Below are 57,671 nucleotides of genomic sequence, written 5' to 3'. Positions count from 1 at the left end.
GGCGTTTTGCCATCTCTACGCCGTGTTCATAGGACTCATTCATCTTTTCCATATTGGTATCGAACTGGTCGCACAAATCAATAACAGGACGAATCAAAAAGAGTTTCCCCTCTTTTTCCAGTTTTTCCATGCGTACGAACATTTTTTCGTAGCGCTTCAGGCGGACCATGAGAGCACGGAACAGGTCCGGGTACTTGCGCTTGTACATGGGGTTCAGAATCGCACGGTACTTGCGGAAGTCCGTCACCGCTTCGCCCGGATAATGGGTCGAAATGGCTACCACCTTGTCGCAGCCCTTTTCAAACGCACGCTCGAACGGTATTGCGGCGGTAATGCATCCATCGGCATAATGCTTGCCGTCGAGTTCTGCCATCGGGAAAATCATAGGCAGGGCGCAGCTAGCGCTAATCAAGTCGAGCAAACGTTTCTTGTCGTTCTTTTCGCTCTTGAATTCGGCTCGTCCCGTTTCGCAACAGGTAAGTCCGATTTCGCATTCAATCTTTGAACTGCGGTAAGCTTCAAAGTCAAGCGGCATCTCGCCATCGGCAGCCAGGTAGTTCAAAGCATGGAATTCCTTTTGGATTCCGATGAACTTGCTGGCCCATTTTTTGCCTTTTTGCAAACGCGTCGGGAGCACAATGAAACGCAGGCGCCCTTGCTGACGCGTAATGAAATTCACCGCCGCATGGGCTCCGGCAGACACTCCTGCCACGTAGTTAAAATCAATCCCTTCGTCAAGCCAGGTGTCAATCACGCCTGCGCTGAACATGGTCTGACGAGAACCGCCTTCTAACACAAGTCCAGTCTTCATGCCTGAACCTCTTCAGGAGTTTCAGATGCGACCGGGAGCGGAGCCACTTCAGACTTACCCAGCGCCTGCTGCTTGAGCCCCCAGACTTTCTGTCGAAAGTATTCGCTGCGTTCAGCCAAGTGCTTCGAAGAAGGGATTCCCTTCACGCGTTCAATCTTTTCGAGCTCGCTCACGACAATCTGTGTGCGGTGACCACGTTTATAAATACCGTCGATTCCCACCGAAAGCACTGGTGCGCCGGTACTGCGGGCAAGGAACGCAAAACCCGTCTTGAATTCGTTCAACAAGCCGTCATAGCGGCACTTGCCTTCGGGGAAAATAATGACGTTGTTTCCCTTTTCCAGTTCACGTTTGGCAAGTAAGGCCCATTCGGTGTCCATGTTAAAGCGGTCGCAAGGAATCACGCACTTCACGCGGGTCAGCGCCCAACTAAAATGCGGGTCTTCAATCTGGTCTTTAGCCACCACGATGCTTTTGTGATGGAAAAAGATAGCGAGCATCATGAGGGGGTCCCACATGCTCGTATGGTTCGCAATAATCACCGACGGTGTCTTCAGGCGCGGAGACTTCACCGTGTTACCGACAAAAGTCACCTTCGGGCGGTACCAAACAAGCAAATAGACTCGCACGGTGTAGATGACAATCACCATGACGAGTTGCATAAAACTTTCGACAAAAATATTTTTCTTTTTATCGTTCACGATATATAAAATTCAGAGGCAGAGGAGATGTGAAATGTGGAATGTGAGATGTGAAATTATCATTAGTCATCACACATTACACACTAGCCATTACTTTCCTAAACTTTCCTTCGGGATGCTGGTGAAGGTCAGAGCGCCCTTGGCATGAACGTTGCCGTTCACTTTCACGATGCAGTCAAAACCGACCAACACGCCACCTTCTTTTGTCTTCTTCACGGAAATTTCAAGCTGGTCACCCGGAATCACCGGTTTCACGAACTTGAATCCGTCAATCTTCAAAAGCACATAAAGGTTCTTTTCCAAATCTTCGGCAGGCTTTTCAATCACAAGCGAGCAGAGCTGGGCGCAGCTTTCCACAATGAGCACGCCCGGCATAATCGGGGTTCCAGGAAAATGTCCCGTAAAGTAAGGCTCATTCACGCTCACGTTCTTGATGCCCACGGCAGACTCGTTCGGCGTAAGTTCCGTGACACGTTCGATCATCTGGAACGGCGGACGCTGAGCAATCTTTTCGCTGATTTCGTAAATGTTCATCATAGAGAAAGACCTCCGTCAAGCACAAACACCTGGCCGGTCACATAGGCGAACTGGTCAGAAGCCAAGGCAGAAACAATGTTGGCGACTTCGTCGGCAGAGCCAAAGCGCTTCAGAGGAATCTTTTCGAGATAGCCCTTACGGGTTTCTTCGGGAATCGCTTCAATCATTTCGGTAGCGATAAAGCCCGGAGCCACGGCATTCACGCGAATACCGAAACCGCCCAGTTCCTTGGCAAGCGTCTGGGTCAAGGAATTCACGGCACCCTTCGTAGCGCTGTAAACAGCCTGACCCGCGAGAGCGAACTTCGAAGACACGGAACTCATGTTAATGATCACGCCGGACTTCTGCTTGTACATTTTCACGGCCACCTGCTGTGCGCAGTAGAAATAACCCTTCACGTTCAGGTCGAAGCACTTGTCCAAGGTTTCCGGATTCATCATCATCAGGTATTCGTCGCGCACGATGCCTGCGTTGTTCACGAGCACGTCAATGCGACCGTAAGCCTTGAAGACTTCGCGAACCATGACTTTCACCTGAGAAAGGTCGGCGACATTCGCCTTGTAAATCATGCCGTCACCACCTTCGGCCTTAATCTGGTCCAAAGTCTGCTGAGCAGCCTCGTCGGAACTGGAGTAGTTCACCACGACAGTATAGCCATCGCGAGCAAGGCGCAAGGCACAAGCCTTGCCAATTCCCTTAGAAGCACCTGTTACCAAAGCAACTTTCATATTCAAGCTCCTTCTACCTAAACACTATTTTCCGAACACGACTGCGCTGTAAGAACCGCCCGTCGCAAAGGAGATAACCAAAATTTTCTTGAGATTTGCCGATTCGACCGTCTTTGCCGAGACAGAACCGTCTGCCGCCACAAAGTATGCGTTATCGTTTGCAAGTTCACCGCTCAAAAGGAGAGCGGCTTCGGCAGCGGCAAGGGCTGCAGACCCCGCACGGCCTTCACCGGTGCGTTCCTTGACTTCGAAGAGCGGCATCGCGGCAAGCTTTTCGCCAAACACGCGCTTGAGAGCGCCCTTCTCGATATCGTCGATTCGCTTGCAGCCGTTGGCAAAACCGCAAACCGCATCAATTTCGTTAGCAGAAATACCGGCATCGGCCAGGGCATCGGCAATGGCCTTGTCCAAGGCTTCGTCAGAACCGGCGAGCTTACCGAACTTCACATTCTTGCGGCCATGGCCGAATCCGAGAGCGTAGCAGTAAACCTTGGCACCGCGGGCCTTGGCGTATTCTTCCTCTTCGAGCAGAATCGACACGGAACCGTCACCCACCACAAAGCCTTCGGCATTTGCGTAAGGAGCGACTACATCGTTTGCGGCCACGCCAAGCTTTTGGGCAAATTCCGTAATAATCGGCAGGTTTTCGTCGGTACCGGTAGCCATCATGGCCTGTTCCTGACCGTCGTGAATCACGTTCATGGAGTAGCCGATGCTATCGAGGCCCGAAAGCGGACCGCTGGTAATGGTTACCCCGTAACCCTTGATGCCCGAACAAATAGAGAGGTAACCGCCAGCCGCATTGTAAACGGTGTGCGGAAACTTGAAGGCGGAACCGCCGGCATTGCCGAGTTCTGCGATCAGTTCTTCAAAATCGTAAGTGGCGCCGAGACCGCCTTCGCTGGTACCCACGATAATGCCGATATCCATAGCATTTTCGTCAGACACTTTGAAGTTCGCATCTTGCAGCGCACGCATGCCGGACACGGTCTGGAGCTGGCCCAAGTTATCGAGCTTGCGATAGAACGCCATCTTAATGCCAAGTTCCTTATAGTCATCCAAGGCAATCGTAGAACGCACTGAGGCGGACTCGGGCTTCTTGCCGGCCTTCACGGCTTCGACGTAAGCGGTCTTGCTGTTGCCGAGCGGCGATACAATTCCAAGACCTGTCACGGCAATCTTCTTGCCTGCTGCACTCTGGGCAGACACGTTACCCGCTTCCTTCGAGAAGACGATTGCGGCATTCGTACCGCCGAAGGCAACGTTATTGCTCAGCACGCACTTCAAGTCCTTATGGCGGGCCTTGTTCTGCACAAAGTCCATGTCACCCACTTTTTCCTTGAGGGCGGCGGACTGTTCTTCGCTATACGGGAAGGTGGGAAGCACTGTATCGGTGGTCAGGGCCTTGATGCTGAACACGGCTTCAATCGCACCGGCAGCACCCAGGCAATGGCCTGTAAGCACCTTGGTAGAACTAACACTCACAGTCGGGTTTTCTTCGCCAAAGTAGGCCTTGAATGCGGTCATTTCGGCGTTATCGTTCTTGCCCGTACCCGTACCGTGGGCATTGATATAGCCGATGTCGGTTTTGGCAATGCCGGAATTCTTGACAGAGCGGTTGATCGCTTCCTTAAGGCAAAGGCCATCTTCGCGCGGTGCGGTAATGTGGTTTGCATCGCTTGTGACGCCAGAGCCGAGCACTTCGCAGTACCGCTTGGCAGCACGCTTTTGCGCATGCTCGTAAGATTCCACAATCACAATGCCAGCACCTTCGCCAAGCGTAATTCCATTGCAGCGGTTGAACGGAGAGCATCCGTTTTCATCAAGAGCATGCAAAGAAAGGAATCCGGAATAAGGCACCGAGGCAAAAGAATCGGCACCGCCTGCGATTACGACATCGGCCTTGCCGGCGCGAATCAAGTCGCAAGCCACCGCAATCGAAATCGTGCCCGCGGCACAAGCATTCGCCACATTCGTGACAATGCCCCCAGCACCACAAGTTTCAGCCACCTGAGACGCAATAGATGCAATCGGCATCTTGGCGATTTCAGAAGCGTTGCGACCATGTTGATGATACTGCTCAATCGAAAGAACGCCACCCACGCAACTTCCGATAACCACGCTCACACGTTGGTCGTCGTTAAAGTTTTTGAGGCCTGCATCGGCCAAAGCTTCGTTTGCAGCCTTGATGCAAAGTTTCGAGACGCGGTCCTTTTCTTCGGGAGCGTCAATTTCATCGAGGGTATCGCACTTGACTTCGGCTGCCAAGTCCGCATAGCAGTTCACTGTATCAACAGAAGTGGTCTTATGAATGCCGGAAACCGATTCCAGGGCACTCTTCCAAGTTTCTTCGACATTGTTACCGACGGCACAAATGACGCCTAAACCTGTAACTACACAACGCTTGTCATTGGGGGTCATAGTTATTCCAAAGAGAGATGCATCCTATTGCCAAGCTCCAGGATGCGAGAAAAACAAAAAAAGCCGAGAACGGATCCCCGGCTAAATTCTTTAGGCCTTGTGGGATTCGATGTAAGCTGCGATTGTATCGATGCTCTGGAAGTTTTCCTTGGCAACGCCTGTCATGGACACGCCAAAATTGGAATCCACAAAGGAAATAATTTCAAGGGAATCCACAGAATCAAGGCCAATTTCTTCGCCAAAAAGCGGAGTATCGAACTGGAGCACGTCGCCATCGACGCCGAGATCAGACATAAAGAAGGCCTTGAGTTTTTCTTTCATTTCGTTCATATTATACCTCGTAACTTTTTTGAGACAAAGATAGAAAAAAACAACAAATGGGTTGTCAAAATTATTACAAAAGCGACATATAGCCCTAAATTAGGGACGAAATGCACACATTTAGGCGTTTTCTGGCTTTTTCGCGCTAAAATGCTTGACGGACGTAGAAGGACAGGCCTAAATGGTCAAAATCGACCCAAGAAAAATCGGCTCGCGCAAACAAGTTCTGCTTTAAATTCAAGCCGAGGAGTGCACCTGCGCCAACGGAACGGTGCCAATCATTACGGACTAGCTCGCTGAAATAGCGACCCGATTTTCCGCCTTCGAAAAACACATGACTCCCCAGGCGCCACCAAATAAACTGACGGACTTCGGCCTGCATGATTACCGCCTGGTTGTCACCAAAATACAGGCTTTCTACACCGCGGAATCGGCAAATGCCATCGGGGCCGGCCAGCATGTCGAAAGGCACATCGCCGTCTGCGCGCTGCCACAACATGCCAAACGCCATCGTCGTTGTTTTTGATACGCTGGAATACCCGCGCAAATCAAGCGATTCCACGTCAAACGTGTAGTCGCCCAGGCGGTCGCTATAGAACATCTGCTGCCACTGGGCCAAAAAGCCGTGACGCGTCCAGTTGATGTTGTCGCGGGTGTCAATCCCCAACAAATAGCCCGCGCCATTACGCCAGCCGGAATGGGTGTCGGGCAGATCCTTGATTTTACCGACTTCAAAATCGATTTCGGTGTATTCCGCATGGACTTCGACCCCGTACTTGAACGCCTTCGGAAGTCCGATTCTAGACTCGATTCGCGTGCCGTACTGGAATTTTTTGCGGTTGAAATTGGTGAAGACATCAATGTCGGGATCGTTACCGCGACCGTAATAGCCAGCGACCCAATCCTGGTACTTGAGGAGTCCCCAAATACTCACCTGGTCATGGAATAAATAATAATACGGTTCCAATTGCAACTGCAACTGACCGCGCGTCGAACCATACGCCGTAAGGCCGATTTCGGGGACGTTGCCGTTCGGTTCGTCGGGGCGCAAAAACAGCAGAGCCATCACTCCGATCTGGAATTCCGTCTCTTCGGTATAGCCCAGAATCGGGACCACGGAATACCGCTGGAAATCGTCTTCGGACGCCTCCTCCGTTGCCGCGGCCACAAGCGCCACGAATACCATTAAGAGCAATCCTATTTTTTTCAACAATTCCATAGCGAACCAAATATAAAATTAAAAACAAGCCTTTTATTAATTGCTAATTTTTCATTATTCATTTTTCACTCCGAATTCCAAAATCCGAATTCCGAACTAACATGGCTCGCGCACGCAAGACAATTACACCTGACCCGTATGCGAAACCGATAGCGAAACCGCTACCGCCCGAAAAAAGTTTGCCGGGAAAGTTAAAGCAGTTCCAGTCGCCGACACGCGCGAACTTCGAACTCGTGAGCCCCTATGGGGCAGCGGGCGACCAGCCGAAGGCCATTGAAGAGCTCACCGAAGGTTTCAAGCACGGTGAACAGTTCCAGACGCTGCTTGGCGTGACAGGTTCCGGCAAGACGTTCACGATGGCAAACGTCATCAAGAACGTGGGCAAGCCGACGCTGATTTTGACGCACAACAAGACGCTTGCGGCGCAACTCTACCAGGAATTCAAGGCATTCTTCCCGCACAATGCGGTGGAATACTTCGTGAGCTATTACGACTATTTCCAGCCCGAAGCGTACATCCCGCACACGGACACCTTCATCGAGAAAGACGCCAGCATCAACGACGAGATTGACAAACTCCGCCTGCGTGCGACCGCGAATCTATTGACCCGCCGAGACGTGATTATCGTCGCCTCCGTGAGCTGCATTTACGGTTTGGGTAGCCCGAGCGAATATTTCGACTTGATGGTTCGCATCAAAAAGGGTGACGTTTACGACCGCGACAAGATTCTGCACGACCTGGTGCGAATCCAATACACGAGAAATGACTTTAGCCTGGAACGCGGCAGTTTCCGCGTACACGGCGACGTAATTGAAATTCACCCGAGCTACGACGAAGAGGGACTCCGCATCGAACTTTTCGGCGACGAAGTGGACAGGCTCGTTCGCTTCAACATCATTACCGGCGAAATTACTCAGGAAATGGACGAAATGACCATCGCTCCGGCGAAGCACTTCGTGACTAAAGAAGAAGGCCGCGCGGGCATTTTGCAGCGCATGCAGGTGGAACTGACCGAGCGCCTCGCGGAACTGGACAAAGAAGGCAAGGTGCTGGAATCGGCCCGACTCAGCAGCCGCACTCGATACGACATGGAAATGATTCGCGAGACCGGCATGTGCAGCGGCATCGAAAACTATTCCCGCATTATCGAGAACCGCGCGCCGGGTACGCGCCCATTCACGCTCATCGACTACTTCGGCGATGACTGGCTCCTGATGGTGGACGAATCGCACGTAAGCATTCCGCAGGTGGGCGGCATGGCCGAGGGCGACAAATCCCGCAAGACAACGCTCGTGCAGTACGGATTCCGCCTCCCCTGTGCCCTCGACAACCGTCCGATGAACTTCGCCGAATTCGAGTACATGTACCCGAAGCAGGTGCTTTTCGTGTCTGCAACTCCCGGCGATTACGAACTTACCAAGACCGGCGGCGTCGTTACCGAACAAATTAACAGACCCACCGGACTTCTGGACCCGAAAATCGAGATGTTCCCCATCAAGGGCCAGATGGACGTGCTCCTGTACCGCATCGAGGAAGTCGTCAAGAACGGCGACCGCGTGCTGGTGACGACCCTCACCAAGAAGATGGCGCAGGACCTCACCGACTTCTTTGTAGAAGCAGGCATCCGCGCGCGCTACCTGCACAGCGATATCAAGACGCTGGAACGCCACGAACTGATTCGCGGACTCCGCACCGGTGAATTCGACGTACTCGTGGGTATCAACCTGCTGCGCGAAGGTCTGGACCTGCCCGAAGTGAGCATGGTGGCCATTCTCGATGCCGACAAGGAAGGTTTCTTGCGCAACTACCGCAGCCTCATCCAGACCATGGGCCGCGCAAGCCGCAACGTGAACGGCACCGTATTGCTCTTCGCAGACAACATGACCGACAGCCTGGAAAAGGCCATCACCGAAACCGCCCGCCGCCGCAGCGTGCAAGAAGAATTCAACAAGGAACACGGCATCACGCCGAAGTCCGTGACCCGCAAGCTGGAAGACGACCTGAGGATCAACGACCCGCTGGAAGAAGAATTCGGAGTTCAGAATTCGGAATTCGGAATTGATGACGAGGATGACGAAGAAAGCCTCGGCATTCGCCCGATGGAACCGCTGCAGCCGAGCAGCAAGACCAAACGGAAGAAAAACTCCGGTAAGGGAACGGAGATGCCGTCCCCGTTCCGAGGATCATATCCACTAAGCAGCAAAGCTGCAAGTGGCTATTGTCATCAAGTGCGGCATGACAAGTCCGGGACAAGTTCGCTAGAAGACCTGGAACGTCAAATGAAAGAGGCCGCCGCGCGCCTCGATTTCGAGGAAGCGGCGCGGCTTCGCGACATTATCCGCGGTATGGAATAGATTTTTATCACGAAAATCCGCTTTTTTACGCAAAAACGCGTGTTTTTCGCATCATTTTAGCTTAAATTTACACTTTTTTGATTGCATTTCAGCCCATTTTTGTTTATTTTCAAGGGCAGAAAAACAATTAATGAGGAAAAATCATGATTTTTGCAAAGAAACTTATCCTGAGTTCCGTTTTCGCTATTGGCGCATTCGGTCTCATTGCTTGCGGAAGCGATAGCAAGTCTTCTACAGAACCCGATCCGAACCAGCCGGGCGGAAAGATTGAAATTCCGACCCAGAAAGACGCCAACATCACTGTCACAGAATTCACCTCCAGAATTTCTGGCGATGACGTGCGCTTCAAAGGCCAATTCGGTTTGGACTTTGTCGGCGACTCTACCGTCATGGACAGCGTCTTCAATACGGCCTTCACCGGCATTGACTATAAGGTCGGTAAGGGTGTTGACGTGAACAACATGGTTAACGTTGGTGTGGCTGTCAGCTCCAACCAGATTCTCTTCCCCACGCAGAACGCCATTGACCTGAATTCCATGAATTCCGCCTACGTGTCCGTCAATTTGCAGGATCCGGGATTCACCGAATGCGGCATGTACAGTTTGATCGTTACCGTGACGGCTAACGACGGCACCAAGGATTACCAGAGAACTGAAGTTATTCCGTTCGAACGTGAAGCAGCTGAATACTGCCGCACCGAAGACACGACTTCTCAGCAGCCGGTAAAGGCCGAAGTCGCCATGACTTCCTGCCAGGTCGAACTCTCCACGAACGTGAATCCAGGCCTGAGCCTCGCCACCTGCACTGCAGCTCCGGCCGGCTCTCCTGCCGACATCATCTTCTCCAAGGCAAAGGTTGACGGCAATCCGGAACTCAGCGCTACGAGTACAACCGTTTCGCTCGCTCCGATTACCAATGGCGACCTTCCGCCGTACACGGACGACTACGAAGTGGATATGTGGCCCGAAGACATGAACGCAGACCGTTCTCCGGCAGCCGCCTACGTGAGCGACTTCAAGTTCAAGACTCCTGGCAACGAACTCTCCTTGATGATTGAAAACTCCAACCAGATCTATGTCGCTCTGGCCCCGGGCTACAGCACCGAAACGGGCGTTGGTTTCTACGCTTTCGCAATTACCGAAACGACCGAAGGCAACAACGGCGACTACACCTTCAAGGTGAAGCTCTACAGAGTCCAGTAATCTGGTCTAAAACCAAGTTTAAGCCCTCCCCCCGTGGGAGGGCTTTTTTATTTACTCGGTAGATTTTCTATCTTTACGCCCGTAATTTAACAGGAGTAAATATGCTCAAGAAGCTTTCCAATTTCCCCGGCATCAAGGGACCGGTCGTAACCATCGTGATGGATGGTTTTGGTATCACCGATAAAGTCGAAGGCAACGCCATCAAGGCTGCCCGCACCCCGACTCTCGACAACCTCTTCAAGATGTACCCGAACGTGCTCCTGAAGGCTCACGGCCGCGCCGTGGGTATGCCGACCAACGAAGACATGGGTAACTCCGAAGTGGGCCACAACGCCATCGGTGCCGGCCAGGTGTACAACCAGGGTGCCGCCCTCGTGCAAGACGCCATCGTCTCCGGCGACATCTTCGGTCGCGATGCCTGGAAGGAAATCGCCGGCAACGCCCGTGAAAAGAATACCGTTCTCCACTTCATCGGCCTCTTCAGCGACGGTAACGTTCACTCCAACATTTCTCACCTGAAGGCCATGGTTGCCCAGGCCAAGAAGGAAGGCCTGAAGAAGGTCCGCGTACACATCTTGCTCGACGGTCGTGACGTGCCGGAAACTTCCGCTCTCGATTACGTTGGCCCGTTCGAAAAGTTCCTCGACGAACTCCGCAGCCCGGAATTCGACGTCTGCATTGCTAGCGGCGGTGGCCGTATGCAGATTACCATGGACCGTTACAACGCCAACTGGAAGATGGTGGAGCTCGGCTGGAAGACCCACGTGCTCGGCGAAGGCCGCTACTTCGACAACGCCACGCAGGCTATCGAAACGCTCCGTGGCGAAACCAAGGCCATTGACCAGGACCTGCCCCCGTTCGTGATTGCAAAGGACGGCGCTCCGGTCGGAACCATCAACGACGGCGACTCCGTGGTGTTCTTCAACTTCCGTGGCGACCGCGCCATCGAAATCACCCGCGCCTTCGAAGAAGAATCCTTCAACGAATTTGACCGCAAGCGCTTCCCGCATGTGTGCTACGCCGGCATGCTCCAGTACGACGGCGACCTCAAGCTCCCAAACCGCTTCTTGGTGCCGCCTCCGGCCATCAAGGAAACCAGCGGCGAATGGCTTTCCGAAACGGGCGTGAAGCAGTTTGCCTGCTCCGAAACGCAGAAATACGGCCACGTGACCTACTTCTGGAATGGTAACCGTTCCAGCAAGTTTGACGGCGAAACCTACCTGGAAATTGAATCTGACGTTGTTCCGTTCGAACAGCGCCCGTGGATGAAGGCCGCCGAAATTACCGACGCCATGATCGAAGCCTTGAAGAGCGGCAAGTACCAGACGCTCCGCTGCAACTTCCCGAACGGCGACATGGTGGGCCACACCGGTTCCTTCCGCGCTGCCACGATGGCTATCGAAGCTGTGGATATCGGACTTGCACGCCTGCTCCCGGTGATCGACGCCCTCGGTGGTGTCGCCATCATCACGGCTGACCATGGTAACGCCGACGAAATGTACGAAATCGATAAGAAGACCGGCATGCCGAAGGTCAACAAGGACGGTACCTTCAAGGCCAAGACCAGCCACACGCTCAACAAGGTGCCCTGCATCCTTTACGACAACGTAACGGGCGGCAAGCTCGGCCTCAAGGAAGGCGACTGGGGTCTTTCGAACATCGCTGCGACGACGGCCAACCTCCTCGGTCTCGAAAAGCACGAAGCGTGGGATGACAGTATGTTGATCATCAAGTAGGTATGAGCACGCGACCTACAGTCGCTTTGAGCGATGAGGTCGCAGCTATGCTGCTTTGAGAAAAATTATAGAAAGGGAACCCGAAATGGTTCCTTTTTTTGTATGAAGCATTTTTCATGGGAATTTTCCAGGGTTTCCTTGTTTGGGAATGTAGATTTAGAGGAGGTAATTAGTTATACTTGATGGTGGAGGCAATCTTATGCGCAAAAAGGCTCATCTTCTCGCCGCGACGGCTCTCGCTACATTACCCCTATTCTCTGCCTGCGACGACTCTAGCAGCGGGCCTGACGAAACAGGTTCTTTGAGCAGCACCGAAGAGATTGCAGTATCCTCCTCAAGTAAAGAGGATGCCTACGCCAATGGAGTGACAAGATGTCCCGAAGTAAAATCCAAATCGCAGTTTTTGAACCCAAATATTGAATACGGCGAATTGATTGACGAACGCGATGGCCGAGTTTACAAGACCGTCAAAATTAGCAAGCAAACCTGGATGGCAGAGAACCTGAATTACGCTCAGCAGGGTTCATACTGTGCCGACAAACAAGATGAAAATTGTGAAATTTACGGAAGGCTGTACCGTGTTTGGGATAGTATTTGTCCCGAAGGCTGGCATATACCATCTGTTTCGGAATTACATGAACTGCTTTTTGCTTCGGGAAAAAATGACCAGGTGGATGCGATAATGCTAAAATCCAAGTTTGGTTGGTCAGAAGGCAACAATGGCATGGATACTTTGGGGTTCTCCTTAGCACCGCTTTCTAGTCAGAAATGTGGTTATGCAACATTACTGGCAAGTGGAGTTTACTCGTATAATGGTTACAACGACAACAGCATCATTTTCAGTGGCTCAGATTATCACTATTATTGGGGCGCAACCGCCTCTGACTTTGGGAGTGAAGGAAATCAGGTCCGCTGCGTAAAGGACGAAGAAGATGGAGAAGATGGTCCAAAGGTGAATCCTGAGGATTTTCCATTTTGGAGTGGAGAAACCAAAGATGATTTCTTTAATCCAAGTATCGAGTATGGAAATCTCACCGATGAACGCGATGGTCAAACTTATAGGACTGTACAAGTCGGGGAACAGACTTGGATGGCAGAAAACCTAAACTACGCCTACGCCATAGACACCCTTTTCGAGTCAAATAGAGCTTGCCTGTCCGTTTCAAACACATACGACCCTCAGACCGAGCCCGTGCAGACATGTAATGTTTTTGGACGCTTATATTCTTATGCCGCCGCAATGGATTCCGCAGCTGTTTTCGGTAACGACGGAAAGGGATGCTCTGCAAGCAAGTGTTCTCCGAATTCGCAAGTCCGCGGAATATGTCCAGAAGGATGGCGGCTCCCCAATAATGACGATTGGAACGCTCTATTTAAAACTGCTGGCGGAGCGAATGTCGCAGGGAAAAAATTGAAGTCCCGAATCGGATGGAATTTTAACGGAAACGGAACAGACGATTACGGTTTTTCTGTGACACCATCTGGCACCGACGCTAAGATTCTGCACTATCACACGGCCTTTTGGAGTACAAACCCTGATACCAAGGGATGGTATTTCAGCTTTAATAACGACGGGGTGTATCCTGGAAATACCATGGCAATGCATATCCGCTGCATAAAAGGCTACACCCATGTAGAAGATGTCAGCAAATACATACCCGGTGTGGACACATCAACCGTGGTTCACGGGACATTGACCGACGAACGAGATGGCCAGACTTATAGAACTGTAAAAATCGCGGATCAAACTTGGATGGCGGAAAATCTGAACTACAATTACCAAGTGGGCGACACCTTGTCTATATACGGTTCCGTCAGCCATAAGGATATTTCTGACACTGGTGAGGTTTACGGACGTTATTACACATGGCCTGCCGCCGTAGATTCCGCAGCACTCTTTAGTGACGGGGGACGCGGTTGCAGCTTTTCGGGAAAATGCGACTTATCGGAAAAGGTTCGCGGGGTTTGTCCGACGGGGTGGCATTTGCCCAGCTTGTTCGAATGGAAAACTTTGTTCTCTGCATTAAAGTGCGAATCTCCTAACAAGGTGGACTGCGGACTTTTATTGAAGTCTAAAAATGGTTGGGGATTTAACGGCAATGGAGAGGATTATTATCAATTCACGATTATACCATCGAATCTTGCAGAATGGAAAAACAAGACGCTTCGAGAAATCAGGACTTCTGGATTCGGAGCTTATTTCTGGACATCGACCCCAGGCGGCGATAGTCGAAATGCTTTTCAGATAAGTTTTAGCGCATCAAATCAAAAAGTCGATGGAGCTGAAGTTTCAAAAACTTACGGTATGTCCATCCGTTGCATAAAGGACTAGAATCAAGAAAAAATGAACAGTTCCGTAAATACGGCAGCGAAGTCGCCATTGCAAGAGCCTTGGCAATGCATTCTGAAATTCTATTGTTCGACGAACGGAGGGCATAAAGCCCTCCTCCCGCACCATAGGTGTGGAGTCTCACGAGAAGCTTGGGACGAATCTATGTTAATCGTTAAATAAACGATTAACATAATTACGATTTCGGAATTCGGAGTTCAGAATTGTTTAATTTGGCGGCTACGCCGCGATTATTCAAATTCTAAAATCCGAAATCAAAATTCCGAATTAAAAAGGAACCCGCGAGGGTTCCTTTTTTTTACAATTTGTCCACAACAACGTTGCAAATAAATTGTACTGTTCTCTTTTTTTTGTATATATTTATAGTCAACAAAAAAGGAGAACAATCATGTCTATTCGAAAATGCAAACGCAAACTAGCCCTGTGCATAGCATCCCTTTTTTGGGCGGCATGCGACAACGATTCTAGCAGCTCCGTAGCCCCTGTTCCCGATCCGGAAACGAACGCTTCTAACGAAGTTTCAAGTAGTTCTGAATCGCAAACCGAGACTCCTTCTAGCAGTTCCGAGGAACAACCGGCTAACCCAGACATTCAGGAACCGGCTTCGTCTTCAAGCGAAGAACCCAGCAGTTCATCTTATTTCAACCCCGATTACCCGTACACGTTAGGGTTGCACCCATCGGTTCATTGCAAGGACTCGACATTCTATGTTCCATCACCTTGTCAATCTTACCGACCAAGCTTAAAGACCGTCGTGTCTGAACTCGCTGATAACGAGGCTCTCTATGGCGTTCCTCCCCAAACGTGCGCCATCCCCGCCCGAGAAGATTCCATATTCAAATGCGATAACGGAATGGTTTATTTCAAAAAGATGGCGGCAGCCTCAACAAAATCTTTCGATTTAGTCGGAGATACCATTGAGCAATGTGCACCAACAGTAAGAGATGCCAACAATCCGTGTCCTCCCGCAAAAGAATACTTCATTAAGCAGGCTGAAGAAGCCGAAGCAAGCACGGAATATCCCCATAAATACAAGTTGGCTGATAAGACAATCCTCAACTGTAAAGATGCTTACGAAACCAAGCTCGACACAGTGAAAGCCTACGGAGCGATGTACGACAATTGGACCAACGAATTCAAACTAAAATGTGATGACGGGAACAAGTATACGATCGATGAGATGTTCGACTTAACATCCAAACAGAATCCCGCTGAACAGAACTAGATTTCCGAAGGAACCCGCAAGGGTTCCTTTTTTATTTACCCATGGTGCCGCGGGAATATTCGTTGATGCAGGTGACGGCCTTGCGCTTGCAGGGCGAACTTTCGTCGTAGAAGACGACGCGGTCGTTGCGGAATACTTCGCCGAAGATTTCCTTGCCGGCGGCGTTGCTCGCCTTATTGTACTTGACATCGTAGAAGATGTCGGTGTCGCGGGTAACGACGCGGATTTCTACATCGATTTTGTAGGCGCCGTGTGAGCCCTTGAGCTTGAAGCCGTAAGGAACTTCTTCCATCTTGAGGAACTTGAACGTAGGCGCTTCGAAATCCAGCTGCATCCAGGAGCGGGCGCCACCCTTGTCACGCAAGTTGAACCAGCCTTCCAGCGAGCCTTCGGTGCTTTCGTTGGCGGATTCCATGGCCATGTTCAAGCATGCGATATAACCGTCACGGGCAAGCGAAAGGTCTTCCTTGAATTCATGATAAGTGTCCATGTCGCCATCATAGGCAAAAAGAGGGACAATACAAATAGCAACCAGAATTACAAAAAATCTCATACCATTAATGTAGAAAACAACAACAAAATACATTCATATTTGGATTGCTTCGTCGCCTTACAGACTCCTCGCAATGACGTTTTTTTAGCTAAATCCTAGCCACTGCCTACTATCGACTGTCTACTTTTTATATATTTGTGGCACGCCCGAGCCCGGGTGGTGGAATGGTAGACACTGGGGACTTAAAATCCCTTGAGGGCAACCTCGTGCGGGTTCAAGTCCCGCCCCGGGCATTAAAGGCTAAATCAGGGAGCTCCTTATGATCGAATTCTACCCGAACAGCATCTATTACCCGCGCGAAGCCGTCGAAGAAAAGCTCGCCAAGGGTGAACTCCAGAGAACCGAAAAGCACCTGATGGGCTGGACGGAACGCCACCGCGGCGAAATTTGGGATTGCGCCCGCGACGATTCCGACAATCCGTCCGACGAAATTTTGCTTGACAACCTGCGCGCCCTCTTGCTCTGCAAAGGGTCCTTGCAGCCTGCCGCCGAAATGGGCGACATGATTCGCGAAATCAAGAAAGAAGAATGGTACAGAAACGAATCGCACCACGAAGACCCCGAAGAGGTGGCCGAAGAATGGAAGGCCAAGTACTTGGTGAAGTGGCGCGAAGCTCGCATGTTCGAAGCCTTCATCTTGATCGAGAAGCGCACCGCCGAACTGCTCGCAATACTTAAGAGCAAATAAATTGAGTCTGCGCTCGGAATTCTAAATCAATATTCGGTTTCCCAAGCGATTGGGAACCAAACGACAAAGCGTCCGCTTTCACTACGCGGATAACGCCAATAGGTCTGGATTTGCGAAAGCACCAGGCCTTTAAAGTTGTTGTCGTGTACATTGGTAAAAAGGATTTCGGGCGAAGAAGTACCCAAGGAATCAAGGGTCAACTTGATCCCCATAATCGCATGGGGCGAATCCTTTTTCAAGTTCTTCTGGTTTGCCTTAAAGTAGGCGGCCGAGGCATAATGGAGGCCTGCGGCGCGGCCCTTCAGGAACCTTGCAAACTGCACGAGATCTCGGCCAGCCGTATTCTCCAGCACATAGATATCGTCTAGCGAAGGCATGATTACGCGCCCCGTAAAGCCTTCCTGTTCCACAGGAGCGGGCTCCGGTTCTGCCGGAAGAACCACCGGCGTGTAGATATGCACCTTCGAGAGCGCGAACAGCATTCCCGCAAAAACCAGAACCATGAAATAAATCGGCAAGTTGCGCATTTAAAGTTATCCTAGTCGTTTACGGTGTCGGGTTCAATGTAAGGCTCGATTGCCTTGACGCAAAGTTGCAAAGACTTGCGGTCGTTAAAGTAATTCCAAGTGGGCTCGAAAATCACCGACACGGGCTTGCTGAGCAAGCTCTTGAACTTACGCAGTCCAAAACCAATAGCCGGATACACGCGGCTGCCCGCCTGCGAAATATCCATCTGCAAGTGTCCGCCCTTGAGTTCACGAAGTCTATGGATTTTCACGTTGTCGGCACGGAAAGTCGGGTACGGGAAATTCCCGCTGAAGGGTTCAAGCAGGTCGATAAAATCAAGGATCGAAATCAGTTGGCCATTGTTCGCCCCATTGCCGGAGCCGTAATCGCTCGGCGTCATGTACTGCGAAGCCTCGACAATCAATTCATTGAGCGAGATGCAAATATCATACGAACAAGGAGCCGTCTCGCCTTCGCATTCCTCGGTGCCGGTATAATTCTGGTTTGCCGCAGAAACTTCCAGGCGTTTGCGGAGTTCGTCGATTTTGTCGGCCGGAAGCGAGAAGCCAGCCGCATTGGCATGTCCTCCCCAGCGATCAAACAATTCGCGCGATTCGAACAAGGCCTTATGCCAGTTGAAGCCCGGCACCGCGCGCGCACTCGCATGCGCCATGCCGTCTTGAATCGAAAGCACTGCTGTCGGGCGGTGGTATTCCTGTGCCAGCTTTGCCGCCACAATGCCGATAACGCCCACGTGCCAGTCGTTGCCGGCAACTACAATCACCGTCGGGAGCTTGTCGCCATACATGGCCGCCATCTGGGCCTGCGCCATCTCAGTAATTTCGGCTTCTTTCTGTTTGCGTTTGCTGTTCCATTCGCGAAGTTCCGCCATCAGGGCATTCGCGGTCGCCATATTCGGGCTGAGCAAAAGTTTGAGCGCCGGATCCGGACGTTCCATACGGCCAGGCGCATTCAGGAGAGGCGCAAACTTGTACATGACATCGATGCCGCCCACGCTGCCGTGGCCCTTCATCAGGTTGCTGTACATTTCTTGCAAGCCAGGCCAATGGCTGCGCTCAATAGACCTGAGACCAGTCTTGGTAAAGGCGCGGTTCTCGGGCGTCATAGACACCAAGTCGGCAAGCGTTCCGAGCGCCACCAAGTCCAGGAACTTGGTCGGTTCGGGCATCGAAAGTCTGGAATACAGGGCGCATACAAATTTGTACGAAACGCCCACGCCACAAAGTTCCGGATTCGGGTAAGTATCGCCTTCCTGGTGCGGGTCCAAAAGCACATCGCATTCCGGGAGTCCATCGCCCGAAGGCTGGTGGTGGTCAATAACCAGCACTGACATGCCATAGCTCTTGGCAAGTGCAATCTCGGCGTTCGCGGTAATGCCGGTGTCTACCGTAATCACGTAGCGGGCGCCCGCCTCGCGCATTTCTTCGACCGCCGAAGACGAAAGCCCATAGCCATCGCCAAAGCGGTTCGGCAGTCTCCAATCCGATTCCAGGCCCAGTTCGGCCAGGGCACGCGTCATGAGCGTCACGGCCGACATGCCGTCCAAATCGTAGTCGCCAAAAACAAAAACCTTTTCGTGCTTTTCGCGAATATCCAGCAGCCAGGCAACAGCCTCTTCCATTCCCTTCATCAAGAACGGGTCAAGCACGTCGCCCGCGTTACCGCACAGCATGCGGTGCGCCTCGGACACAGAACAGACGCCACGAGACACTAAGAAGCGCGCCACCACATGGGGAATGCGCAAGTTCTTCGACATTGCCGAAGCCAAGCGTTCGTTCAGTTCAACGTCTGTCGTTTCTAGAGCCATTTACTTGTAGCCCTCGAACAGTTTAAGCGACAAGCTCTGCAAGCTCATGGTCGCCGTCACACGGCGTGACTCAATTCTAGACATCGTTTCTTGCACAGCGACAAGCGCAAGTTCAAGTGCCGTCGCATCGACCCGCGGAAATTTCGAGAGGCCGACAGAGGTCGTGGTTTCGGGCATACGCAAGTGCGCTCCCGCCTGCTCGCGCAACAAGTCGGCCAGCAAGAACGAAAGCACTTCCAGGAATCGGTTCGCTTCGTAGGCATCGCTCAGCGAAGACTCGCTCAATTCCATAAACAAGTCGGTGTAGTTTCCCCGCAGGGAATGCACCACAAAATCAGCGGCCAGTTTGCACCAGACCTTCGCATGTTCGGCATAGTACAGCGCCTTGCCCGGCGAACCCACCGCAAGTCCAATGACGTCGTCCGTCAAAGAGGTTTCATCAAAATCTTCGCCCGCGACCCGCAAGACTTCCGACCGAACCTCGTCGTCGGAGAGCGGCAACAAGTGGAGCGCCAGGCAGCGGGAACGAATCGTCTGGAGCATCTTTTCGCGGGAATTCGTGGTCAAAATAAAATACGTGTTCGGCGGGACTTCTTCAAGCGTTTTGAGGAAGGCGTTCGCCGCCGATTCGTTCATGCGGTCCGCTTCGGCAATAATCACCGTGCGCACGCGGTCGCCCTTCATGGCGAAGCTCGATGTCATCATGCGCATCAAGTCCACCGAAATAAAGGCGCCAGTCGAAAACACGTCGACGCGATAGGGGTTCTTCTGGATTTCTTCGATGTAGGCTTTCTTGAAGTCTTCCACCGTCTTCGCCTTGCTGCCGGCAGACACGTCGTCGGAACTGCGGGCGTGGGCCTCGGCCGATTCCATGGGCACGACCCAGCCATCGGTGGCACCGCTGTCGTCGGCCATACGGCAGCCAAAGCAATGTCCGCAGGGGCGCATGTTCGGATCGGTACACTGGAGCGCCTTTGCGATTTCCATCGCGAGCCTTTTCTTGCCGATTCCGGCAGGGCCATCAATCAAAATCGCCTGCGGAAAGCGGTTCTCGCGGAGCGCCGACATCAAGCGGATGCGGGCGCGTTCTTGAGAGGCGGGACCATTTAACGTATATTCGATCATTTCTGCTTTAACCACTGCAAGGGGTCCACGGTCTGTGTACCCTCGCTCACTTGGAAGTACAATTTAATTCCATTTAGCGATGCAACATCGCCCACTTCGCCAATTTCTTCGCAATTTCGCACTTCTTTGCCCTCTTGCACGCGAATTGACTTGAGGTGGCCATAAACGGAGTAAGTTCCGCCCTCGTGTTCGATAATCACCGAGGGACCGCGACCGTCGATTTCGCCCACCATGACGACAGAACCTGCCGCCGCGGCACGGACTGCATCGCCCCGTTTTCCGCGGATTTCGACACCCAGGTTACGAGTCATAATGTGAAGCACCGGGTGTTCTTGCAAACCGTATTGGCTGATGATGTTTCCCTTGAGCGGAGTACACTTGGGACCCTTTACCGATTCGGCCACCGTGACCTTCGGTTTTTGCACCTTCTTTGCCGGCGCCTTCGTGTCTTTCTTTTTGCCCTTGTCGGCCTTTTCCTTTGCCTTGCGGGCGGCCTCGTCCTTCTTCGCCTGCTCGATTTCTTTCTTGCGTTTTTCTTCGAGCTTCTTGATAAGCGCAAGCATGGTCTTCTGGTTCTGTTCGAATTCCTTGAGGGCACGGCGCTGCATGTTCTGGTCATGCTTCAAGGTTTGCAGCATTTTTTCTTGTCCGCTCATCTGCGAGACAAGTCCCTTTTCTTCGGCAGCTTTCTTGGAACGCATCTGCTTAAGGTCAGAAAGGTGGTCGCTTTCCATTTGCTTTTTCTCGTCACGTTCTTGCACCAGCTGTTGTAAGGTTTCGACTTCTTGCTGGTCCTGGTTCAGAATGTGGTGCACCCAATACACCTGGCGGTCAGGGTTGCCTTGTTGAGTAAGCAGGCTATAAAGTACACGGGCTTCGCTGTTGCGGCCGCTAATGTAAAGCGTGCGAATACGCTTTTTCATGGCCTCGCGCCTAGTCTCGATTTTACGGTCCAAGGAATCGATATCCGCCGTCAGTTGCACAAGCGCCCGTTCCAGCATGACCTCGCTCTTGGTGAGTTCCGAGAGGTAAGTGCGGGTCTGGTTCAAGTTCTGGTCGAGAATCGAGATCGTATTGAGCACGCCTTTTTCTTCGGTTTCGAGGAGGGCCAGTTCCTGGCGTTTTTTTGCAAGATCCGACTCCAGCTTCTTGAGGGCGCTTTTCTGTTCGCTAATCTGGGCATCCGTCTTCTTGGTCGCCGACTTGGAGGCGTTCTTCGACGAAGCCTTTACAGAAGCCTTCGTCGTTTTTTTGTTCGCCGTTTTAGCAGGCGCGCTCTTCGCGTTTTTTGCGGCAGGCTTTGCATAGGCGTTTTCAGCACCAAGCCCAAGCAGCAAGCAAAACAGCAAGACGACAAGACGCATCATCATTCCTGTTCATTGCGCTTAATCGAAAGGAATTCGCGCACCGTGCGGAAACTAAAATATCCCGAAAGGGCAGTGACTAAGACAACCACCAGGAACAACCCCGTTCCAAGTCCAGCCAAATTTGCAGCTACAATCGGGAAAGCATCTGCCACCGAGTTCAACACGATAGCCAAAAGAATCACGGCAATGCCACTGCCGACCAACCCCTGGAAGGCTCCCTGCAACACAAACGGGAACTCGATAAAGAAGTGGCTGCCGCCAGCGTACTTCATGTTTTCGACAAGAAGCCTGCGAGACAAAAGCGAAAGCCTGACGGAGTTGCATATAATAAGCGACAACGTAAACAGAAGCAAGACGCTAATGCAAATAGGCCAGAAGATCATACGGAACTTCCAGGCAGCAATCTTTTCGACCCATTCGACCGGAGCCTGGATTTCTTCGAAGATTTCTTCGCGGGCAAGGGCGTTCTTGACCTCGACAAGGGTGGAGGGGTTCTTGTTCTCTTCATCAAGAGTCACCCTGAAAAACGGCGGGATGGGGTTCCCTTCGACCAGGTCGAGCATTTCGCCCGAAAAATGCCTGCGAAAATCGGCCAAGGCAGAATCGGCGCTCACAAAGGTCACGGAATCCACGAACTTGGTGTGTTCCAGGCGGTTCTGAATCACCTTCAGGGAATCTTCGCTGACCGATTCCGGCAAAAAGGCTTCAATGGCATACAGGTTCTTTTCCATCGAAAGAACGCGCATGACCGCCCCGAAAGCGGTAAACGAAGCAGCCAAAAGCAGCGAACACAGGAATATGGTGGCAAACGACGGTAAAATCACCGTGCGGTGCTGCCGCATTCCGCGAAAAGATTCCGATATTAAATAGCCAAGTTGTCCGAGCACGGAGTGAATTATAACTAAATTTTAGGCAGTCATTCGAGAGTTCTATGGGAAACATCGTTCTAAAAATAACCGCACTGATATTTGGCATAGCCCTCTGGTTCCTGGTGATCTCGCAAAAGGATTTCCAGCTTTCGGTGAACGTGCCTTTGAACTTTGTGAAACTCCCCGAAACCATGGCAATTGCCTCGAAACCGCCGCATAGTTTGCATATTACGGTCGAAGGCAAGTCGTGGGATTTGATCCGTTTGAACAACCTGGTAAGCGACCCCAAGCAGAATTCCATCGCCATGGTCGTAGACCTGCAGCAAGCCGAACTGGGCGCAAAGCGCATTCACCTGGACAGCAAGAACTTTGTAGCCGCCGGCTTTCCCGACATCCGCTTTGTAGAACCCGAAAACCAGCTTCTGTTTGTCGACCTTGATATCGATACCCGCATCACTAGAAACGTCCCTATCAAGTCTATCGCGACATTCACGGCGGCACAGGGCTACCTGATTGCAGACGAGCCCACGATCACACCCGAAGAACTGCTGGTATCTGGTGCCCGCAACGCGCTCACCCGCATTATCGATATTCCGACCGATTCGTCTTTCCACGACACGCTGCGCGCAAGCCAGGAATTCACGATTCCGCTGGATTTCAGCATGCTCCCGGCATTCGTTTCGCCCAGCGATTCCTCGGTCAAGATTACGGTGAACATCCAGAAGATGGCCACCCGTACATACGACAGCATACCCGTAAGCCTGATCGGATTTTTCGACAGGAGCATTTACTCTCTGGAACCCAAGACCCTTTCGGTCGAAATTACTGGCGGCGAAACCGTTCTTGATTCGATTACCTCGCACAACATTGAACTGGCGATGGAATTCAACCGATTCGCCATCGAAGACGCCGACAGCCTTTCGCCGACCGTCAAGCTTTCGCTCCCGGCCCAAATCAACCGCGAAATGTCTATCAAGGCAATCCAGTTGAAACCCGAAAAGGTAACGCTCCGCAAAAAAGAAACAAAGCCTGCCGCTCCCGCAGACTCGCTTGAAGAGGTTGCTCCATGATCTGGCTTGGAATTGAGTCCAGCTGTGACGAAACCGCCTGTGCCGTACTGCAAGACGATCCTGTAAAAGTCCTTTCGAATCCGCTCTACAGTCAAATTGACGAACACGCCCTCTATGGCGGTGTCGTTCCCGAAATTGCCGCACGCGCACACCTACAAAAGATTTCCCCGATAGCAGAAGCCGCCGTCAAGGAAGCCGGCATCGAACTCAAGGATATTGACGCTATCGCCTACACCACGGGCCCGGGCCTTATGGGACCGCTCCTGGTAGGCGCAAGCTTTGCCAAGGGTCTCGCCCGCGACTTGCAGATTCCGGCTTATGGCATGAACCACCTGGAAGGCCACCTGGCCGCCGCCTGGCTCACGCACCCCGAAATCGAGCCGCCGTTCTTGACGCTTACCGTTTCGGGCGGCCACACGGAACTCGTGCTCGAAGAGCCTGGCTTTAAGTACACAAGCATCGGCCGCACCCGCGACGATGCCGCCGGCGAAGCCTTCGACAAGTGCGGAAAACTGCTCGGCCTCAAGTACCCAGCAGGCGCAACCATCAGCCGCCTCGGCAAAGATGGCAACCGCAAGTTTGTAGATTTTCCGCGCGCGCTCCATGTGCACGACAACTGCGAATTCTCTTTTAGCGGTTTAAAGACAGCCGTGCTCCGCTACACCGAAACACACGATCCGGAATTCATCCAGAAGAACATCGGCGACATTTGCGCCTCCTTGGAAGACGCCATTGTCGATAGCCTCGTCACAAAGACGATCACCGCCCTCAAAAAGACCAAGATGAAAACACTCGTGGTCGGTGGCGGCGTGAGCGCAAACGCCTGGCTACGCACTCGCCTGCAAGATTACTGCGACAAGCATGGAATCCTATTCTGCATTCCGGAACGCAGTCTGAGTACCGATAACGGTGCCATGATTGCGGCAGCCGCTATCCGCCGCAAACTGCAAGGCAAGCTGACCTCGGTCAACGAAGTCAAGCCCTGGATGCCACTCGCTATTTAATTCGGAGTTCGGAATTCAGAGTTTAGAATTCAGAGTTTAGAATTCGGAGTTTGGATTTTAAACTCCGAGATTAGAAACTGTAGTCACCGACGCGGACAAAGTAATTGTATCCGCTCAGGTGAGTCAAGTCACCGAAGGTGCCGTAATCAACAACTCGGCTCAACCCTGCATACAGGGTAACCGACTTGTAGGCAAACCGTAGCGCCGGTTCAAATACGAACTTGTCGACATCGAGGTCTGCAAACGGGCTGTTTTCAAAGTCGTGGTAATACGCTCCAAAAATCCATGCACCAAGATAGTCCCCATGTAGTCCGCCATTCAAGCGCACCATGGCATATTCATGCGAAGAAAACTCCGGATTGTACCATTCGGTGGACCAAGGTGTCGCCGCCACATGCTGGCGGTAAGCTACATCCAGCGGGGGTTTGTCAAAGGATTTCGGCGAGACATAGCCATGACCTTCGTCATGGTAACGTTCGATTGCACCCGCTGCCGCAGCCGTCAAAGTCACAAAGCGCACTGGCGAAATCGTGTAGCGCGCATCGGCCAAAAGCTTCCAGTAAATGGGCACCACATCGATAATGCCGTCGTCATAGCCAATCGATTCAAAGCCGCCCCAGACATTCAAGGCATAGCCGTTATTTGCAAACCAGTTGTCGTCTTCGCCATTCAAGTAGCGGTAATGCAACATCGGCGAAACCGGATACGCCTTCATTTCGCGGTTGCCATAGTAGGCCGAATCCAAATCATAATACCTGGAACCGAACCTGAATTCTGCAGAAACACGCTGGCGGCTATCGACCGTATACAAAAGGTCCATCATCAAGTCGCTACGTTCTTCCGACAAAATGCGTAGCCAGCGATGAGTGTTGCCGTTAAAGCCCTTCAGCGGCACAAGTTTCAAGTAATCGTAACCGAACTGCAAATCCCAATGGCGGTTCCACAATTTCGAAATATTCAAACGCGGGCGGAACCCGTAAGAATGTTCACCCCAGAACCCGGCCATCACCAATTCAATTTCGACATGATCCACATAATGAACAGACGCCTCTCCGTACAGATTCGGACCAAACGCATTCGAACCGAATCCGCCCACGGCAAAATCGACAACCGGCTTCACCGAAGATTCCACCGTAACATGCCCGCTCGGGCGCATGTTCAAATCCAAGGAATCGTACGCCGGATTCTGCAACAGGTTCAGCGCAAAATTTTCGGGCGCCACCATTCCCGTATCCGACTCGAGCCAGTACGACTTTACCGCATTCTGCACTTCAGACGAAAGGCTGTCATACGAGGGTTCAAATTTGAACCAAGGCATCGCTCCTTTTTGGTCCGCAGAATAGGCGTGACGACGTCCATTAAGCACCTTGAAGCTGCCAAGCTGTTTCTCGAACGAAGTGAATCCGGACTGGATCCACGCCGCGCGAGCGGTATCGAGAATCGTATGCGCGCGCACAATGATTCCCGGTTGGCTTGCCAAAATTTCAGAGGCATGCTGCTTGATCAGGCGCGTACGTTCATCGCCCACAATCGGGGCGCGCAGCGGGTCTGCGACAACAATAATCGAAAGTTCCTGCGCATTGTCTTCAATCGGCATCGCGTAATACGGGCAAAGTTCACCCGATACATTCTCCGAGGAATCTTTCGGACTTTTCCACAGCGGAAGCGAGGCAATTACCTCTTGCGTCGAATTTCCGACAACGACAGCCTTGCCCGATTCGCAAGACTGTACTGCAAACGGAATCTGAATCCTGGAACGCTGGCGATAAAGACTTTCTTGAAAGCGGAGCTTTGCAAGAGAGCGCACCACCTGCATTGAATCCGGCGTGAGCGATTTAGAATCGCTATGCACCGAGAACGCTGAATCCATGGTCAGCGCAAAACGCTTGCGCATCGAAGGAATTCCCGAAACCGAAATCGGAAGCTCGTAAGAATCCACCTCGCGATACCCCGCCTTGTTTGCGGGGGCCGCAAGGTCATGGCCCACGAAAGGCGCAATTGCCGAGTCCAGCATAATCTTCTGGATATCATCGAGCGGAACGCCGCGAGTCCATAGAGCCGCCATCCAGGCGCCCCAAGAAGTCGCGACCACGGAATCTACCGGAATGCCGTATTCTTCAATCGCATAGAAAACGCCCAGCTGGAACCATGGCGACCGTTCGCCACCGCCCAGATACAGGACCGTTTTGAGCGAAGAATCCGGCTTTGCCGCAACCGCTCTTGCAACCGTATCTGCCGCCGCAATCGAATCTACCGAGGCTTTCAGCAAATCAAGCGACGGTACATTCCCAGCAGAGCCTTTCTCGGCAGAGAAAGCCCCTGTTACGCATAGCGCAATTATCGCTATAAATTTGCCTAACCCATTCCGCACAAATTATCCTAAGCGAGCCGGATTTGAAACAACGCGAACGGCGTCGTCCGGAGAAACATAGCCCGCCTTCACAAGTTCTGCAAGGCAATCGTCCATAAGCATCATGCCTTCGGATGCCGAGGCCGCAATAATCGAGGGCAGCGCATAGTATTCGCCGCTACGAATCTTGGATGCCACGTTCTGTGTGCCGTAAAGGATTTCCCAAGCAGGCACAACGCCCTGGGCACCCGGCAGCAAGCGCTGCACCACCACTGCCTTCAAAACAGAGGCAAGCATGTTGCAAGCCATATCACGGTTCTCGAGCGATTCCGACGAAAGCAGCGCATCCAGCGCGCCCACGGCGTTACCCGCCGTCACGGTAAGCACCACGAGGGCGCCCGCTTCGGCAGCGCGCAAAACCGGAATCAAGGACAGGCCTTCGAAATTGCCAAGCCAAATCAGGTCGATTCCGCTGCGAAGCGCCTGTTCCAGCTTTTCAGGAATCGTACCCGTCGAATTTTCAAGAACCAGGCTGTCGCCTTGTTTCACAGGCATTTCGGCTTCTTGGTCCAACAGGCTCACGCGCAAAATACCCGACTGGCAAAGTGCAGACACGTAAGCCGTACCCGTCGTCGTTTTTCCGCTGCAAGCAGGGCCACTGAACACGACCAAGCCCGAACGCATGCCGAGCAAGTTCATCATAGATTCCGGCACGCCAAGCGCCGTAAAGTCCGGACATTCATCAAGTACGGGTCTAAAAATAGCGGAGCTACCCAAAGCAGTACGGTTGTAGCGCACCCGCCACTTGGAACCACACCAAGGGCCACCCATGACCGTACCCGATTCGCCTTCCATGGAATTCAAGAAGTTACGAAGCGAGCCCGTTTCGACAGCAGGGGCATCGGGAATGGCACAAACCTTCCCCGCCAAGCGCACTGCAGAGGCTGCACCCTCGGTAATCACCAGTTCGGAGGCGCCCACATTCAGCGTATATTCCAGCAAAGATTCAATTTCTGTAGCCATAATATCCTCTTAGTTCTGAACCCTGTAAGCGGCGAAACGGCGACTATCGCAGGCGCGTTTCCACGCCTCGGCACCTTCAATGTAGCCCGATTCCACGCACTTCTGCAAGGAATCGTCAAGCGAAATGCCCTGATCTTTCTGGCTGCTGATCGAAGCGGACAGCTGCGAGATTTCTCCGCGGCGAAGCATGTTCGCCATCGTTGAATTCATCTTGGCGGCTTCGACAGCAAGCACCTGGCCCTGATTCTGCACAATCGGAATCAAGTGCTGCACAATGATTCCCTTGAGCTGTTCGGCCAAGGAATTCGCAAAGGCCGTGCGTTTTTCGGCAGACACCGACGAAAGCAAGCGAGAAAGCAGAGCGTGAATGTTGTTGCCCGTCGTCACCGCGAACACCAGGGCGCCCGCGTTCGAAGCACGCAACAGCATCGAAAGTTCATCCAGAGTTTCGAGGTAGTCGAACAGAATCACGTCGGCACCGCTCTGCATGGCAAATTCCACGCCTTCGATACCCGAACGCACATGCAAGCCGACTTCGCGCTGGGCAATCGCGCCGCGCGGATTCTGGAGCACACGTTCTATCGGTTTTTCAATCGTCTGAATGTAAACGTCGCGGTTAGCGGCAATGGTTTCGGCAAAGGTCGAAATCGTCGTGGAGCGACCGCTTGCGGCAGGGCCTGCCACAAGCACAAGGCCGCTATTGAGTTCCACAAACTGATTGCAGAACGCAGGCAAATACAGGTTTTCGAGCGTAGTCGATTCTTGGGGAATCACGCGAATCGAAACACTTGGATTCGTGTCGTTCCACGTGACCGTCATACGGGCGCGGCCAACACCGGCAAGACCGATTGTCTTGCTAAAGTTCTTGCCGACTACAATCTTATAGCCGTCCGAAAAGCCCTTGGAAGCTTCATCTAGGCGTTCGTTAATGCGCGACAAATTCAAGGCGTCGTCCGAGGCCACAAAGAGTGCGCCCGACTGGCGCATGACAACCGGGCGGTCTGCGTACAGGTAGATATCCGTCGCACCGAACTTGCGGGCAAACGCGATAATCTGCGACAGGTTCGTCATCGGGCGAATCTTTTCGGGAGCTTCTACCGGAGCGCCCTCACCCGTCAAAATCGCAAAGCGGCTCGGCAATTTTTCGGAATCTTCGCCCGAAGATTCTTCTTCGGCCTCGGCCTGCACTTGCACCGTGCTGATGCTAGTCGATTCCAAGCCCGCGACCGCTTCGACTTCCACGTTGGAGGTCGAGACTTCACCGTACAAGCTGCTGTTGCCTTCGATCTGCAGGCCTTCGGACTGCGCTGACTGCGGTGCAGCAGGCGCAACAGACGGTGACGATGCCGGAGGCGCTTCAAAGCGCGCGGTCGACTGTTTTTGCGGAGCAGCAGGCGCGGCATTAGCGGGCGCCGCACTTGCAGGTGCTGCAGCCGGAGCAGTACCGCCTCCGGCGGCGGCCTTGGCCTCTAAATTCTTGACAAAGGCGAGCACCTTGATGTACATCGGAGGCGGGAGGATTCCTGCATCCACGAGCACCTGGCCAATGTCTTTCTTGTCGGTAATTTCATCCCAGTGGGCTTTAACCTGAGCTTCAGTAACGACCTTGTTATGCACAAGGACTTTTGCCATGTACTGGTTTCTCATAGGAAATCCCTCCGGCTAAACCACCAGCTTGCAATCGCAAGGAATACGCCGATGTAGCCTAGCGCATAAATGCTATTCCAGAATACGTACATATCGGGGAGAGCCACGCCGTGCACCACGTAAGTCGTCACGTTGTAGCGGTAAAGCCCCGGGAAGATTGCGTGAATGACTTCGGCGGCCTTCTGGAACAGCATGCTCGATGTTCCGTTCAGTTCGCCCATACGGGTCGCAAAGCGCACCTGTTCCAAAAGTTGGTCGCTCAAGTGGCCCGCAAAGTAAACACCCAGCGTAAACAGCGCACTGAGCACCGTGCTGCTAAAGCTGCTGAACAAAAGCGCCACCGCAATCACCACCGCCATCTCGCAGAAAATCAGGTAGATAGCCGTAAGCAGGCTAAGTGTGGGAGCAGAACCCGTGAGGAACAGCATCACGTAGTAGATGGCCGTCAAAAGCATCAGGTGAACCGCCACCACCGCAAGCAAGCCAAAGTACTTGCCCACAATAAACGAGGCGCGGCTAATGGGCTTCGAGAGTAGCGTAAGCACCGTACGGCGCTGGATTTCCTTTTGCACCAGGCTAATGCCCACGAAAATCGAAATCAACAGGCCCGAAAGGCTCATCACCGAAAGCGTCGTCGACTTGATCACGTAAGCGCGGTCGAACACCGACCATTCGCCAAGCACAATGCTAAACAAGGTAAGCGCAATCGCCAAAAAGCCGATGTTATAGAGAATCTTGTCGCGAATGGATTCGCGGAACGTATTGAGGGCAATGATGCCGATATGCTTAAGCGTCTGCACGGGCAATCTCCTCTGTTAAAATATCTTCGAGACTCGGGCGCTTGTGGTCCATGCGCTCGACAGCAATTCCTTTTTCCAGGCAGTAACGCAACAGGCGGTCGCGGGCGGCATCGTCGGCGCACACGCATTCCTGCGGATGGCCAGCGGGACTAACACCTTCGGGCAGTTCAGCCTGCGGAATCGCTTCGCGGGTACGCACGTGGTATTCCACGCCGCAGGATTCCGTAATCTCGTCGACGGTTCCTTCGCGCACGATCTTGCCATCGACAATCATCGCAACCTTATGGCTAATGCTTTCCACGTCGCTCAGCAAGTGGCTCGAATAGAAAATCGTCACTCCCGTGCGGTTGAGTTCCATAATGGCTTCGCGCACGTCGCGGCGGCCCATCGGGTCAAGGCCGCTCATGGGTTCGTCCAAAATCAAAAGTTTCGGCTTGCCAAGAATCGCCTGGGCAATGCCCACACGCTGCATCATGCCCTTGGAGTACGAACGCAGGCGGCGGTCAATCCAGTCCTTGTTCGCATGCAGCAAGTCGAGCGACCAGTCGATGCGCTTGTCCAGTTCGGCACCAGAAAGCCCCACAAGCTTGCCGTAAAACTGCAACAGTTCGCGGCCTGTCAAATAATCGTAGAAGTACGGCTGTTCCGGCGAATAACCGATAAACTGGCGGCTCTTCACGTTACGCGGAGAAATCCCGTTCACCAGCACCTTGCCCGAATCAAAATTCAAAAGGCCCGTCAGCACCTTGATAGTCGTAGACTTGCCCGCGCCGTTCGGCCCGATAAAGCCATACACCTGTCCCGGTTCTACGCTAAAACTCACATCCTTAAGCGCAAGCTTCGGTTTCATCAAGAAACCGCTGCGGTACGTCTTATGCAAATGTTCAATCTTAATCATAAACAACCCAATCACTTGTCCGAATCGTCGGACTTTTTACCAAAGGCACGTTCCGAGGCTTCCTCAATTTCCCTTTTGCGGCGTTCTTCCCTTTCTTGCTTCTTGATAAAGAAATGGATAATCGCACCCACGGCGTAGCATGCCACGCCGGTATAGAACAGCGGATTGATCGATTGGCCCTCGAGACCGGGGAAGATATTCAGGACAATGCTGTGTCCGAAAAGCATCAAAAGCACTAACACAAAACCCAGCGCACGGAGCACATAAGTCACAATCACGAGTTTTTTCATAGATACCTCAAAACAGCACCTTTCGGTGCCTCTTTCTTTATAAAGAAAAATACACAAATATTTGAGTAAAGGAAAAGCCGCGCCCCAAAAAAGCCTATAAAATAGGAGATGCCGGCTCGGGGGCCGGCATGACATTTAAAAAGAGCGAAGTTTTTTAGCCCTTCACGTGGATTGCGGCGGCGAATTCTGCCAGCAACTTCGGGTCTTCGACCTTTTCCCAAAGCGTGCCGGTCACGATGATGTTCGCGCCGGCAGCCACGCGAACTGCTGCAGTCTGCGGGTCCTTGATTCCACCGCCGGTAATGATGGTCATCTCGGTCGCCTTGCGGGTATAGGCGATGTGTTCCACGGGTACGGGCTCTTCGGCGCCGCTGCCCGCTTCCAGGTACACGTAACGCATGCCCATGAGTTCTGCCGCGATGGAGTTCACCATGCTGAGCTTGGGCTTGTTCGCGGGTACGGGCATGGTACCGCTGATGTATTCCACCGTCGTGCGCTTGCCGCTGTTAATCAGCTGGTATGCCGTCGGGATGGCTTCCATGTTGAGCGCACGCACGAGCGCGCCACCGCGCACCTGCTCGTCAATGAGGTAGTTCGGGTTGCGGCCGCTCACGAGGGTCATGAAGAGCATTGCGTCAAAACCGGGCACCACCTGAGAGGCTCCACCCGGGAACAGCACCACGGGCAGGTCCACGTTGGCCTTGAGGGCCGCCACCTGCTTAGGGAGCGTGAAGTTACCCAGATAAGAACCGCCCACCAGAAGCAGGTCGGCGCCGTTCTCGGCGGCCATCGCACCCGCCTTCACGAACGCGGCCTCGTCGGATGTATCGGGGTCGAGCAGCACGGCAAAAAGCGCACCGCGTTTCTCGATTTCAGCGTTCAGGCGAAGTTCAGTCTTCCCAGGTTTCATACAATTCCTTTTCTTGCGTCTACTCCGCAAGATACCATAAAGATACATTATTTGTTTCCTCCATGCCACAAAAAAAGTAAAGAAGGCGGGCCGAAGCCCACCTTCTCGTTCTCTCGTTGTTCTCTACCCCAAATTCGCTATTCGTCCTTGATGCAGCGCACATTCAACTGGATAATTCGGTCAGACCACAGCGCACGTTGCTGTACGAGCCATTTTCCATAGCTTTCGAACATGATCATCGATGCCCGAGGGTTCGAATACGCGCTATCGGGCTTTACCGCATAATAGGTCCAAACTTCCTTGCCGCCATCTTTCGAGGTCACGTTTCCAAATCCAGCGGCAAACAAGTAGTCCGCAAGTGCATAAGCTTCAAGATCCAGCGATTCCTTGACAAAGCCAAACATTTTCTCCCAATCGTTGCCATTCGGAAGACGCCAGCCATCGGGGCAAACACCCTGATAAGTTCCAGTGGCCTTTTCAACAGAATCGATTGCGGCCATCATTCTATCGTAGTTGATGTTATTGCCCATGGCATGCAACGTATCGCAAAGTGACGGCACCTCGCTTTCTGCCAGACATTCATCAAGCGACACCATCACAATCGAGGTATCCAGCGCAAGCACTTCGGACAACGAGTAATAACCATTGGGGCTGTTGAACATCAGGTTTTCACCAAACCATGTCTGCGTTCCGTTTTCCAAGGTGTACGTCACCGTCTTGTATGTCTTTCCGTCGCGTTCGTCAGTCATAGAGCCCGCAACATAGGGAGCCTGCCTGACCGAAGTTGTCCACTTTTTCGACGTACAGACAAAGTTGAACAAGACACCCGAATTTTCAATAACGGCACCTTCTTTTTCCGCAGTACATTCTTCCAGGCCCTGCATAAGAATCGCAAAGTTCGTATTGATTTCTTTGGACAGCTCGGACATTTTCAAAACGCCTTGGGCGTCTTCTTTCACAATAGTATTCAGTTTGCTAAACGACCATGCGGTAAAAAGTTTTTTCGTCTCTTCGTCAATATTGTCAAACGTTCCGTCTTCGCCAAACTTTTGCGCCAACGATTCAACGCTGGATTTGCTCAAAGATGGGCCCAAGTACAAACCCACAAAGTTCAGGACATCGACAACATCAGAATCTGCAGCATGTTCATTCTTTTCGAAATTGAATGGAACACCCTCGATTCCAAACGCCGCGAGAACTTCCCTGTCAGCCTGCGCTTTTGCTTCGGCAAAGGTTTTACCCGAATTCACCAGATAGCGCAAACGGTAAGCTTCCAAGTAGGTCATTACATTGACATTCACATTCCTAGTCTCGCGCAAATCCACTATGGCCAGATACGGGACATAATCCTTGTACCAGATGCCGTCGTACCAATCATCACTATTTCGATTGGGGTGAATTTCGAATTGCGCATACGGACTGTTAAAAGTAACGCTGTCGATTTCGAATTTTCCGGATCCATTTATAAAAGCGCCTTCATAAACAACTCCCGTCGTATCCAAAGTCGACGAATCCAATTCGAACACCTTCATCAGCGATACATTAAGCTGAATTGATGTGTTCTCATCGTATTCATTACCGTTCGGAGCGACAAGCGAAGGCATATTCGCCATTTTGCCACCCACCGAAATATCGGCAAGCACCGGAGTCAAGCCGGTCTCTTCGGCAGAGCCGCCCATCACGGTGTCGGGTTTACTGTCATCCGTGGAACATGCCGCAAGAGTCAAGGCGAATAGCACCGCCGCTTTGCAGACCATTTGTCTTTTTAAGTTGTTCATGAGTCCTCCTCGTTTTATTTTTTTAAACCCTTGATGTTTGTCATCGGGAAAAACTGCATATTCAATCGGTACACTTCATCGACCGCAGAATCCCTAGTCGCAATCGCGATGACGCGCTTGCGGCATTCAGCAATTTCTTGCACAATTTCGTTGTAGGCTTCGTGCGTAACGCCTAGCGTAACACCCGAAAAATGCCGTTCCGCTTGCGGAACTCCCTCGATTGCGTCAAGGGCGAACTCGCCCATTTGGCGGTGCATCCCGCGAACGGCGACAGGCGTTACTTCCATAGGGCCAGTCGTCACCGACTTTTCGGTTTGCGTGTAGTTGCCGGCATCGTCTTTTTGGAGCAGGCCCGCCTTGACCAAGAAATTCAAGGTTTCGCTCACCTCGGCCGCCGTTATCTTTTCGCGGCAGGCATGGGCAAGGGCCAAGGGTTTTGCCCCCGGCATGGCAGGTGCGAGTTCGCGGATGACCGGATTTTTCCAGTCACTGAAAAAACGGAACGAATCCCCTTCCAGGACCTTCGCCTTGTGCGCCTCGGCAATCGAAATCATCTTGCCGTAAGCGGCCTTCTTTTCGGCATCCGTTTTTGCATGGTCGAACTTGACCAGCTCCACGAAGAAGTCGCACTCGTAATCAGCAAGCTTCATAGCCGTAGCCACACGCACGGCCGTTGCTTCGCCCAGATTATAGCGTCCCTCACTTACATATTTAAGGAAAATCGACGAGGAAAACCCCGCCAATGAGGCGAACTCCTGCCAGCTAAACGCGGATTTCGCCTTTCGTTCGGCGTAGTAATCCGCAATATACTGACGGTAGCTCGTATATTCAAGTATATCTTTCATTTGTTCTCCTCTTAGCCCCCGAAATATCGGTTCAAGCTAAGTTCATTCTAAATATAAACAAAGATTTTTGAAAATTCAATAGTTTTATGACATAAATTTTATGTTTTCAGCAAAATTTTAAATATTTTTCTATTTTTATCAAAAATTAGCAATTTTTTACGACATGAAACATTTCTTATGCAGAATGCCGAGCGGAGGCAACAGACCGATAGTCTATTGTCGGAGCGAAGGACGAACAACGACTCGCTTTTCCTTTTGGAGTTCTCATACCTCGTTGTTCGTATATAGAATGCCGAGCGGAGGCAATAGACCGATAGTCTATTGTCGGAGCGAAGGACGAACAACGACTTGCTTTTCCTTTTGGAGTTCTCATACCTCGTTGTTCGTATATATAAAGAAGGCGTGCCGAAGCACGCCTTCTCCCAATCGGCCTCCTAACCGATCCTCCTTAACCGCCAAATTCGCTATTCGTCTTTGATGCAGCGGACAAAGCCATAGCCAGGCAAGTCGTAACCGAGCACTAGCGCTTCAAAATACATATTGGCCCCATTCCTACGGCTAGAAGTTTGAGTTGCAAGAGCTCCCACGACATCACCCGCTGCATTTTCACGGATTTCCTCAGGCGTCACCACAGGCTCAAACTGATACATTCCCACTCCTCTAACTATAGCCCTATAGTTGCCTTTTTCACCACGAATGTCAGCCAGAAGATCCAAGCCAAATCCCGTAGGATTTCCATAATTCGCCAACAGCAAGGTCAATGCAGGACCCTGTCCAAGGCCATCGAGATAACTGAGCAAAGCATTCCAGTCTTCATACTTCGGCATGCGCCAACCTTCTGGACACACTTCAAAATTTATCGTCTCGAGCGAATCGATCACCTTGTCCCAAAGCATATTATCACCATCGTCACGATAATCGCCATATTCATATAGTTCATCACAATCTTCTTCAGCCCTACCCCGCCAATACAGCGTATCATCAGACGAAATCCCGTTCAAGTATTCAAGTGTTTTAACGTCAACACACGATTCTTTAGTCGTGTACTTTCGGTAAGACGAATCCAAACCATACAACGGAGAATACAACCGACCGTATACAGAGCAGTACGACGAATCGTCCCTAAAGCAGCTGGAATATTCCGCAGCATACCTTAAGTTTTCCGCCATCCAGGTCTGCGAAGTTCCACCCAAATCAATAGTCACCGTTTTATATTCCTCGCCATCGCGAGAATCAACCATCGTCCCAAACGTATGCGCAATATTCAACCGGCTCGTTTTGCGATATGCAAATTCCCAAGAACCGGACACGCATTTCAGTTCAAAGAGATCTCCCTGAACATCGGCAAACGTCCCCTCGTTTTCAGAAGAGCATTGTCCCACACCGAAAACACTTGCCAACAGGTTCACATAATAAGCCTTAAATTGCATGCACTCCTGATAAAAATCCTCATCCCACATTTCAAAGGCCTTTCGCGAAGTGCTCAACAATCTCCAATAATGCGACTTTTCGACAGCTTCCGTCAAAGATTTTTTTGTATCTTCCGACAAATCAGCCAACAATCCAGACTCGCCAAGTTCCTCTTTCAAATGCTGTAGCAAATTAAACGGGACCAATTCATTAAACGCCTTGCGCCACACAGCTACATTCGAGGAATTCATCAAGCTTTCCTCCACGAACGGATTTTGCGAGCCAAAACCTAGCGCATTTGCAATTTCGGTTTCAGCCCGGGCCTTCGCCGCCACAAACGACATTCCAGATTCAGCCAGCTTCCGTATGCGATAGGTCGCCAAATGACTCAATCCATCAATCACAAAGGTATTTGCATCCCGGATATCCACAATCGCACTCAGCGATACTTCACCCGATACAGCTTCCAACAAGACAATCGGGCTTCTCAGCGAAACACTATCAAAACTGGCCATTCCGTCGTCACCAGGAACCCTTTCTCCTGTGAGCGGATCTATGACGTCGCCCTTAAAGGACTCCGTAATCGTGGAATCATCCAATGGTTCAAGCGTCACCGTATCCAGTTCCGTCAGAATGATCCGCCCTCCATCGAAGAACACATTCGTCGGAACAGAAACAGAAACATATTCTGACGAACCGGCCTCATTACCTGCCGGCGCATAATAAGCACGCCCTCTCAAAGAGATATTTTCGTACGCGATAACATTCGGCTCTTCTGAAGAGCCTCCCATCTGCGTCCCCGGAGTCGTTTCCACTTTTGAAATGGCATTCCCTTCGTCAGTGGAGCAGGCCGCGAACATCAAGGCGAGCGGCATCGCCATTTTGCAGACAAACTGCATAGCCATTTTTGAGTAATTCATGATATCCTCCTAACCCTTTTTAGAACTCTTGTTTGTCATGGGGAAAAACTGGATGTTCAGGCGGTACACCTCATCCGTTTCGGTTTCCCTCGTAGCAATTTCAATAATGCGCTTGCGGAACGCATTGATTTCAGCGACAATTTCGTCGTAGGCGCCTTGCGTAATGCCAAGCGTCACGCCCGAAAAATGCCTTTCGTTTTGCGGCACGCCCTCGATTGTGTCGAGCGCGAGTTCGCCCATTTGACGGTGCAGGCCGCGAATCACCGCAGGCGTCACTTCCATGGGCCCAGCCGTAATCGACCTGTCCGTCTGAACGTAATTGCCGTTCTCGTCTTTCTGAAGCATGTTCGCCTTCACCAGAAAGTTCAGCGAATCACTCACCTCGGCAGCGGTAATTTTAGGGAGACACGCCTTTGCAAGAGCCAACGGTTTTGCACCCGGCATGGCCGGCGCAAGTTCGCGAAGCACCGGATTTTTCCAGCTGTCAAAGTAGCGGTACGCATCGGCCTCGACGACCTTCGCCTTGCGACTTTCCGCCATCGCCACCAACTTCTGGAACGATTCCTTTTTAGCCTTGTCCGTCTTGGCGTGGTCAAAGCGCACCAATTCACGGAAAAATTCGAGATCGCCACCAATCAAGTGCATCGCCGCGGCAACGCGAACTGCCGCCTCGCCACTCAGGTTGTAACGTCCCTCGCTTACGTACTTCAGGTAGACCGGCGAAGAAAATCCCGCCGCAGAAGCGAACTCCGGCCAGGTAAACGCAGATTTCGCCTTCTTGTCGGCGTAGTAGTCCGCGATATACTGGCGGTAACTCGTATATTCAAGTATATCTTTCATTTGTCCTCCTCTTAACCCCCCGAAAGCTCGGCCCAAGTTAAGCACATTCTAAATATAACCAATAAATTTTAAAAAATCAATAGTTTTTACAATAAATTTTTCATTATTTTTCAAAATTTTAAGCATTTTTGAAATTTTGATGTAAAAATTGAAGTTTTTCTACAATAAATCAAATTTATATACTTAACAAACCGGACAGACAACAAACATCTAACCCTTTTGGAGTTTGCTCCCCTCGTTGTTCGTATACAGAATGCCGAGCGGAGGCAATAGACCGACAGCCTATTGTCGGAGCGAAGGACGAACAACGACTCGCTTTTCCTTTTGGAGTTCTCATACCTCGTTGTTCGTATATATTAAAAGGCGGGCTTACGCCCGCCTTCTCGTTCACCTCCTATCCTCCCAACCCCAAATTCGCTATTCGTTCTTGAGGCAACGGACTGAATAAAATGTCGAAGCAAAGTCATAGCGATAGCTTGCAGAAACAAGACATTCGCCATCCACTCTCACAGAACAACCACCCATACTAACAGCCGAAGAATATCCCGATTGTCCATACCCTTTTTCAATATCAGGGACAGCCACAAAACTTGGTTCATATTTTAGCCAATTTTCATCGTCTCTTATCAAGACCAAACTTTTCATATTAAATCCCGTAGCCACTTCATCAGCAAGCGCCGCAAAAGTCACCCCTTGGCCAGTAACGTATTCAAATAAAGTTTTCCAATCCCTTTGATTCGGGAGACGCCATCCGTCAGGACATACGCCTTGATAACTCATGACATTAGACTGGGACAAATAATCCGCATAATTCCATTTCCAATATGCATCGCCTTCGCCAAGCATCGTCAATATACCTTCGGGATAAAGAGATTTACAATATTTCTCACTTTCCCTACGCTTTTCTCCACAATTAGAAGTTTCAATGAATGTGCACTTATTTAAATCTTCAATCATAGATTTACACTTATCATCCAAGAAAACCGTATCACTTTCAGGAAGAGCAAGGAACACCTTCATCGAGTTTCTATCCATATTCATCGCAGCCTGCCATTCATACAAGCGACCATTTACTTCGCAAGCAAATTCATCACCAGCAAGGCAACCAGTATTTTCATGCAAATTAGATTCGTAAAAATTCAAATTTTCAGCCATCCAAGTTTGCGGTTTACCACCAATGTTGTACGTTACCGTTTTGTAGGATTTTCCATCACGATTATCGACCATCGTTCCGCTCGTAAATTCAATACCCTTATATTGCATTTTCCATTTTCCAGAAAGGCAGACAAGTTCATATTCTTTATAGGGGACCGATTCTCCTTCACGCGAGTCCTTACATTGTCCCAATCCTTGATACTCAGCAATAAAACCCGTTTCCAATTCCAAATACGACACAATCTTTTCATACAGAGCTTTATTCTCTTCACTTGAAGAATAAGCCGCACGAGGAATACTCATATACCGCTTAATATAATCTTCAAAGGCCCAAAGAATAGCACTGGTGTCACCCATATAGTACATAATCACATCTTCATGAACGGTAGATATAAACTCCTTAACACGAATAAACTCATCATCACACTCACTTTGCGGTGTTTCAAAAGGCCCAAACTCCTTATATATTCCATGACTTTCAAGTATATCACGTTCAGCCTTTTTCTCTGCCTCAGCAAAAGGCATTCCGGCAGCCACATAACTCCGTAAAACAGGGACTTTCATAAGCGTCAAAACATTTACTTCAATATTTTTAGACACTCGAAGATCCACAATTGCAGTCAACTCAGGAACATAAGTACCAGTAAGACTGTCTGCGCAACTTTCGTTTCCATCAAAAGGAGATCCCCATGGCTGACAATAATCCAAACTATCTGGATTAAAAACACTTATCCGAACATACGGGCTATTGAGTAAGAGATTCTCAAAACCAAAATGGCCATTACTATCCGAAATCGTATCAACAAAAACAAGCCCCGTCATATCCAACGAAATCGAATCCAGTTCACTAACCCTAACAACCGTTCCCGGTTTTACAGATAAAGTATTTGGCAAATCCGTAGAATCCGACATGATCGCCATTCTAGCTGCAGCATCCACTCGACCCGTCAAGGCATAAATTCCCGTTTCTTCTTCGGAAGCGCCACCCGCAACAGACTTGCCATCGGAACACGCGACAAGCGCATTTGTGAGGAATGCCGCGAACATCATGGCGAACGGCATCGCCACACTGTAGATAAACTTTCTGCTCATTTTAACGTTATTCATAGTTTCCTCCTAACCCTTTTTATTTAAGCCCTGTTTGTTCGTCATCGGGAAAAACTGGAGATTCAAGCGATATACTTCGTCCGTCTCGTCTTCCGCGGTGGCAATTTCGATAATCTTCCTGCGGCACGCATCCAGTTCCGCGACAATCTTGTCGTAGGCGTTGCGCGTGATACCCAACGTCACGCCCGAAAAGTGGCGTTCGTTTTGCGGCACGCCCTCGATTGTATCGAGCGCGATTTCACCCATCTGGCGGTGAAGCCCGCGAATGGCGACGGGTGCAGCCTCCATCGGGCCGGTCGTCACGAACTTGTCGGTCTGCACGTAGTTGCCATTAGCATCTTTCAAGAGCAGATTCGCCTTGACAAGAAAGTTCAACGATTCACTGACTTCAGCGGCAGTGACCTTCGGGCGGCACGCTTTTGCCAGCGCCAAGGGCTTTGCACCCGGCATGGCGGGAGCAAGTTCGCGAAGCACCGGATTTTTCCAGCTGTCGAAATAGCGGAACGCGTCACCCTCGATAACCTTGGCGTTGCTCTGCTTTGCAATGGAGAGCATCCTCTCGAAAATTTCCTTCTTTATGTTGTCCGTAACGGCATGGTCAAACTCCACCATCGCGCGAAAATATTCCAGCCGGTTCCCGCTTAGCCCCATGGCCTTTGCCACACGCTCGACGGCATCTTCGCCCAGGTTGAAACGCCCCTCGCTCACGTATTTCAAGTGGACCGACGAGGAGAACCCCGCCATCCTTGCAAACTCCCGCCAGGTAAACGCAGACTTCACCTTCCTTTCGGCGTAAAAGTCCGCGATGTACTGACGGTAGCCCGTATATTCAAAGACATCTTTCATTTTTCCTCCTGACAAAGCCCCGCTTCCGAGGGCTTCACGTTACCAAATATACCTCTTATTCCGCAAAAGTCAACTTGTTTTGCAATACAAAAATTGCGTTTTTACTCAAATTTCGACAGCAATTTAAAAAATCATAAAAAATTTGCATTTTTCTATAATGCAAGGCCGCGCTTATTTTCAAGGTATCCGCCTTTACCTATATTTACGGCATGGAACTTTTCACCAGAGTAGATACGCCCAAAGCAGGATTCGAAATTGACTACACGAGCCGCATCGCGTTTTTCGGGTCGTGCTTTGCAGACAACATATCAGCACAGTTTGCTGCACGCAAGTTTAGCGTGCTCGCGAACCCGTTCGGGACGGTGTACAACCCGGTATCTATCGCAAGGCAGATTAGGGCAATCGCCGACGGGAAAGTTTTCGGAGAAAACGACGTCTTTAAGGACGAACGCTGCGACGGACTTTGGCACAGCTGGGACGCCCACAGCTCGCTTTCGGCAAGCACCCGCGAAGAATGCATCGCCAAGTTGAACGCTGCAACAGCACAAGCCCGCGATTTTCTGCGAAAGGCAGATGCCGTCTTTATTACGCTCGGCACCGCATTCGTTTACTATTTAAAGGACAGCGGCATGCCCGTTTCGAATTGTCACAGGCAAGACCCGAATCTGTTCACGCGCAGGATGATTTCGGTAGAAGAGGCGGCCAGCGCCATCTGCGAAATCGTCGAAAACCTGCGCAAGATAAAAAATCAGACCAGGATTGCTTCGCCTTCGGCTCGCAATGACGTTGCAAGATTTACAAGCGACAACACCCCCCGCATCGTCTTTACCGTGTCGCCGCTGCGGCACATGGGCGACGGCGCGCACAACAACACGCTTTCGAAGGCGACGCTGCAACTCGCCATCAACAAGGCTCTAGAAGAGGCAAACGCAACCTACTTCCCGAGTTACGAAATCGTGATGGACGAACTGCGCGACTACCGCTTCTATGCCGACGATATGGTTCATTTGTCCAAAACCGCCGAGGAATACATCTTTAAACAGATGACAGAGACCTACTGCGACAGCACCACCCGCGAGAACATGGCGAAAGTGGAAAAGTTCTTGAAAATGGCCAACCACCGTATTCAAGACGAGAGCTCCCCCGCCACGCAGCAACTCAAAAAGAAAATCGCTTCGCAGGCGGCAGAACTTGAAAAGCAAATTCCGGGACTCTCGTTACGCTGACGTCTTCATTTTCGCCCTAAAAAACAGAACTTTTGGTTTCGGTATATTTACATCTTTTGCAGTCATTTTTGATTATTTTATACACGAGTGATCGTGTGGGGCGATAAAATAAGGAGAAGTAATGATGAGCAATCATTCCATTGCGGGTTTCGCATTGTGCGCGACCCTTCTCGGTGCAGGCCTCACAAGTGCCGTCGCTGCAGATGAAACACTCAGGTCACTGGCAGACAAAAACAACATCTATATCGGCGCCATTCTGAACTCGCAGTGGTTTGGCGGCGGCCTCCCCGGAAACTACGAACAAGTTCACAAGACGCAGTTCAACATCGTCGTTGCCGAAAACGAGATGAAGTTCGACGCAACCGAACCTAGCGAGAATAGGTTCAACTACAACAACGGCGACAAGATGGTCAGGTACGCAAAGCAGAACGGCATGCGCGTCCGCGGCCACGCACTCGCCTGGCACAGCCAGGTCCCGAACTGGGTGAACAACTACAAGAACGACAAAAAGAAACTGCTCTCCGTTCTCAAGAACCACATCGACAACGTGGTCGGGCACTGGAAAGGCCAGGTGGACGAATGGGACGTGGTGAACGAGGCCATCAGCAACAACGAACCCCAATGGCGTACCTATTCCGTGTGGTACCAGGGAATCGGCCCCGAATTCATAGACTCCGCCTTCGTGTGGGCGCACGCCGCCGACCCCAACGCGGAACTCTGCTACAACGACTACAACCTCGAACAGGGGGTCAACCCGAAAGCCAAGGCAGGGTTCTTGCTGGAACAGGTGAAGCGGTGGGTCGCAAACGGCATTCCTATCCATTGCGTAGGTTCGCAGACCCACGTGGAAGACACCACCACCGACAAGCACTTTATCGGTTCGCCGGACAGTCTCCGCTCGCTTGCCAAGGAACTTGCAAAGCTCAACGTCAAGCTGAAAATCACCGAGCTCGATATCGGATTCAAGAGCGGCATTAACGTGAGCAAGAGCGACCTTGAACGCCAGGGGCAGACTTTCCGCCAGTACCTGGACATCATTCTTGAAGAACCGAATGCAGACACTTACCTGATTTGGGGCGTGTCCGATAAATGGAGCTGGCTTGGCGGCCTGAACAGGCAAAAGGGCCTTATCTACGACGATAACCTGCAACCGAAACCAGCTTTCGACAGCATTCTGGTGAGACTCCAAACGTATGAACCGCCGCAGGATACGACAAAGCAGGACACTACGAAAACCGACACGACTAAAACGGATACGACCAAGACTGATACGACATCGAACGATTCCACAATCGCAATCAAGAGCATTGCCGGCATGAGCAGCCTCTCGATGCACCTCTCTGGCCGCACGCTATTTATTGCAGGCGCCACCGCCGCCAAGGTCGACGTGTTCGACATGCAGGGCCGCCCGGTATTCAGCGCAAAGGATGTGAAGGGCTCCGTGGAATTGCAAGGAATTTCCAGGGGACTTTACATGGTGCGCGTGCGCGACGGTTCTAAGAGTCTGATGCAGAGAGTCACCATCAAGTAATTTGCTACAATATCTCAAACAAGTAAGGACTAGGATTGATTTCCTAGCCCTTTTTATTATCTTTAGCGACGGTGTACTGGGATGATAGAGGAATTTATGAAACATACTCTGTCATTTTCGCGCATTGTATTTAGCGCAGCTCTTATCGGTGCAGGATTTTCCAACGCCGTTGCCGACGAAACCATTCGAGACCTCGCCAAGGAACGCCACCGCTTTATCGGTACCATTCTGAACAGCGAATGGTTCAACGACGCCATCGAACCGGAATTCGAAGAAATTCACAAGACCCAGTTCAACGTAGTGGTAGCCGAAAACGAAATGAAGTTCGACGCCACCGAACCGCGCGAAAACGAATTCAACTTCACGAAAGGCGACAAGATGGTCGAATACGCCCAGGCCAACGGGCTCCGCGTACGTGGTCATGCCCTCGCCTGGCACAGCCAAGTCCCCGGCTGGGTGAACAACTACAGCGGTAAAAAAGAAAAGTTGCTCAGCGTACTCAAGAACCACATTGACAGCGTGGTCGGCCACTGGAAGGGAAAAGTCGCCGAATGGGACGTAGTAAACGAAGCCATTAACGACGACTACAATCACGACTGGCGTTCTACCGGTTCAGTGTGGTACGAAGGCATTGGCCCTGAATTCCTGGATTCCGCATTCGTATGGGCGCATGCTGCCGACCCCGATGCAGAGCTCTGCTACAACGACTACGCCGTAGAATGGGGCATTAACGATGGTTCCAAGGCGGGCTTTGTATTGGAACAGGTCAAGCGCTGGAAGGCAAATGGCATTCCTATTACTTGCGTAGGCACGCAGACACATATCGAAATCGCCCACGAAACCACGCCGCAGAACGTTCGCGCATTTGCCAAGGCTCTCGCAGAATTGGACGTTACATTAAACATCACCGAACTTGACATCGGGTTCCCGAAAGGATCCGCAGGCAAACTCACCGCCGCAGACTACGAGAAGCAAGGGCATCTGTACCGCCAGTTCATGGACGTTTTCCTCGAAGAACCGAACATGGGCGAATTCGTGATTTGGGGACTCACCGATGCTCACAGCTGGCTCGACGAGCAGCAAGGCAAGACCGAAGGACTGCTCTACGACAAACAATACAAGCCGAAGCCCGCCTACGATAGCATTATGGTCAGCCTCAAGGCTCACCCGGCATCTGAAGTAAAATCACCGTATCCAGATTCTCTATTTGACGCGCCATGCGACGGCAATTGCGGAGATTCCTCTGAAGCAATCAAGAGCATTGCCGGCACGAGCACCCTTTCGATGTACCTCAGCGGTCGCACGCTCTCCATTGCAGGCGCCACTGCCGCCAAGGTCAACGTGTTCGACGTGCAAGGCCGCCCAGTATTTAGCGCAAAGAACGTAAAAAAGGCCGTCGAACTCAGCGGACTTTCCGAAGGTTTATTCGTAGTCCGCGTGCGCGACGGCTCCAAGAGTCTGATGCAGAGAATTGTGGTCAAGTAAAATTACACAAAAAAAAGTTCTACCACGTCACCACCTTATTCACGACTTCACGCTGTTCGCTTGCAGTTTGCCGCAAATAAATACGTGTCGTTTCAATATGTTCGTGCCCCATAAGATCGGCAAGCAAAGCGATGTCGTTTCGCTTTTCCAAAAAGTTCTTAGCAAAGCGGTGGCGAAACGAATGAGGATAAACAACGGCTTCATCTAGGCCATACTTCTTTGCGAACGCTTTCAGTTGTGAGGCAATCCCCCGCGGGGTAATTTGCTTGCCAAAACGATTCAAGAAAAGGTATCCACTCGACCGTCCATCCTTCGCAAGCCATTTCAAAGCTTCTTTTTGCAAAGTTTCAGGAATGTAGAGCCGCCGCAACTTTCCGCCCTTCCCGTAGATATCGAAATATCCGCACTCCACATGCTCCACCTTGAGTTTCACAAGCTCCCCCACGCGGGCACCCGTAGCCGAAAGAAACCACACAACAAAATACCACTTGGTCTGACCATCTTGCAATAGACTCGTTTTCAAAAATTGGTAATCCGCATTACTGATAACATTTTCCAGAAAACTTTTCTGCTGAACCTTGACATTCTTGACGCGGAGTTTCGATTTGCCTGCGAAATCCAAATACTTGTTAATACCTTGAATCCGCAAATTAACCGTCTTTGGTTTAAAATTTTCGAGAAGAAAATTCTTGTAATCCGCAAGCGACTTGCGACCGAACCGCCCGAAATGCGACTTGAAGAAGTCCGCTGTCCAGCAATACGAATCCATCGTATTGACAGCAAGGTTCTGCCCTTCCAGATACTGGTAAAACGAAGGTCTTTCTGCAAGGTAGAAAACGAAACAATCCATCGCAAGTATCTCCTCTCCTTATTGAAAAAGGTCTGCTGCCGTCACACATCCTTGAACACAGGATTCATATTTCCCTTTAGCCAATCCAAAGGGGGTAATCATGGTCAGGTGCAAAGTCTTGTTCGTTCGCACATTCTCTCTAAAAATATCACGTCGTTCTTTAAGCCAATCTGCATAATCTTTTTTGATTTCAAACGGTCGATCGCAATACTTGATTTCGCATAAGTCAATCACCCTATCGATCCGATCAATAACCAAATCTATCTGTGCGCCGTTCTCTCCTTTTTTAGTCCATGAGCAAACATCACTTGCAATCCCTGATATGCCCAAAGCTTTTTTTATTTGGTTTATATGGTGTATGCAAACCTGTTCATAAGCGTAACCTTGCCAAGCATTGCGTTTGCCATCGGGCAAATGACTCCAGGCATTTTCATCCATGCCGTTATAATTCTTGACAAACCGCACAAAGAACAGTGTGAACATGTCCGTCAGCTGGTATAACGCTTCGTTTCTTCTTTTTCCGAAAGATAGATAATGCCGAATAAAATCGCATTTTTCCAAGTTATCAAGAACTATCGAGAAAAAACCATTGTCCAAAAGTTTAAGATTCGACATCATCTCGCTACGAGTCATGCCAATCATTTTTGACGATAAAAGTTCCACAACTTTCTTGTATGCTTGTGCCTCGCTATAAAGCGAGTTAAAAAGGAAGTCATATTCCGTTTTTAACACCGCGTTACGCTTAAAAAATAGGTTGTCTATATTTTGCCGCAAACTTAAAGAGGGGCTCAACAGAGACAAATAATAAGGAACTCCACCCAATACCATGTAAGTCTCGATAACTTCCATATCGGACCAGTCAAAGCCCATATAAGTCAAGTATTGACTTGTTTCGTGCAAGGTGAACGGAGAAAGGCAAATCGGCATTGTCACACGATTGTGCAAACCGCCCTTATCACCTAGCAGTTTATTAATCATCCAGGTTGTGGCGCTGCCACAAACAATCAGCTTTAGTCGATTGCAATCAGAACCCCAGCTGTTCCAAAACATTTCAAGAGCCTTTAGGAAATTCGATTTGGGAGTATCGAGCCAAGGCAATTCATCAATAAAAACGACAAACCGTTCCTTTTTTAAGGATTGCAGATACTCTTGAAGCTGATCAAAAGCCTCAAACCAATCTTTAGGCGTGTTCCTTCTCTGTTTACTGTATTTCAGTAATTGCTTTTGCCAATTTTTCAATTGTTCAGAACGAGAGACCTGATAGACTCCAGTCGTATAAAAATCAAACGAGCTTTCAAAGAACTGCTTTACCAGAAAAGTCTTGCCGATTCTCCTGCGACCATATATCGCGACAAACTCAGCTCTTTCACTATCCACACACCTTTGGAGAACTTTTTTCTCCTCATGACGCCCGATAATTGAGCGAATTTCGCCAAAAATGCCCGATTGCACTGCGGAAAGTGCACCTTTCACCCCACTTTCCGCCATGTAATAAGCACTTTTTTCGCAAATTGAGCAAATTTGCGGCATTTTGATACTAGAAATTAGGGAAAAATAGAGTTTACCGACTAATTTTGATGCGGTAAAAGTCGACACATTCTGCTTGCTCATATACTACCTCACTCCGTTTACATGCTATAAAAAACGGGTTACTGCACAAATATACACTATTTTGAAAATTTGTCAAGAGGTTTGGAATTTTTCCTGAAAAAAAATGTAAGGCATAACCCCCATTATGAGAAGTTGATCGATATTCCCTTTGAAATCCCTGATTCCTGGGAGTGGGTAAAGTTGGGGAATATATGTACAATTTCGTCTGCAAAGCGAGTTCTAAAGGAAGATTGGAAAGAAACAGGAATACCCTTTTATCGTGCTAGAGAAATCGCTCAGTTAGCCAATGGTGAAATTGTAAAAGACGATTTGTTCATAACCAAAGAATTGTATGAATCACTGAAAGATTTATATGGAGTTCCTCAAACGGGTGATATATTGATGTCAGCAGTGGGGACTATCGGAAAAACATATATTGTGAACAAAGACGATTGTTTTTATTACAAAGACGCAAGTGTTATTTGTTTAAAGAAAAAACATGCAGACATTTCATCAAAATATTTAAAAATGCTTTTTTCTAGTAATTACTTGCAAAAACAAATGTTCGCCAATTCCAACGGAACAACGGTGGATACGATAACAATATCTGTTGCGCAAGGATATACAATTCCTTTCCCGCCGTTGGCAGAGCAGAAAAGAATCGTGGATAAGATAGAAGAAATCTTTAAATCGTTAGACGAGATTTCTCTCCATTTGGTCTAGCGTAGAAAACAATTCCTCAATCTTCGCAACAATTCGAGCTTGCTCAGCAAGCGGAGGGAGTGGAATTAGGCCGTTTTTTGCATCGTTTGTACTTAGACGAGGCATTTTTACGCCATACCCGCACATTGCTGTGTAATCTAGAAAATATCTAGAGCGCAACACCATGCATAAATAATGGTTGGAAATAAATGTCGTTTTTATAGGCATTATTTCTGTAGTACAATAGCCATCATTGGAAGCTACCAAAACTTTGTTTAAGTAAGTTCTAAGTTTTGAGTATAGTACATCACCTTTTTCAAATTGATGCCTTACACCATTTATTTGACGTTCCGATTTTGAAAAAAAATGGAGTATTTTCCCTGAATCTTTTTCGATATCTTCAAGCTCTAAGATCCAAGCTGTTTCAGGAATACGTTTTACTTCAACATTGTCGCATTCTCCGTAATTAGCGATATCCTTAAGTCTACACCAAACCCAATTCTCGGGTATGTCAAACGGAATTTCATCTTTGCTTATTGGGGCAAGGAGATTCCCGCCTTCGCGGGAATGACGTTTGTAGTTAGAATCTCTCTCGTCTTTCGTCTCTCGTCTTTCGTCTAAACCCATCTTCTCATAATGGGGGTTATCACGTGTTATTCGTTCTAACAAAACGCTGGCGGGTTCGTCGGATTTGTTTTGGGGAACGAGTTTGCCGTGAATGGCGAGGTCAAGGATTTTTTGGCGGGTTTGCTTGATATGGGTTTTGAGAAGTTCCTTGTTCTTTTCGATTGCATCGATTTCGGCGAAGGCTTCTTCAATTTTTGCGACAATACGTTGTTGTTCCGCAAAGGGGGGGAGCGGAAAAAAGTACTCTTGAGCAACAGATATTGTTATTGTATCAACCGTTGTTCCGCTAGAATTAGCATACATTTGTTTCTGCAAAAAATCGCTTGCAAGTAATATTTTTAGGAAAGTTGGCGATATGTTCAAAGATCTTATTTTCAAGCAAATGACGCTAGCATCTTTATAATAGAAACAATCATTTTTCTGAACAATATATGTTTTTCCTATTGTCCCAACAGCAGACATTAAAATATCTCCAGGTTGGGGAACACCATATTGTCTTTTTAAAGATTCGTATAGTTCTTTAGTTATAAATAAATCGTCTTTTACCTTTTCTCCATTTGCCAGTTGTGCTATCTCTCGTGCTCTATAAAAGGGGATTCCAGAATCCTTCCAATCCTCTTTTAAAACCCTTTTGGCTGAAGAAATATCACATACATCCCCCAGTCTCACCCATTCCCAATTTGCGGGAATTTCAAAGGGGGCTTCGCTTTTGTCGAGGGGGATGATCGTTTTTGCTGCAGACGAAGAAGGCGATCCCCGCCTACGCGGGGATGACAGTGTAGAGGAGGATGACGAGACCTTCGAAGAAATCTGTTCTAACAGTTCACGAGCGGTGCCGTCGCTTTTGAGTTGTTGCGTGAGCTTTCCGCGAATGGCGAGGTCAAGGATTTTTTGCTTCAGGAGTTTCGTGTTCATCCGTCGATTCCCTTGAGCATCTTGGCGAGTTTTTCGGAGTGGGCAGCAATTTCCTTCGCTTCATCCTTGATGTTTGCCAAAAGGTCGGCAAGCGTCACGTCTTCAATATCGTCCTTGTCCTTAATCCAAGTTATGTCGAGGCTCGTCTTGTCGCGGGCCAGGAGTTCCTTGACATCATACTTGCGCCAACGCCCGGTCGGGTTTTCTTCGCTCCAAGTTTCTTTGCGTTTAGCGATGTTCTTTGCATTGTAGCAATTCACAAAATCATCAAGATCGCTGCGTTTCAGGGGTCTTGTCGCAAGCGTGTGTTTGACGCCTGTACGGTAATCATAGAACCAAGTTTCCTTGGTGGGGCTTCCCTTGACAAAGAAAAGCACATTTGCCTTCACGCCGTTCGCGTAGAAAATTCCCGTGGGGAGCCTGAGGATTGTGTGGAGGTTGAACTCGGTCAAAAGTTTTTTGCGGAGAGTTTCACCCGCACCATCTGCAAAGAGAACGTTATCCGGCAACACCACGCCCGCACGGCCACCATCCTTGAGCATTAGCATCATGTGTTGCAAAAAATTCAACTGGTTGTTGGTCGTCGTGACAATCAAGTCGGTACGCATGGTGGTAATATCCACGCTACCTGCCGGACGCGTTCCGAAAGGCGGATTCGCCAAAATAACATCCACCAAATGTTCAGGTTCGTGTTCCAAGGAATCAACGCACTTGACAGGAGTCGTATCCGGGCTGACATCGTGCAAGTAAAGGTTCATGCTCGCCAAGGTCACCACCAAAGGCGTGATGTCATTACCGCTAAGAGCCTTTGTCTGCAAGAACTTCAACTTTTCGATATCGTTGCTCTGGCGCTTCATGTAATCGTACGCGGCAAGCAAAAAGCCACCTGTTCCACAAGCAGGGTCTGCAACGGTTTCCGTAATTTTCGGAGCCACGACATCGACCATGGCGTTAATAAGCGGACGCGGAGTAAAATACTGCCCTGCACCGCTCTTTTTATCTTGTCCGTTCTTTTCAAGAATGCTTTCGTAAATAGCACCCTTGATGTCGCCTTCCATGCTGAACCAGTTTTCTTCATCAATCATGTTGATGAGCTTTTTAAGCATGGCGGGCTTTTGAATCTTGTTCTGCGCTTCGGTAAAGATTGCGCCAATCAGGCCGTCTTTGGATTTGAGCGTTTCAAGAATTTTTTCGTATTTCGCCTGCAAATCCGGACCGTCAAGAGAAAGCAAATCTTTCCAGCGGTTGCCCTTGGGAATAGCACTAGTGAGTCCGTAGGATTCCTTTTCTGCATCCATCTTCAGGAACAGCAAGTAAGTCAGCTGGATAATGTAGTCGGTAAAGCCCACGCCGGCAGCCGCAAGCACATCGGCCATATTCCAGACCTTTTTCGTCAATGTCGTTTCGGATTTTACTTCAATCTGTTTTTTCATCTTTCTTTACTGGAACATGAACTTTGTCAGGTTCTGGATTTCGGTATTAACATTTTGCGGGCCGAAGAGTTTTGCCGCCTGCAAGAATAGAGGTTTTTCGTACTGCATCAAGATTGGCGCCGAGACGCAACCGTTCTGCACAACATATTGAGCAATCCTCTTAAGCACCTGCTTTTGATCTTCGTTTAACACGCGTTGATTTTGACCGCAATATAATTCAAAAAGGCTGGCAGAAGTGCTTTGCAATGAATAAAGCGACTCTTTTTGCCCCAAAGCGTAACGCACCAACTGTATAAGGTTCGTCAAAAGGCCAACTTCGTCCTTTTCCAGGTCCTTTACTTTTCTGGCCTTACCCACTTTATTCACGGACAATGTCTTGTAGCAAGTCCAAAGATTCTTCTCGTTCAGCATCGGATTGAACTTTTCGAGTTTGCGCTTCAAATCCGAGAGCATTTCGTAGGTAATGGCAACATCTTCGCTGTTGTAGATAATGCGCAGAGCTTCCACTTCATCACGATTCTGCTCAATAAAATCCTTAAAGATTTCCGCATACTTTTTAGATTCATCAATGCTGAAACCGGAGTATACTAGACTATCAGTGCCTTCATGCTGAATCTTGATAAAGCCACGATTGATTTCAAGGAGAACCTTACGAACCTTGACATTGTTGATGACCGCAGAAATCAACTCCCTGCGTTCAATGTTAGCGTCGTTGATGTCCTTGTATTCCGGTAAAGGATGCGTCGAGAATTCGTTCTTACCTGTGAGGGCATCATAAATTCGACTTACAAAGAAATACAGGGATGTGGTCGCCAGCAACTTGTTAACTTCGCTCAAATCTTCCTGTTCTGCCTTGTTGTTTATTTTCGAGAGATAACCCGCAAACAAATTCAAGTGCTCATCAGGAACTTCGCCATGGGCCAGGCGTTCCATCAATCTTTCGAGTCCCAAGGTCTTGTGAAATTCCGCATCGCTAGTCGCACCCGGAAGCTTCATTTCGTGTTCGGTAACACCAACCGCATCGACTAAATAGAAACAATCCTTGCTCGTTCCGTTCGGTGTTGCAAGCTGGAACTTGTCATCGTCCATCGTTCGGCAACCGCGACCCTTCATCTGCGTGTAAAGTACGGCGGAATTGATATCGCGCATGAACACTAGGACTTCCAAAGGTTTCACATCCGTACCGGTCGCCACAAGCGTCACCGTCACCGCAATGCGAAATTCCTTCTCGTTCCTGAAATCGGAAATCAGCTGATTGGAATTCCCTGCCTTGCATGTAATCTTCTGCACGAACTTTTCGGGGAGCTTGAGCCCCACCTTTTCAAATTCAACGGCAAAGGACTGCTTGATGGCATCAACGATGTTATCGGCGTGGCTGTCGGTCTTTGCAAAGAAAAGCGTCTTGGGAATATATTTCCAATTGCGGACAGGGTCATCGCTCAAACGTTCCGGGTAAAGCGACGAATAAATGGCTTGCTTAAAGGAGTCAACTACGAGCCTAATCTGTGCCGGGTTCACTACACTGCGGTCTAATTCGGTACTTTCGTACTTTTGGTCCTCTTTCTGAATTTTCTTTTGCTTGGAACCATCCAAGAGCGTAATGCGCTCTACGTGTTCGCCCTGACCGATTGTCCCGCCCTGCGAACTGACTAAAGTCTTGATGCGGAATACACGCGGGGGTACGTTCACGCCATCGCGGATAGAATCTTCGAGGGTGTATTCTACCACCGTATTCTTGTTGAAGAACGCGTAAGCTTCTTCAGTCGGAGTAGCAGTCAATCCAACAACACGAGCCGTATTGAAATAATCGAGCACCTGTTTCCATTTGCCATAAATGGAGCGATGACATTCATCCACAATAATCAAATCGAAGGTATCTCTTGCAACCTTCAAATCTTGCGGAAGTTCAATGCTTACGGAGGACTGATCGTTTGTGGAGTCGCCATCAAGTTCTGATTCGTCATCGTCGGTATCAACAAAGGTTTGCCCGGTCAAAACAGCATAAAGACGCTGAATGGTAGATATCACCACATGGGACTTTTCGATATCCTTCACGTTGTGGAGACGCTGAACGACATACTCATCACTAAACGGAATTCCTGTTTCCGTAAGCTTGTATGTCCCGAACTCGCCTTCGGCTTGTTTGCCAAGGTTGTTGCGGTCCACCAGGAACAAGACTTTTTTAGCCGGGGTATAATTGAGCAGACGATACGCCGCTGTGCATGCGGTAAATGTTTTACCAGCACCCGTTGCAAGGACAATCAAAGCCTTTTTCTTGCCATGCTTAAAGCTCAGTTCCAAGTTGCAAATTGCATCGTACTGGCACTGGCGCAAACCTGCTTTGGCCTTCGTCTGCACTGCGGGGACCGCAGGCATTTTTGCAAATTCAGATTTAAGTTCTGCACGAATTGCGACTTCTTTCGGCGTGAACATCTTTTTAAGTTCAAGGAACTCCAGAGGCTCTCCAGCAGCGAAATTCCTTCGATCGCAGAACAGCAGCTTGTCTCCATTGCTCATGAAAAGGAATGGTAGAGGCGTAGACCAAGTTTGACACCAAGATGGAAGCCCGATTGAATAACCAGCAACTTGATCTGCTACCTGAGTTCCTAAATTATTTTCTGCGCGTTTTGCTTCCAATACGCCGATAGCTTTGCCATCCAAGAATAAAATGTAATCGGCTTCTTTTTTCCCTATTGTGATAGCTTCCATGACGGCTTGCGCATTTTGTTTTTCTGAATACTCAGAACGCGAAACAACGGCCCAACCGGCAGTGGCGAGCTTTTCATCTATCAATACGCGTGCTTCTTCTTCGGGCTTTAATTCACTCATGAATTTCTAAACCCTAAAATAACTTATTTTCTAAAAACAGGAGATGCCCGCCTACGCGGGCATGACAAAAAAGCGGGGATGACATGCTATTGTCGCGCGGTTTGTTTCCGCGCAAAACACTTTAATTAAGCACCCAGCTTCGCTCTAATCCAGTTGTTGGCGTTCGCGATGGCACCGGCAATCTTGTCGACTTCCTTGGTACCAGCCTGAGCGCGGTCCGGGCGTCCACCGCCGCGGCCACCGCAAGCAGCGGCGAGGTCCTTCACGAGGTCGCCGGCCTTGATGCCCTTGGCCTGAACGTTCTTGCCCACCATCACGGCGATGCTTCCGTTGCCTTCGCCCTTGTTCGCAATCACGGCGACGCTGTCGGTGTCGAGCTTGTTCTGAACGCCGTCCAGCAAGTCCTTGTACTTTTCATCGGGGATAGAAAGTTCGCGAACGTAAAGATTCACGCCAGCCACGTTGATGCCGCCGTTCAGGAGTTCGGCAGCGGCGAGGGTCGCAAGTTCCAACTTCACGGACTGCAGACTCTTTTCCAAGTTCTGAGTCTTAGCGAAAGACTGCTGAATGCGGTCGAGAACTTCGGCGTCCTTGCAGCGAAGCTGTTCGCGGAGGGCCGTCAAAATCTGCGTTCCGGCACGGAGCAGCGAGAGCGCGCCACGGCCAGAGACGGCTTCGATACGGCGCACGCCAGCAGACACGCTAGATTCAGAAACAATCTTCACCATGCCGATGTTACCGGTGTTCTGCACATGCAAGCCACCGCAAAGTTCGCGGGAGAATTCGACGCCAGCGTCACCCATCTTCACGACGCGGACCTTGTCGCCATACTTTTCGCCGAACAGAGCCATGGCACCACTTGCCTTCGCTTCATCAACCCCCATCACCTGGGTGTTGACCGGCAGGCATTCCATGACCTTCGCGTTCACGATGTCTTCCACCTTCTGGATTTCTTCGGCGGTCATCGCGTTGAAGTGGCTGAAGTCGAAGCGGAGGAGTTCGTTGGAAACGAAGCTACCCTGCTGCTGCACGTGAGTGCCGAGCACCTGGCGGAGAGCGGCCTGCAGCAAGTGAGTGGCGGAGTGGTTCTTGCGAATGTCGTTACGGCGGTCGTTATCGACGGTAGCCATGAACAGGTTACCCATCGTTTCTTCATTTGCCGTGCCCTTCTTCACCTTACCGCGGCAGAGGGCGGTGTCGTTCACCTTCACGGTGTCGAACACGTCAATTTCCAGGTCTGCAGAAACGAGCGTTCCCTTGTCGCCGACCTGGCCACCCATTTCGGCATAGAACGGAGAGGTTTCGAGCACGATGCTCAAAACGCCCTTGTCTTCACGCCAGCGCACAACCTTCGTTTCGCAAGCGGAAAGTTCATAGCCCACGAACTTGGTGCTTTCTTCGCTGTACTGCGTCCAGCCTTCGGTACCCATCGTATTGATGCCCTGCTTCATGTTGGCGCGGGCGCGGGCCTTCTGTTCTTCCATGCACTTGTTGTAGCCTTCTTCGTCAATCGTAAGGCCCTTTTCTTCGGCGAGAATGCCAGTAAGGTCCGGCGGGAATCCATAGGTATCATAGAGCAAGAACACCTTGTCACCCGGCACGGTCTTTGCGTCGCCGAGTTCAGCCACGATGCCGGCAAAGCGTTCGAGGCCGGCGTCCAGCGTGCGGATAAAGCTTTCTTCTTCGCTCTTGATGACGCTTGCCACGAATTCCTTGCGTTCGCGGATTTCCGGGAAGGCGTCGCCCATCGTGTCGGCGAGCACCTGCACCAGCTTGTAGATAAAGGCTTCCTTCTGGCCCAGCAGGCGGGCAAAGCGGCTAGCGCGGCGGAGAATGCGGCGGAGCACATAGCCACGGCCTTCGTTGCTCGGCAAGGCGCCATCGGCAATAGCGAAGGAGATTGCACGGATGTGGTCGGCAATCACGCGGTGCGGGGTGCCGGCTTCGCCATCGTTGTACGGAACGCCAGAGAGTTCAGCAATCTTTGCGATAATCGGGGTGAACACGTCGGTGTCGTAGTTGCTGGTCTTGCCCTGAAGAATAGCACAGATACGTTCGAAGCCCATACCGGTATCGACGTTCTTCGCCTTCAGCGGAATGAGGCTGCCATCGCTCACGCGTTCGTACTGCATGAACACGTTATTCCAAATTTCAATATAGCGGTCGTTTTCGCCGTTCACGCCCTTGATGGGGTCCTTGAACGTTTCGGCCTGCGTAGCGAGGTCGCCGCGGTCGTAGTGGATTTCGGAGCAGGGGCCGCACGGACCGGTGTCGCCCATTTCCCAGAAGTTGCTGTGGGCGTCAAAGCGCATGATGCGGTCATCCGGGAGGCCGGACACGTCCTTCCAAATCTGCCAGGCTTCGTCATCGTCCTGATAGACTGTTGCGAACAAGCGTTCCTTCGGGAGTTTCCAAACTTCGGTCAAAAGTTCCCAAGCCCAGGCGATAGCTTCTTTCTTGTAGTAGTCGCCGAAGCTCCAGTTGCCAAGCATCTCGAAGAAGGTGTGATGGTAGTTGTCGCGGCCCACCACGTCGAGGTCGTTGTGCTTACCGGACACGCGGAGGCACTTCTGGCTGTTGCATACGCGCTTCCAGCCCTTCGGATTGTCGCCCAGGAAGATGGCCTTGAACTGGTTCATGCCCGCATTCGTGAACATGAGCGTCGGGTCGTCATGCGGAACCACCGGCGAAGAACGCACAAAGAGGTGGCCCTTGGATTCAAAGAACTTGATGAAAGATTCGCGCACCTGCGCAGAAGTCATTATTTCGGACATAGCTATTCCTTTAATTTTTACGGCACAAATTTAGTAAAAAACAGACTATGGAGAATGAGGTATGGGGTCGCGGCTACGCCGCTTTGAGGTATGGGGTATGAGGAGTTTGCCGCCATGAGCCTGCCCCGGACTTGTTCCGGGGTAACGCCCCGTCAAGGAAGACCTAACTCGTTGTCAGGTGTCTTATACTGAAAAAAGTTGACACTACTCAAAAAAGCAGGAGTAGTGCCAATGAAGACAAAACAGGTAATAAAGAGAGTCGCGGAATACGACC

Annotated in this window: 44 protein-coding genes and 1 tRNA gene (1 of these 45 running past the window's edge); 13 read left to right on the top strand and 32 right to left on the bottom strand. The window is 50.5% G+C overall.

The genetic code is table 11. The features are described from left to right. From BUC02_RS12730 to BUC02_RS12700, 7 genes are all read right to left on the bottom strand, one after another. Positions 1 to 811: the 5' portion of a patatin-like phospholipase family protein gene (locus tag BUC02_RS12730; RefSeq protein WP_073323098.1), read on the bottom strand. 35 nt of this gene lie to the left of the window's left edge; the window shows 811 of its 846 coding nt (coding positions 1-811); it begins with the start codon at positions 809 to 811; its stop codon lies beyond the left edge, outside the window. Then, a complete protein-coding gene (locus tag BUC02_RS12725) occupies positions 808 to 1,473 on the bottom strand; it encodes a lysophospholipid acyltransferase family protein (protein WP_254794221.1) in 666 nt (221 codons plus the stop codon). Before BUC02_RS12725 ends, BUC02_RS12730 begins: the two co-directional genes overlap by 4 nt. A gap of 129 nt (positions 1,474 to 1,602) precedes the next feature. Further along, a complete protein-coding gene (gene fabZ, locus BUC02_RS12720; RefSeq protein WP_073054460.1) occupies positions 1,603 to 2,049 on the bottom strand; it encodes a 3-hydroxyacyl-ACP dehydratase FabZ in 447 nt (148 codons plus the stop codon). Continuing rightward, on the bottom strand, positions 2,046 to 2,777 hold the full coding sequence (locus tag BUC02_RS12715; protein ID WP_073054458.1) for an SDR family NAD(P)-dependent oxidoreductase: 732 nt from the start codon (positions 2,775 to 2,777) through the stop codon (positions 2,046 to 2,048). The genes fabZ and BUC02_RS12715 overlap by 4 nt, the downstream gene beginning before the upstream one ends. A gap of 24 nt (positions 2,778 to 2,801) precedes the next feature. Then, the gene (locus BUC02_RS12710) at positions 2,802 to 5,198 is read right to left on the bottom strand and encodes a beta-ketoacyl-[acyl-carrier-protein] synthase family protein (protein WP_073323095.1); all 2,397 of its coding nucleotides are present in this window, start codon (positions 5,196 to 5,198) and stop codon (positions 2,802 to 2,804) included. Positions 5,199 to 5,288: 90 nt separating this feature from the next. Continuing rightward, positions 5,289 to 5,528 (bottom strand): acyl carrier protein, encoded by a 240-nt coding sequence (locus BUC02_RS12705; RefSeq protein WP_073323094.1) that lies wholly within the window; start codon positions 5,526 to 5,528, stop codon positions 5,289 to 5,291. Positions 5,529 to 5,664: 136 nt separating this feature from the next. After that, positions 5,665 to 6,738, bottom strand: coding sequence for a BamA/TamA family outer membrane protein (locus BUC02_RS12700; protein WP_175549865.1), 1,074 nt, complete (start codon positions 6,736 to 6,738; stop codon positions 5,665 to 5,667). 101 nt (positions 6,739 to 6,839) lie between these two features. On the opposite strand from BUC02_RS12700, the gene uvrB reads away from it, so the two are divergent. The 5 genes from uvrB to BUC02_RS15940 all read left to right on the top strand — a co-directional run bounded on the left by uvrB (position 6,840) and on the right by BUC02_RS15940 (position 15,605). Beyond that, positions 6,840 to 9,092 carry an excinuclease ABC subunit UvrB gene (gene uvrB / locus BUC02_RS12695; protein WP_073323090.1) on the top strand — a complete coding sequence of 751 codons (2,253 nt, stop codon included), beginning with the start codon at positions 6,840 to 6,842 and terminating at the stop codon, positions 9,090 to 9,092. A gap of 143 nt (positions 9,093 to 9,235) precedes the next feature. Next, positions 9,236 to 10,294 carry a hypothetical protein gene (locus BUC02_RS12690; RefSeq protein ID WP_073323088.1) on the top strand — a complete coding sequence of 353 codons (1,059 nt, stop codon included), beginning with the start codon at positions 9,236 to 9,238 and terminating at the stop codon, positions 10,292 to 10,294. 101 nt (positions 10,295 to 10,395) lie between these two features. Next, complete coding sequence (gpmI, locus tag BUC02_RS12685) at positions 10,396 to 12,030, top strand: 2,3-bisphosphoglycerate-independent phosphoglycerate mutase (RefSeq protein WP_073323086.1); 1,635 nt, start codon at positions 10,396 to 10,398, stop codon at positions 12,028 to 12,030. Between the two features lie 199 nt (positions 12,031 to 12,229). After that, positions 12,230 to 14,362, top strand: coding sequence for an FISUMP domain-containing protein (locus BUC02_RS12680; protein ID WP_073323084.1), 2,133 nt, complete (start codon positions 12,230 to 12,232; stop codon positions 14,360 to 14,362). A gap of 406 nt (positions 14,363 to 14,768) precedes the next feature. After that, complete coding sequence (locus BUC02_RS15940) at positions 14,769 to 15,605, top strand: hypothetical protein (protein WP_139261154.1); 837 nt, start codon at positions 14,769 to 14,771, stop codon at positions 15,603 to 15,605. A 31-nt stretch (positions 15,606 to 15,636) separates the two neighbouring features. Here BUC02_RS15940 and BUC02_RS12670 read toward each other — a convergent pair whose 3' ends face one another. Then, a complete protein-coding gene (locus BUC02_RS12670) occupies positions 15,637 to 16,158 on the bottom strand; it encodes a hypothetical protein (protein ID WP_139261153.1) in 522 nt (173 codons plus the stop codon). A 150-nt stretch (positions 16,159 to 16,308) separates the two neighbouring features. On the opposite strand from BUC02_RS12670, the gene BUC02_RS12665 reads away from it, so the two are divergent. After that, positions 16,309 to 16,391, top strand: a tRNA-Leu gene (locus BUC02_RS12665). Between the two features lie 26 nt (positions 16,392 to 16,417). Next, positions 16,418 to 16,846: a hypothetical protein gene (locus BUC02_RS12660; protein ID WP_073323078.1), complete on the top strand. Its 429-nt coding sequence runs from the start codon at positions 16,418 to 16,420 to the stop codon at positions 16,844 to 16,846. A 26-nt stretch (positions 16,847 to 16,872) separates the two neighbouring features. Here the strand turns inward: BUC02_RS12660 and BUC02_RS12655 are convergent, their stop codons facing one another. From BUC02_RS12655 to BUC02_RS12635, 5 genes are read right to left on the bottom strand one after another with little or no spacing between them, the layout of a single operon-like run. Further along, the gene (locus BUC02_RS12655) at positions 16,873 to 17,373 is read right to left on the bottom strand and encodes a hypothetical protein (protein WP_073323076.1); all 501 of its coding nucleotides are present in this window, start codon (positions 17,371 to 17,373) and stop codon (positions 16,873 to 16,875) included. A gap of 11 nt (positions 17,374 to 17,384) precedes the next feature. Beyond that, complete coding sequence (gene recJ / locus BUC02_RS12650; protein ID WP_254794220.1) at positions 17,385 to 19,181, bottom strand: single-stranded-DNA-specific exonuclease RecJ; 1,797 nt, start codon at positions 19,179 to 19,181, stop codon at positions 17,385 to 17,387. Continuing rightward, on the bottom strand, positions 19,182 to 20,321 hold the full coding sequence (locus tag BUC02_RS12645; protein WP_254794219.1) for a DNA polymerase III subunit: 1,140 nt from the start codon (positions 20,319 to 20,321) through the stop codon (positions 19,182 to 19,184). It abuts the gene before it with no gap. Next, the gene (locus BUC02_RS12640) at positions 20,303 to 21,676 is read right to left on the bottom strand and encodes a murein hydrolase activator EnvC family protein (RefSeq protein ID WP_254794218.1); all 1,374 of its coding nucleotides are present in this window, start codon (positions 21,674 to 21,676) and stop codon (positions 20,303 to 20,305) included. The genes BUC02_RS12645 and BUC02_RS12640 overlap by 19 nt, the downstream gene beginning before the upstream one ends. After that, positions 21,673 to 22,515, bottom strand: a complete 843-nt coding sequence (locus BUC02_RS12635) for a cell division protein FtsX (protein WP_249268877.1) — start codon at positions 22,513 to 22,515, stop codon at positions 21,673 to 21,675. The genes BUC02_RS12640 and BUC02_RS12635 overlap by 4 nt, the downstream gene beginning before the upstream one ends. A gap of 89 nt (positions 22,516 to 22,604) precedes the next feature. On the opposite strand from BUC02_RS12635, the gene BUC02_RS12630 reads away from it, so the two are divergent. Together BUC02_RS12630 and tsaD are read left to right on the top strand one after the other, a co-directional pair. Beyond that, entirely contained in the window at positions 22,605 to 23,612 is a 1,008-nt protein-coding gene (locus BUC02_RS12630; RefSeq protein ID WP_073323071.1) for a CdaR family protein, read from the top strand. After that, complete coding sequence (gene tsaD, locus BUC02_RS12625) at positions 23,609 to 24,616, top strand: tRNA (adenosine(37)-N6)-threonylcarbamoyltransferase complex transferase subunit TsaD (RefSeq protein ID WP_073323069.1); 1,008 nt, start codon at positions 23,609 to 23,611, stop codon at positions 24,614 to 24,616. Before BUC02_RS12630 ends, tsaD begins: the two co-directional genes overlap by 4 nt. A 70-nt stretch (positions 24,617 to 24,686) precedes the next feature. Here the strand turns inward: tsaD and BUC02_RS12620 are convergent, their stop codons facing one another. The 13 genes from BUC02_RS12620 to BUC02_RS12560 form a co-directional block, all read right to left on the bottom strand. Further along, positions 24,687 to 26,987 carry a patatin-like phospholipase family protein gene (locus tag BUC02_RS12620; RefSeq protein WP_139261152.1) on the bottom strand — a complete coding sequence of 767 codons (2,301 nt, stop codon included), beginning with the start codon at positions 26,985 to 26,987 and terminating at the stop codon, positions 24,687 to 24,689. Positions 26,988 to 26,990: 3 nt separating this feature from the next. Beyond that, a complete protein-coding gene (locus tag BUC02_RS12615; RefSeq protein ID WP_073323065.1) occupies positions 26,991 to 27,989 on the bottom strand; it encodes an ATPase, T2SS/T4P/T4SS family in 999 nt (332 codons plus the stop codon). Positions 27,990 to 27,998: 9 nt separating this feature from the next. Next, on the bottom strand, positions 27,999 to 29,636 hold the full coding sequence (locus tag BUC02_RS12610) for a type IV pilus twitching motility protein PilT (RefSeq protein ID WP_139261151.1): 1,638 nt from the start codon (positions 29,634 to 29,636) through the stop codon (positions 27,999 to 28,001). Continuing rightward, positions 29,633 to 30,436 carry an ABC transporter permease gene (locus BUC02_RS12605; RefSeq protein WP_073323187.1) on the bottom strand — a complete coding sequence of 268 codons (804 nt, stop codon included), beginning with the start codon at positions 30,434 to 30,436 and terminating at the stop codon, positions 29,633 to 29,635. The genes BUC02_RS12610 and BUC02_RS12605 overlap by 4 nt, the downstream gene beginning before the upstream one ends. Continuing rightward, positions 30,423 to 31,334 carry an ABC transporter ATP-binding protein gene (locus BUC02_RS12600; RefSeq protein WP_073323061.1) on the bottom strand — a complete coding sequence of 304 codons (912 nt, stop codon included), beginning with the start codon at positions 31,332 to 31,334 and terminating at the stop codon, positions 30,423 to 30,425. The genes BUC02_RS12605 and BUC02_RS12600 overlap by 14 nt, the downstream gene beginning before the upstream one ends. Positions 31,335 to 31,345: 11 nt before the next feature. Then, entirely contained in the window at positions 31,346 to 31,624 is a 279-nt protein-coding gene (locus tag BUC02_RS12595; RefSeq protein WP_073323059.1) for a hypothetical protein, read from the bottom strand. Between the two features lie 154 nt (positions 31,625 to 31,778). Further along, entirely contained in the window at positions 31,779 to 32,534 is a 756-nt protein-coding gene (locus tag BUC02_RS12590; RefSeq protein WP_073323057.1) for a phosphoglycerol geranylgeranyltransferase, read from the bottom strand. 137 nt (positions 32,535 to 32,671) lie between these two features. Beyond that, entirely contained in the window at positions 32,672 to 34,312 is a 1,641-nt protein-coding gene (locus BUC02_RS12585; RefSeq protein WP_083564591.1) for an FISUMP domain-containing protein, read from the bottom strand. A 14-nt stretch (positions 34,313 to 34,326) separates the two neighbouring features. Next, positions 34,327 to 35,157 (bottom strand): TIGR02147 family protein, encoded by an 831-nt coding sequence (locus BUC02_RS12580; protein ID WP_073323053.1) that lies wholly within the window; start codon positions 35,155 to 35,157, stop codon positions 34,327 to 34,329. A gap of 464 nt (positions 35,158 to 35,621) precedes the next feature. After that, entirely contained in the window at positions 35,622 to 37,487 is a 1,866-nt protein-coding gene (locus BUC02_RS12575) for an FISUMP domain-containing protein (RefSeq protein WP_073323051.1), read from the bottom strand. Between the two features lie 9 nt (positions 37,488 to 37,496). Continuing rightward, the gene (locus BUC02_RS12570) at positions 37,497 to 38,327 is read right to left on the bottom strand and encodes a TIGR02147 family protein (RefSeq protein WP_073323049.1); all 831 of its coding nucleotides are present in this window, start codon (positions 38,325 to 38,327) and stop codon (positions 37,497 to 37,499) included. A 417-nt stretch (positions 38,328 to 38,744) separates the two neighbouring features. Further along, positions 38,745 to 40,589 (bottom strand): FISUMP domain-containing protein, encoded by a 1,845-nt coding sequence (locus BUC02_RS12565; protein WP_073323047.1) that lies wholly within the window; start codon positions 40,587 to 40,589, stop codon positions 38,745 to 38,747. A 9-nt stretch (positions 40,590 to 40,598) separates the two neighbouring features. Beyond that, on the bottom strand, positions 40,599 to 41,435 hold the full coding sequence (locus BUC02_RS12560; protein WP_073323045.1) for a TIGR02147 family protein: 837 nt from the start codon (positions 41,433 to 41,435) through the stop codon (positions 40,599 to 40,601). A gap of 209 nt (positions 41,436 to 41,644) precedes the next feature. Between BUC02_RS12560 and BUC02_RS12555 the strand changes: the two genes are divergently transcribed. The 3 genes from BUC02_RS12555 (at position 41,645) to BUC02_RS12545 (ending at position 45,677) form a co-directional block, all read left to right on the top strand. Further along, positions 41,645 to 42,661, top strand: coding sequence for a GSCFA domain-containing protein (locus tag BUC02_RS12555; protein WP_073323043.1), 1,017 nt, complete (start codon positions 41,645 to 41,647; stop codon positions 42,659 to 42,661). Between the two features lie 121 nt (positions 42,662 to 42,782). Further along, a complete protein-coding gene (locus BUC02_RS12550) occupies positions 42,783 to 44,192 on the top strand; it encodes an endo-1,4-beta-xylanase (protein ID WP_254794217.1) in 1,410 nt (469 codons plus the stop codon). Between the two features lie 96 nt (positions 44,193 to 44,288). After that, a complete protein-coding gene (locus tag BUC02_RS12545; protein WP_073323042.1) occupies positions 44,289 to 45,677 on the top strand; it encodes an endo-1,4-beta-xylanase in 1,389 nt (462 codons plus the stop codon). Positions 45,678 to 45,696: 19 nt separating this feature from the next. On the opposite strand, the gene BUC02_RS12540 is transcribed toward BUC02_RS12545, so the two are convergent. After that, on the bottom strand, positions 45,697 to 46,527 hold the full coding sequence (locus BUC02_RS12540) for a tyrosine-type recombinase/integrase (RefSeq protein ID WP_073323040.1): 831 nt from the start codon (positions 46,525 to 46,527) through the stop codon (positions 45,697 to 45,699). 18 nt (positions 46,528 to 46,545) lie between these two features. Next, complete coding sequence (locus BUC02_RS12535; protein WP_217653084.1) at positions 46,546 to 48,138, bottom strand: AAA family ATPase; 1,593 nt, start codon at positions 48,136 to 48,138, stop codon at positions 46,546 to 46,548. 81 nt (positions 48,139 to 48,219) lie between these two features. On the opposite strand from BUC02_RS12535, the gene BUC02_RS12530 reads away from it, so the two are divergent. Next, positions 48,220 to 48,840 (top strand): restriction endonuclease subunit S, encoded by a 621-nt coding sequence (locus tag BUC02_RS12530; protein ID WP_073323038.1) that lies wholly within the window; start codon positions 48,220 to 48,222, stop codon positions 48,838 to 48,840. Here BUC02_RS12530 and BUC02_RS12525 read toward each other — a convergent pair. From BUC02_RS12525 to alaS, 4 genes are all read right to left on the bottom strand, one after another. After that, entirely contained in the window at positions 48,811 to 50,361 is a 1,551-nt protein-coding gene (locus tag BUC02_RS12525; RefSeq protein WP_073323036.1) for a restriction endonuclease subunit S, read from the bottom strand. The genes BUC02_RS12530 and BUC02_RS12525 overlap by 30 nt on opposite strands. Next, positions 50,358 to 51,794, bottom strand: coding sequence for a type I restriction-modification system subunit M (locus BUC02_RS12520; protein ID WP_073323034.1), 1,437 nt, complete (start codon positions 51,792 to 51,794; stop codon positions 50,358 to 50,360). Before BUC02_RS12520 ends, BUC02_RS12525 begins: the two co-directional genes overlap by 4 nt. Before the next feature lie 6 nt (positions 51,795 to 51,800). Then, on the bottom strand, positions 51,801 to 54,623 hold the full coding sequence (locus tag BUC02_RS12515) for a DEAD/DEAH box helicase family protein (protein WP_073323032.1): 2,823 nt from the start codon (positions 54,621 to 54,623) through the stop codon (positions 51,801 to 51,803). Positions 54,624 to 54,748: 125 nt separating this feature from the next. Beyond that, positions 54,749 to 57,397: an alanine--tRNA ligase gene (gene alaS, locus BUC02_RS12510; RefSeq protein WP_073323030.1), complete on the bottom strand. Its 2,649-nt coding sequence runs from the start codon at positions 57,395 to 57,397 to the stop codon at positions 54,749 to 54,751. Positions 57,398 to 57,671: the final 274 nt, after the last annotated feature.

It is taken from the genome of Fibrobacter sp. UWOV1 (assembly GCF_900142495.1).
Lineage (GTDB): Bacteria > Fibrobacterota > Fibrobacteria > Fibrobacterales > Fibrobacteraceae > Fibrobacter.
Note: the sequence above shows the minus strand (reverse complement) of the source record. Positions and strands in the feature narration are given on the sequence as shown.

What these genes read in the sequence shown, in the direction of transcription:
- BUC02_RS12725 (WP_254794221.1), bottom strand. Translation starts at nt 1,473, where the DNA reads ATGCAACTCGTCATGGTGATTGTCATCTACACCGTGCGAGTCTATTTG.
- fabZ (WP_073054460.1), bottom strand. Translation starts at nt 2,049, where the DNA reads ATGATGAACATTTACGAAATCAGCGAAAAGATTGCTCAGCGTCCGCCG.
- BUC02_RS12715 (WP_073054458.1), bottom strand. Translation starts at nt 2,777, where the DNA reads ATGAAAGTTGCTTTGGTAACAGGTGCTTCTAAGGGAATTGGCAAGGCT.
- BUC02_RS12710 (WP_073323095.1), bottom strand. Translation starts at nt 5,198, where the DNA reads ATGACCCCCAATGACAAGCGTTGTGTAGTTACAGGTTTAGGCGTCATT.
- BUC02_RS12705 (WP_073323094.1), bottom strand. Translation starts at nt 5,528, where the DNA reads ATGAACGAAATGAAAGAAAAACTCAAGGCCTTCTTTATGTCTGATCTC.
- BUC02_RS12700 (WP_175549865.1), bottom strand. Translation starts at nt 6,738, where the DNA reads ATGGAATTGTTGAAAAAAATAGGATTGCTCTTAATGGTATTCGTGGCG.
- uvrB (WP_073323090.1), top strand. Translation starts at nt 6,840, where the DNA reads ATGGCTCGCGCACGCAAGACAATTACACCTGACCCGTATGCGAAACCG.
- BUC02_RS12690 (WP_073323088.1), top strand. Translation starts at nt 9,236, where the DNA reads ATGATTTTTGCAAAGAAACTTATCCTGAGTTCCGTTTTCGCTATTGGC.
- gpmI (WP_073323086.1), top strand. Translation starts at nt 10,396, where the DNA reads ATGCTCAAGAAGCTTTCCAATTTCCCCGGCATCAAGGGACCGGTCGTA.
- BUC02_RS12680 (WP_073323084.1), top strand. Translation starts at nt 12,230, where the DNA reads ATGCGCAAAAAGGCTCATCTTCTCGCCGCGACGGCTCTCGCTACATTA.
- BUC02_RS15940 (WP_139261154.1), top strand. Translation starts at nt 14,769, where the DNA reads ATGTCTATTCGAAAATGCAAACGCAAACTAGCCCTGTGCATAGCATCC.
- BUC02_RS12670 (WP_139261153.1), bottom strand. Translation starts at nt 16,158, where the DNA reads ATGAGATTTTTTGTAATTCTGGTTGCTATTTGTATTGTCCCTCTTTTT.
- BUC02_RS12660 (WP_073323078.1), top strand. Translation starts at nt 16,418, where the DNA reads ATGATCGAATTCTACCCGAACAGCATCTATTACCCGCGCGAAGCCGTC.
- BUC02_RS12655 (WP_073323076.1), bottom strand. Translation starts at nt 17,373, where the DNA reads ATGCGCAACTTGCCGATTTATTTCATGGTTCTGGTTTTTGCGGGAATG.
- recJ (WP_254794220.1), bottom strand. Translation starts at nt 19,181, where the DNA reads ATGGCTCTAGAAACGACAGACGTTGAACTGAACGAACGCTTGGCTTCG.
- BUC02_RS12640 (WP_254794218.1), bottom strand. Translation starts at nt 21,676, where the DNA reads ATGATGATGCGTCTTGTCGTCTTGCTGTTTTGCTTGCTGCTTGGGCTT.
- BUC02_RS12635 (WP_249268877.1), bottom strand. Translation starts at nt 22,515, where the DNA reads ATGCGGCAGCACCGCACGGTGATTTTACCGTCGTTTGCCACCATATTC.
- BUC02_RS12630 (WP_073323071.1), top strand. Translation starts at nt 22,605, where the DNA reads ATGGGAAACATCGTTCTAAAAATAACCGCACTGATATTTGGCATAGCC.
- tsaD (WP_073323069.1), top strand. Translation starts at nt 23,609, where the DNA reads ATGATCTGGCTTGGAATTGAGTCCAGCTGTGACGAAACCGCCTGTGCC.
- BUC02_RS12615 (WP_073323065.1), bottom strand. Translation starts at nt 27,989, where the DNA reads ATGGCTACAGAAATTGAATCTTTGCTGGAATATACGCTGAATGTGGGC.
- BUC02_RS12610 (WP_139261151.1), bottom strand. Translation starts at nt 29,636, where the DNA reads ATGAGAAACCAGTACATGGCAAAAGTCCTTGTGCATAACAAGGTCGTT.
- BUC02_RS12600 (WP_073323061.1), bottom strand. Translation starts at nt 31,334, where the DNA reads ATGATTAAGATTGAACATTTGCATAAGACGTACCGCAGCGGTTTCTTG.
- BUC02_RS12595 (WP_073323059.1), bottom strand. Translation starts at nt 31,624, where the DNA reads ATGAAAAAACTCGTGATTGTGACTTATGTGCTCCGTGCGCTGGGTTTT.
- BUC02_RS12590 (WP_073323057.1), bottom strand. Translation starts at nt 32,534, where the DNA reads ATGAAACCTGGGAAGACTGAACTTCGCCTGAACGCTGAAATCGAGAAA.
- BUC02_RS12585 (WP_083564591.1), bottom strand. Translation starts at nt 34,312, where the DNA reads ATGAACAACTTAAAAAGACAAATGGTCTGCAAAGCGGCGGTGCTATTC.
- BUC02_RS12580 (WP_073323053.1), bottom strand. Translation starts at nt 35,157, where the DNA reads ATGAAAGATATACTTGAATATACGAGCTACCGTCAGTATATTGCGGAT.
- BUC02_RS12575 (WP_073323051.1), bottom strand. Translation starts at nt 37,487, where the DNA reads ATGAATTACTCAAAAATGGCTATGCAGTTTGTCTGCAAAATGGCGATG.
- BUC02_RS12570 (WP_073323049.1), bottom strand. Translation starts at nt 38,327, where the DNA reads ATGAAAGATATACTTGAATATACGAGTTACCGCCAGTATATCGCGGAC.
- BUC02_RS12565 (WP_073323047.1), bottom strand. Translation starts at nt 40,589, where the DNA reads ATGAATAACGTTAAAATGAGCAGAAAGTTTATCTACAGTGTGGCGATG.
- BUC02_RS12560 (WP_073323045.1), bottom strand. Translation starts at nt 41,435, where the DNA reads ATGAAAGATGTCTTTGAATATACGGGCTACCGTCAGTACATCGCGGAC.
- BUC02_RS12555 (WP_073323043.1), top strand. Translation starts at nt 41,645, where the DNA reads ATGGAACTTTTCACCAGAGTAGATACGCCCAAAGCAGGATTCGAAATT.
- BUC02_RS12550 (WP_254794217.1), top strand. Translation starts at nt 42,783, where the DNA reads ATGATGAGCAATCATTCCATTGCGGGTTTCGCATTGTGCGCGACCCTT.
- BUC02_RS12545 (WP_073323042.1), top strand. Translation starts at nt 44,289, where the DNA reads ATGAAACATACTCTGTCATTTTCGCGCATTGTATTTAGCGCAGCTCTT.
- BUC02_RS12540 (WP_073323040.1), bottom strand. Translation starts at nt 46,527, where the DNA reads ATGGATTGTTTCGTTTTCTACCTTGCAGAAAGACCTTCGTTTTACCAG.
- BUC02_RS12535 (WP_217653084.1), bottom strand. Translation starts at nt 48,138, where the DNA reads ATGAGCAAGCAGAATGTGTCGACTTTTACCGCATCAAAATTAGTCGGT.
- BUC02_RS12525 (WP_073323036.1), bottom strand. Translation starts at nt 50,361, where the DNA reads ATGAACACGAAACTCCTGAAGCAAAAAATCCTTGACCTCGCCATTCGC.
- BUC02_RS12520 (WP_073323034.1), bottom strand. Translation starts at nt 51,794, where the DNA reads ATGAAAAAACAGATTGAAGTAAAATCCGAAACGACATTGACGAAAAAG.
- BUC02_RS12515 (WP_073323032.1), bottom strand. Translation starts at nt 54,623, where the DNA reads ATGAGTGAATTAAAGCCCGAAGAAGAAGCACGCGTATTGATAGATGAA.
- alaS (WP_073323030.1), bottom strand. Translation starts at nt 57,397, where the DNA reads ATGTCCGAAATAATGACTTCTGCGCAGGTGCGCGAATCTTTCATCAAG.